Genomic DNA, 56218 nt, shown 5'->3' with positions numbered 1-56218 from the left:
GGAAGTGTTTATTTTAGTTCTTTCATTCCTTTTATTAAATCTTTATATTTGGGGTCGGTTTTTTCAATTTCTTTTTTAGAATAAGATCCGTTTTCTTCATCAATAACTATATAACTTGTATCTTCACCAAACACATAGCTTTTTTCTTTTTCCTTTTTATAACCTATTACATTATCTAAAATAGTAATGCCACTGTGTTTCTCATATAGGTTGTACGAAGTTGGAGGTCGACCAATTACATACTTATTATTAGAAAAGCCCGCTACATCATCTCTACCTAAACCTGTAGCAACACTACTAATAAACAAAATAGTACCAACTGCGATAACAGTTAAAAATATACCCAGAGTAACTACAAGTGTTATAAGAATTGTATTTTTCATATTTATAATCACCTTTATCCTTGTATTTTATCCATTATTTTCATTATAACACATTTATTTCTAATAAAAATATTCCATATTAATCTATATTATGGTAGAATATCCCTTGGAATATTCCTAAATTACTAGTTTATTATTTTATATTTTAAGGAGATTACTTATGAAAAACAAATTATTAAAGATTCCTGTAGCTACTCTTCTTGTTACATCTTTGTTGTTACCTACTACATCGTTTGCTGCAGAAAGTACAGCAAGTGATGATGAGAATATGATCTCTAACCCTTGGGATGAAAGTACACAAACATTCCCTTCTACCGAAGACTCATTGGTAGAAGAAGCTATTATTAAACCTGAGGAAGTTGTATATGACCAGAGTGCTTTAGAGCTTGCCGATGAAATAAAATCAGATAGCGCTGCCGCAGAGCAAGTTGAAGATATTATTGCTGAAGAAGATGTAACATTTCAAGATGAGGTACCTTTAACTATGCCTCCTTCTAATGTAATGGAAGGACAAGAGGTAATGCTTCAATCAACTTCTCTAAAAGCTAAATCTTGGTATCGAGACCAGTTTAAAAAAATGTCATTGTATATGGGAACAGTAAAACTCCCAACATCAGGAAACTTTTTATATCATTCTTTACAAGACAAGCCGTCAGATAGACAATATTCTAATAGTAGTTCATTAGCTAAAGCGTTTTCTTTAACAAAAGTATATACTTCTATTTCAGTTCCAATGGCAGAAGAAATTAAAAAAGCTAATAAAGCTGGAAGAAAAGCAGTAGGGGCATTTAATCTAAGTAGCTCTACAAATATTGCAAATGCCGGTTTAGATTTTTATTTAACATTTGGTAAGTTTTCTTATGATTGGGCTGCTGAAAAGCAAAGTAATGGTAAATGGAAGGTTTATATTGGTATACATGACAAGTACGACTATTTAACTATTAAACCAATTCCGAAGAATTTCCCAGATAACTATATTAGTTTAGTAAATAATCATGCGGCTAACGCTCAAAAAGCAAAAGCGATTGTTCCTTATTACATTGACGTATTTAGAGAACAAACTTTCACTCCATAACTAAATAGATAAAACAAAGAGCATCCTGCAGCCGGGGTGCTTTTTGTTTTGCCCATTTATATGCAGAGTTGGGGGGTACAATGTGTGAAGTTAAATACAAGAATTGTGAATTTAGACCAAATAAACCCGGCTTCTTATAATCCTCGTATAGACTTGAAGCCTGGAGATAAGGAGTATGAGCAATTAAAAAATTCAATTGCTCATTTCGGTTATATTCAACCTATTGTTTGGAATGAACGTACATCAAACATTGTGGGAGGACACCAGAGGTTTAAGATTCTTAAAGATGAAGAAGGTTCAAAGGATTTTGAAGTTGTTGTTGTACAACTGGATGATGAAGAAGAAAAAACATTAAACCTTGCTTTAAATAAAATTAGTGGTGATTGGGATAGCCATAAACTAACGGATTTGCTAAAAGAGTTAGAATTGACCTCTTTAGGCTTAGAGCTAACTGGTTTTGAAGATTCTGATTTAGATATGCTTTTAGAAGAAATGTCTTCAAATACATTAGAGGAGTTGCAAAAAGAAATTAAAGAAGACGAATTTGATTCAGAACAAGCATATGAAGAAATTGAAGAGCCAAAAACAAAAACTGGAAATATATGGCTATTAGGTGAACATCGCTTATTATGTGGAGATTCTACAAACAAAGATGTAATTCAAAAGCTATTTGGCGGTAAGCAAGCAGATATGGTATTTACTGACCCACCTTACAATGTTAACTATAAAGGTAAGACAGATGATGCGTTAACTATAAAAAATGACAATATGAATAACGAAGCGTTTTATCAATTTCTTTGCGATGCATATTCAGTCATGTTGAGTTTCACGAAACAGGGTGGAGCAATTTATGTTTGTCATGCTGATGGAGAAGGCATTAATTTTAGGACGGCTCTTCAGGATAGCGGGTGGCTTCTTAAACAGTGTATTATTTGGGTGAAAAATCACTTTTCGCTCAGTATGCAAGATTATCACTGGCAACATGAACCTATATTATATGGTTGGAAGCCAGGAGCCGCTCATCATTGGGAAGGAGACCGTAAACAAACAACGGTTTGGGAAGTAGATAAGCCGCTAAGAAACGGTGATCATCCTACAATGAAACCAATTGCTATTCCTGCTAAAGGTATTCAAAATTCGATAAAACCTGGCGAATTGGTATTTGACCCATTCGGAGGAAGCGGTTCTACTCTATTAGCAGCAGAACAAACAGGACGTGTTTGTTACACTTCTGAATTAGACCCGAAGTATTGTGATGTTATTGTTAAGAGATATGAAGAATTTACAGGTAAAGAAGCTAAGTTGCTATAAATAAAAAAGAGTAGGTCCGGTGCTGATACACCATACCTACTCTTTTCCCGTAACGGATAACCTCCGCTAAGAGATAGTGGAAAGACGTGGCCACGTTTTATAGGGAACCACTATCTCGTTTACTATCATACATAGTAGCGGGGGTTGTTACAATGCAAAAGTTCAATGATATTGAGTCACTTAGAAAAAAGAGGGAGTCATTAAAGCAAGAATTTGATGATTCATTAAATAAATATCACAAGATTACTCAAGCTGGATTAGCAGAGTGGTTGAAAAACTTTCAAGAAGGAAAAGTGAAACTGGATAAAGTGGACGACCTTGAGAAGTTAATACAGATTGATATTATGCTACAGAATTACAAGCGAGTAGTCGGAGGTGGCGGTGATGTAAATGGCTCGAATTAGAGACCCTAGAAGGGATGAAGCCAAGCAAATATGGCTTGAAAATAAAGATATAAAGCTAAAGGATTTAGCTGAGCAACTGGGTGTAACTGCAAGCACTATACGTAAATGGAAATCTACAGATAAGTGGGAAAATGATGCGTCAATATCTTTGCAAAAGGAAAATAAGCCAGCTAAAAAGAAAAAAGGAGCACCAAAAGGTAACAAAAATGCTCTAAATAACACAGGTGGTCCTCCTAAAAGTAATAACAATGCCACGACACATGGTTTTTTCAAAAAGATATTTCCTAATGATGCTGAAACCTTTGATATCATCGAAGAGATTGAGAAGAAATCACCGCTTGATATCTTGTGGGAACAAATTGTTTTACAATATACAGCTATAGCTCGTGCTCAAAAAATTATGTTTGTACAAGATAAGCATGATTTAACTAAAGTATTAAAGAAAAGCAAAGAGAGCTTTTCTAAAAGCGGTGGAAGCACAGAGGAGGAATATGAAGTACAATTTGCTTGGGATAAGCATGGTAACTTTTTAACGGCTCAATCAAGAGCAATGACTGTGCTTAGCGGATTAATTAAGACTTTTTTGCAAACAAGTGGTAAAGACGATCATAGGCGTTTGCAATTAGAGAAAATGACGCAAAGCCTAGCTATAGAAGAAGAAAAGCTTGCTATTGCTAAGCAGAAGCTCGAACTTGATAAATTACGTATCATTGGTGAAGAGGAAGAATATGAGGATGATGGATTTATCGCTGCATTAGATGGCAGAACAGAAGAGGTGTGGAAAGATGACGATGGTGACGAAGAGGGTTGATAAAAGCTCATTTCAAACTATATTAATGTCCAGGCCTAAAAAGATAAAGCCCGCTCCATTCACATTTAAACCCTTCTCTAATAAACAAATTAAGGTATTAACTTGGTGGCGTAATAAATCTCCTGTAAGACACAAAGAGGGAATTATATGTGATGGTTCCATTCGTGCTGGAAAAACAGTCTCTATGGCTTTGTCCTATGTTATGTGGGCAATGGAAAGCTTTGACGATATGAACTTCGGTATGGCTGGAAAAACAATTGGTTCCTTGCGTCGTAACGTAATTACGCCTTTAAAAAAGATGCTTAAATCAAGAAGATATAAGGTTCGTGATCATCGTTCGGATAATATGCTAGCCGTTACTAAAAATGGTGTTACAAATTATTTTTACATCTTTGGTGGTAAAGATGAAGCATCTCAGGACCTTATTCAAGGTATTACACTAGCGGGAATGTTCTTTGATGAGGTAGCTCTTATGCCAGAAAGCTTTGTAAACCAAGCAACTGGTCGTTGTTCCGTTGATGGTTCAAAATACTGGTTTAACTGCAACCCCGCTGGTCCGTATCACTGGTTTAAGACGAATTGGATTGATAAAAAGAAAGAAAAAAACCTGTTGCATGTTCATTTTACAATGAACGACAATCTATCATTATCCGAATCAATCAAACAACGTTATTACAACATGTATAGTGGGGTATTCTACAAAAGATATATCTTAGGATTATGGGTACTTGCTGAGGGTGTAGTTTACGATATGTTTGATAAAGATAAGCATACAGTTGAACCTTTGAACCGTGCTTATACTAAATACTATGTATCGTGTGACTACGGGACTCAAAACCCTACCACATTTGGTTTATGGGGCTCATATAACGGAATATGGTATAAGGTTAAAGAATATCATTATGATGGTCGGAAAAGCAGCAAGCAAAAGACTGACCAGGAATACTTAGACGATCTAAAAGAATTTATTGGAGAAATCAGAGGTATTAAAGGTATTATCGTAGACCCTTCTGCTGCTTCTTTTATTGCGTTGTTAAAGAAAAATAACATGAAGGTCATAAAAGCTAAAAACGATGTCTTAGACGGCATTAGGAATGTTGCAAATGCACTGGTAAATAATCTAGTTAAATATAATAACACATGCGTTGAAACGTTCAGAGAGTTTGCTTCTTATGTGTGGGATGAGAAAGCAGCCAATCGTGGAGAGGATATAGTAGTAAAGCAAAATGACCATCATTTAGACGGAGATAGATACTTTATAAATACTGTTATATTCAAAAAACGAGCTGGAATTATCAGTACAAATGGTTGGAGTTAGTATGCAAAGAAGTTGGGAAATAATTTATTTTAAAGCTGTGGAAACGTTGATAAATCAATGATGTATGAAAAAGTGCATAAACCATAAAAAAAGAACCTCTACAAACGTTGTTATTGTAAGGTTCTTTTTCTATTTAACTTCCTATAGGAGTGATTATGTTAACTAACTTTGCATAGAGCATACATAAACTATAATGACTTTATAAGGGAAATAGTAATTGCATAATATAGTCATAAAATAGCCCTATAAATACGATACAGCCTAATGTTAAAAAAGCACTCCAAAGGAATATAAAATACTTTTTCTTTACTATGTAGCAATACAGACTTAAAAAGGTAAAGATAATAAGCAAAAAGCCCAAACTAATGATTAGCCATCCGCCTAAACTATGCTGTGACATAAAGAACTGAGCCTTTATTAAAACACTACTAGCTAAGATCATGACTAGAATGAAAGCAAGTACAAAGAAATTAAAAACCTTTAAACGAATATTGTTTGTAGATAGTTTCTTTTGTAACTGCTTATCTGATTTTATTAGATAATCTAAACTAATGTTATATACTTCACTTAATTGAACAAGGTTTATAATATCTGGGACTGACTTATTGTTTTCCCATTTCGAAATAGCTTGTGCAGTTACATGTAGTTTTTCTGCTAATTGTTGTTGAGAGTAATTATATTCTTTTCGAAGTTCTTTTAATTTATCTCCTAGATTCATTTGCCTCTCCTCCTTCATTCCCAATATAGACGAAATTAGGGAGACAATCACGATAATATTGGTTGTTTTTGATAAACTCCTATATAAACCAGTGGTTGAGTTAGATTTTTAGGCTAGTAGGGGTACCTAGAAATGGTTTTATGTAAACTAAAATCGTATTTGATATACAAAAAAATGAATGAAAGTAGGTGATTAAATGATAAATTGGGAAAATGTAAAATGGAATGAAAGCTTAGTCTCAAAGTTACATGGTGACATTTATACTTATCGCGACATCTATAAAGGTAAACATGCAATTCATTTTGAGAGGGCTCAGCAACTTATACAAAAAGGTGAGATTACAGATAGATATGTAAAAAATACAGCAATGAATGTCAAAGTAAGGACACCTTATATTGTGCTGAATATTTCTAAACTGGTAGCGGAAACACCTGCTATGTTGATTTCTCGTAGTATTGGTAAAATAACTTCTTCTCTAGCTAACGATTCTGAACAAAATGAATTAATTAATGATGATACGGACGAACTGATAGAAGGTGCTGAAGAAGGAAAGTCAGCTGAAGTAAACGATGTTCAGAATGAATTAATAAGACAAATTGAAAAGAATAGCAAACTACAATTAGAACACTTTCCGAATATTGTCCAGCATCAGGTTGATGGTGGTTTAGTTGGTGTACCTAGAGCAGATGCAAAAGGGTTAAGGATTGAATTTAAATCAAGGGATGTATATTACCCTCACGAAGATGATTTAGGAGCAGATTTAGTTTATAACCGCACATTTAACGAGAAGGATTATCTCCACGTATATAGAGAGCGAATTCAAGGTGATGACCTTAAAACCTCTAACATGCTATTTGAGTTAGAAGGTGAAAAGTTAACTCCTGTTAGCGATGAGGAAGCTAGAAACATGCTAGGTATAAAAGAGTTAAGCCAAGAATATAAAGGTCGTTCGCGTTTATTTATTCAATACTGGCCTAATGGTAAGACATTTTTAGATCCGCTAGGTGTATCTTGTTTAGATGGACATCTGGCACATCAAGATGAAATTAACTGGAGACTCACCCGTAATGCCTTAGTATTTGAACGCAATTCTACACCTAGACTAGCTATTACATCAGAAATATTTAGTGCTTTAGAAGATGCAGCTGTTGAGCAGTTTGGTGAAGCGGGTAGAGGTTTTATTGACCATGAAATGCTAGAAGTTGTAACGATGGACGAGAACGGTAAATCAATGGAAGTCATTCAAGTTGATGTTAAAAACATTGGCGGTGTTGAATGGGCGAATGAATTAATTAAAGAAATGCTAATTGCTACACGTACGAGTCAAAAAGCTATCGACTTCTATTCAGAAAACAATAATGCTTCTGCTGTAAGTGGTGTGGCTAAGTTTTATGACTTATTCGTGTCAATTGCCAAAGCAGAGCAATTGCAGTCTGAATACGTGTATTTTTTAAAACAACTCTTTGAAAGCTGCTTATGGTTGGCAAATCATAAAGATGCAGCAGTTTTAATAGAGGAACCTGATATAGGGTTGAATAATATGGTACCGGTTAATCAAGAAGAATTAATTGAGAAATACTTACCGGCTTATGAAGCTGGAGCTATGTCACTTGAAACCTTTGTAAGAAAGACTAATCCAAATGCTTCTGAAGAATGGATCCAAAGTGAAATTGAGCGTATTGAAATGGAAAAGCAGACAATTGATAGTGTAAGTATCTTATCTGGTCCACAAACGGCTGGTAATCTTAATGATAATCGTGATTTAGATGGCAATATCATTGAGGAGGAAGAAGGATGATGTCTTTAACAGGCATTGAAGTAGCACTTAATCAAATAGAGCACTATTCGAAAATACAACAGAGCAATAAAAGTAAACTTGAACAAGAAGCGGTTGATAACAGAAAGGCAGCTGTTTTAAGGACATTTCAAGAGGTAATGGGATTAAAAAATTCGAGTGTTAACTCATGAATTATAACCAACTTATTGATTACTTTGCCCAAGTTATACAAGAGATTTTCAATCGTGTTGGTAATGCTAAAGACTTAACAAACGATAAGAATGCCCAGGAGCTTATTAAAGCTATTTTAAGTGCTTTAGATAGTTTAGGTCTAAAAACATCAGAAGTGATGCCTAAAGAGCTAGAAAAAGCATATTTACAAGCGGTAAGCGATTCCACAAAAGATTTAGTTGCTCAAAATGTTAAGGTGGATGCTTTAACTCCCGCTGAAGTAGTTAGAAAAAAGCTTCATGTTGCTGCGTTGAAAATATTAGTGCGTGATACACTTGAAGATTTACGTACAGCTATTAGAACCGCTAGAAATAGTGCAGTAACAACAATTAAAAGAGTATTAAGTAAAACTAAGAAAGAAATCACGAAAGGTTTAATAAAAGGTAATTCGCGTAAATTTGTAAGTAAAAAGGTAGCAAAGGCTTTTCAAGAAGAAGGGTTGGTTTGCTTTGTTACTTCTGATAATAAACGAATTCGATTAGATAAATATGCGAAGATAGTTACAAGTGTAAAGATGCGAGATGCTTCGACACAAGGTGCTGTGAACCGATACAAGGAAAGTGGTGTAGACCTGGTGAGGATTAGCTCACAAAAGCCTACATGCCATGTCTGTAGTCGTTATTCGGGTATGGTCATCTCCTTAACTGGTAAGCATAAAGGCTTTAAATCTATTAATGATGTGGGTGTAAGATTGCCACCATATCATCCTCATTGCCGCTGTACTTGTTCCTCATATGTCATTGAATATAAGACTGATGCAGAGATTAAAGAAGAACAAGAAAAATGGAATTCTTTTAGTCTGTCAGTTGATAACCGCTCCCCAGCTGAAAAAAGGGCATATGATAAAGAGCAAGAGATTCGTAGAAAGGCGCATGAAGAACTTAAACTATATGAGAAGTATTCGGCAGTTTTAGGTGATAGCATGTATAAAACTATTGGTGCCTTTCGTAGAGCTAAGCGGTCAAATGCTAAGTCTTGGCAGGAGATGCAAGTTAAGTATCGACAAATGAATAAAGAGCTAAAAACATTGGAGTAGCGGTCGCTAGTCCTTTTTATTTTGTACAAAAGCTGTCCAATCCGTGTGATGACAAAAAAAGCTTCATGAGTACACGGGTCCTGCACCTTACGCAGTGGGAGGGTTCAAAATGTTTGCAAAGCCATTATTTAAACCAACGTTTCAACCATTATTACGTTTACCTATTCAGTTCTTTTCTGATTCAAGCAGTGATCCTGATGATGGTGACACTGACCCAGATGACGAACCGAGTTTAGCAGAACTGATAAAGAATGACCCAAAGCTAAAGCAACAGTATCAAGAATTACTGAAAACTCAATTAGGTAAGCGTATGAAGAAGTTTGAAGGTGTAGACGTTGAAGAGTATCGCCAGCTCAAGGAAAAGGCTGAAAAAAATAAGAATACAAGTGAAGGTTCTGAAGGAGACAATCAGGATGATTTAAAATCAGAACTGAAAGCTAAAGAGGAAAAACTTCTACGTGCTGAACTTAGAGAGAAGCGTGCTGTAGTAAAAGAGTTTGCTGTAGATCAGGGAGTTAATCCTAAATTATTGACACGTTTAATTGACCTGGATGCTATTGAGTTAGATGAAAATGGCGAAGCGGATAACCTTGATGAGCTATTTGAGGAGCTACAAGAAGAGTTTCCAGAGTATTTCAAGGTTACTGATGAGGAAGAAGAGAAAGAGAGAGCAAATCAACGTAACTATTATTCTCCTGGATCTCACCAAAAGGTTAATAAAAAGCCGAAAGATAAAGATAAGCGAAAAATCGGGTCAAGTGCTTACAGACGTTTAAAAGGGATTAAAGACGAATAAAAGGAGGAAATAAATATGCCTTATTCATTAAAGGATGAACGCACACCGTTTCGTGGTGGTAAAAACATTTTAGCTTCTATCCATATGCAGTACACGGAAGAAGGAGCAACACTAGATGCTTCTAAAATCGGAGCTAAATATTTACCAGTGGGTACACCAATTGCTCGTAATTTAACAACTGGTAAATATGAAGTGTTTTCAACCGCTACGGGTTTTGATGATTTTGCGTTGCTAAACGTTGATGTGGATTGTGATGGGAAGCATGATGTATTTGTTGGTGAAGTGTTAATTCGTGCATCAGTATACGATGGGAAGTTACCTGCTACTGTTACACAAGAGTTTAAAGATTTAACCAAGCCATTAATTCGATACGTGAAAAATATTTAAGGCGCTCATATATAAGAGTGTCTTTTTTAATCTGTTAACTATGAGGAGGAAGAAAAACTATGGCAGGAATTACACATTTAGAAGAATTCTCTGATGAATCACTACAAGGTATTGTTGATGAATCTGTAAAAAATGCAGTTCCAACATTAGCGGATCAGTTTTTACCAACAGTTGAGACATTTGACCGTAAATTCATGTACTACATTGTCAAGAATAGTCCATTCATTGCTGGTTATATTGGTGGAGGTGCAGAACCTCAGATTGTTGATCGTAACGAAATGGCTGACCGTCATGTAGAGCTTACTCAATTTGGTCTTCGTCATGTACTAACGTATGAGGAACTGCAAGCAATTAACCACTCTCGTTTTAAAGAAGAAGCAAAGTCAGCTATTGATAGAACGTTGATTGATACTATTAATCTTGTTGAAGGTACACAACGTCTTATCCAATTAGCTAAATTAGATGCACTAATGAAAGGTCAACACGAAGTAAAGGGTAAAGGAATCCGATTTACTTATGACTTTGGGATTCCAGACGAAAATAAAGTGGCACTAACAACTGGTAATGATTTTGATACAGAGGATTTTGATATCATTGGGTTCTTAATGGACCAAGTCCAAGCATACGAGGATGAAAACGGTCAAACACCTACTATGCTTGTATCAAGAGAGCTTAATGCTAAGATGTTACGCAATTCACAGCTCATTACAGAAGTTGGTCGCCCAGCTGGTTCTACTCGTATTTCTCAAGAAGAGTTAAACACAGTGTTAGATAGTTTTGGTTTACCTGTACCAACAATTATTAAACAACGTCATATTGCATACAAAGATAATTCAACAGGTCAAGCGGTTCAACGTGAATTTATGCCAGTTAATCGCATTGTTATGCTAGGTGAAGGCATTGGTGAATATAAATTGGGCCCAACATTAGAAAATAACTTCCAGCCAGGAATCAAGGTAGAAGCGAAGGACAAAGATGAACCAATTCGTTCTATTATCACAACATATGGTGCTGGGTTCCCAGTTGTAGAAAACCCTTTTTTAATTCGTCATATTGACGCTTATACACCAGTATAACCTTTGGAGGTATTAATACATGGCAAAAGTCAAAGTAGAAATCTTAAGTGCAACAGTTGATGGTAAAAGTAAAGGTGAGGTTATCTCTGTTGAGGAAAAATCCGCTGCATACTTAGAATCAATTGGCTATGTTAAACGTATAGCGGTTAAGAAAACAGAGGGCAAGGCGTAATGCTTTGTCCTTTTCTTATAGGAGGTTAGATTATGCCTAAATATCAAGCGAATGAATATTTAGCACATGAGGGGAAAGTCGTACAGACTGGCGAGCATCTAGATTTAACAGATGAACAGGCAGAACGTTTAGGGAACAAGGTGACTAAAGTCGAAAGTTTCAAACGTAAAAAAGAAGAGAATCTATCATGAACTATGATTTTGAAGCGGTTGATTCATACCTCCAATCCATTGAGTACACCGCTATTTATCAAAGTAAAGAAGAGAATGAACGTCAAAAGCTTGTTTTTACGGCATACGACCGCTTATCTACTTACTTTGATGAAAAATACTTAACACCTAAAATTATAGGTTTACAAACCATCTATATGATGGAGGGTGAAGAAGAAGAATTTGCAAAGTTTAAACGACATGGCGTTAGCTCAATGGGATTGAAGGGTATGTCCTTCTCCTTTGATATTACACAACATGTTTCACCTGATGTATTAGCTATTATTCAAAGAGCAATGTCGACGAAAAAAAGAAGCGGGGCTCGTGTTGGGAGGCTAGGTTGATGCCAAAACCACCCATGAAACAAGATGTCATTGTATTTGAACCAAAGGAGCCTAATAAGTTTGGGCAACCTACAGGTTATGTAGAAACGATGTCAAAAGCTCGTGTCGCCTATACAACTAAAGTGATTGAAGGTACTGACGGAAACCGTTATGAAGCATCTTTACAAGTTGAATTACCACCTACAACTAAAATTGGTTATGGATTCCTTATACAATGGACAGACGATTTTGGTGAAGTAGTTAAGGATCGTGTTGTGTCAATGGAAGAAGCATTGAATTTTGGTGGAGACAAAGTATATTGGAGAACAGTCTACATTGGTAAAGAAAGACGAAATTAATATTCAATGGGGCGATACGCTAAAGGAATTTGAGCAATTCTTTGAAGGTATGGAAGAAAGATTTGAACGTATAGCGATAGAGGAATACAGCAAATTTGGGTTATTAGTAGAGGAAGGTGCAAAAGCGTTAGTTCATCATGATGAGGGCAGCTTAGAAGATTCTATTTCTTTTGATAGAGCAAAGCGGGTAGGTGACCGGATTATTTTAGAAGGTGGCTCAAGTTCTCAATACGCATGGAGGAGACATGAAGAGCCATATCGCAAAGGCTCACATACTAAGTATGACGATGGCTCTGCTTTTCCTCACTATTACGTAAGCGGTCGCGGGCAACGAACGCGAACCAAGCGTAATTGGCGTGGGTTTACTCCTGGTCGTAAGTATATGATTAATGCTATTAATGCTGTAACACCTGATTATAACCTAATGCTTGACCGTATTCTAAAGCGGGTGATGGAAGAGTGATTCAAGAATACCTAATGGATAAAGGAAAAGAAGTAGCTCCTCATCTTACATGGACTGTAGACTTTTATAGTAATCCAATTGATACAGGAACTGTGTTTTATGAAGGTGGCACTCCTGGAAACAAAAATAGCGAGGTGCATATCCGCTATCCTCAATACATGTTCTATATACGAACAAAGAATTGGAGTGAAGCGGAGGTTGTTTCACACCGCTTATATAAAATATTACACCTCTCATCAGTAGATCGTGTGTATGTTCCTGAACTCGATATATCATATCGGGTTTTTCTTATGGAAGCAAATGAACCTATAAGGTTAGGCGTTATTGATGATGTCATGGTGTATTCGTTAAACTTGCAAGTCAATTTAAAGGAGGAATAATCGTGGCGGAAAAAGTTGAAGTACCTTTCGGATTAGCAGATATTACAATTGGTGAGGGGGCTGAAGCCATTACATTTGATGGTGCAGCTAACTTCCAAGCAGACGGTGGAGAAGTAACATTGACACCAATTCTACAAGAAGTTAAAATCGCAGACTTCGGTGAATCAGTATATGACGAAGTTGTAACAGGTTATACAGGTAGAGTTTTGATTGTAGCTGCTGAAGATAAAATTCAAATGATGAAATTAGCCCTCAGTTCCTCAGAAGATATTACAAGTACCACAAATAGTGAGGTAGTTGGGTTAATGGATGCTAAAATCGGTACATCACTACGTAAGAAAGCTAAAAAAGTTAGGATTCATCCTCGTTCATTACCAGCGACTGATAAGTCAAAAGATATTGTTATTTATAAAATGGCTTCTAACGGTGAATTTAACCGTAGCTTTGCAAATGAACAAGGTAATGTTCAAATTGAATTAAATATGTATCCTCGTGATGGCATGGATGCTTCAAAACCAGGAAATTTTTTCTATCGTGGTCCAGTTGATCCTAATTCAGTAGTAACACCTTAATAAAATAAAAGATAGCGGGAGGGCTCTTAGTTGAGTCCTCTTTATTTTTGAGGAGGAAATCTTGATGCCGAAACAAGTGACATTACAAATTGAAAGTATTGAAAATGACGATTTAGTTGTAACAAGTAAAACATTCGTTATAAGAAAAGCAAAATTTGTTCAGTTAACACAATTAATGTCTGTCATTACAGATGTAGTCAAAGAAGTGAAAGGTGATGCTGACTTAAAAGGGTTGTTTAATTCGTTCAGTCGTCCAGTGAATGAATCAGATAAAGCCGCTGTAGAAAAGGCAGAAATGGCTATTCTAGACAAGGCAACCGCTGCTCTTCCTACGTTAGCTGTCAAATTACCGAATCAAGTACTAGAGATACTAAGTACATTAAGCCGTATTGATAAAAAAATCTTAGAAGAGCAAGAACTAGCAGATATTTTTCAGGTCTATAATGCGGTTCTAGAAGAGAACAACGTTGAGGAGATTATCGAAACAGCAAAAAAGTCTTTGGAACTAACAAAAAGCAAGTTCAACTTCAAGGGACTAGTAGAAAGAGTGACTCAAAAACAGTAAATCTACAAACATCTTTCCAAGAAATGATTTGCGCCATTATTTATAAACTGTCTCCTATACTTGGAAGCCGAGCTCAGGTGATGCAAACACCCATTGGAGAAGCTCTTATGCATATGAAGATGCTTAAGCAGTCAGAGGAAGCGGAACAAAAAGAAAAGGAATTTGACCGCTATATTCGTTACTTGTCCATGGTTCACTCTCATCCTATCCAAGGTAATCAAGAAGCACTTAGGATACGTCAGAAGTTTGAAGAATCTATACGGCCAAAAGAAGAAGTGAAAGAGCTTAAACAAGAAGATTTGGCATGGGACTTCGAAAAGGAAGGAGGAGAATAGATGTCTGGTACAGTTCGTGAAATGCGTGCCATTTTTACCGCTACGATGGCTGGGTTGCGTACTGCTGCTCGTGCTGTTCGTAAAGAAGTTGCAGGTATTGCGGATGAAACAGAAAAGACCACTAAGAGATCTAATAAAAGCTTTGAAAAATTAAGCGCTACAATCACTCATGTTGAAAAGCAGATTGAAAAAGCTGGTGATAATAAATCTTTTCATGAATTAAACCGCACACTTAAAGCATCACAAAAAGAGTTTAAAGAGACAGGTTCTATCGGTGAGAAGAGCATAAAAGATGTTGAAAAAGCGATTGGTAAAGCTAAAAAAGAACTAGCATCTATGACCGCTGAAGGAATTGTAGAAATGAATGCATTAGAAGCAGCTATACATGACGTGGAGCGGGAATTAGATTCTTTGAATAATGATGGCTTGTCTACGATAGCTAATGATGCAAAACGTGCTAGTAATGGATTAGATGACGTAAGAAACAGTGCTAATCATTTACGTAATGAAGCAGATGAATTAGATACTAGTTTACAAAATACCAATAATACCTTAATACACATAGAAAGCAGTTCCCGTAACTCAGAGCATGCATTAGATCGTCTTCGTGAAACTGTAATGGATGTAACGACTGTAGGAAGAGCCTTAAAGCTAAGTCTTATTGGTTTGGCTCCTGCAGCGGTTCCGGCTATTGCTAGCGTAACTACTGCAACCATGGGTCTTGTATCTTCATTTGGTGCTGCTAGTGCTGGTGTGGCTGGTTTTGCAACCGTAGCAATTCCATCTTTAATTGGTATCTTTGACGCCCAGGATGCGATTAATAAAGCGCAAGAGAAGTTAGATAATGCTACGACAGAAAAACAGCGTATCGAAGCCATGGAGAAGCTTAAAAGCTTACAAGAAGCTTTAACAGATGAACAAAGGAGAACGTTAGATGCTTTAAATGACTTCACAACATACTTCGAAGGGCTACGAAAACAGTTTGAACGTCCTGTATTTGATATCTTCACAAGCAGTTTAAAAACTCTTCAACGTTTACTTGAGATGTTTACACCTGTTATTGATGCATCTGTTGAATCTGTGGGCAATATCATTGCTAGTTTTGACCAGTCGCTTCAAACCAAAGATGTTGAATCGTTCTTTGGTTTCTTAGCTATGCGAGCGGGACCTGCATTAGAAGCTTGGAGTAAATCATTCGGTTACATATTACGTGGTGTGGGTAATCTAATGGTTGCTTTTAATGATGAAGGTATCAGGATGGAAAAAGGGCTGGTTAATTTAACAAAGCGGTTTTCTGAATGGGCTGATAGCTTAAAAGAAAGCGAGAGTTTCAGGACGTTCCTTGAGTATTCAAATACCAATACGCCAATATTCTTAGAGTTTATGGGCAACTTATGGGATATTCTCAAGAATATCATGATGATACTAGCTCCTTTCGGCCAAGTGATGTTAGTTGCTCTTTCTGGCATTACGGGCTTTATTGCTAAGTTAACAGAAATGACCAAGGGATTTACACAATGGGAAGGTTTTATCCCGCTTGTTTATGGATTAGCTACCGCTTTCGTCACATTAAAAGCGTCCATGATGTTCTCATCTGCAGCTACTTGGATTCTTGGGTTATTAAACCCAATGACACGAGCAATGGTGCTAACCCAATTATGGACAAAAGCACAAACATTACTTAATTTATCATTATTCTCAAACCCAATTGGATTAGTTGTTGCATTGCTTGCTGGATTAACGGTCGGTATTATTGCAGCTTATAAGCATTCTGAAACATTCCGAAATGTAGTAGATCAATCGTGGTCAGCCATTAAAGAAGGTGTAGTAGTAGCAGCCTCTGTAATAGGTGATGTGACTTCAAAAATGTGGGACAAAGCATTAACATCCACGGACAAGATGCGTGAATCCCTTAGCAATAAAATAAGTGAGTGGGGACCAGCTTTAAAAGAGGGGTTTGACTCGGCTGTAGCTACTACTCAAACATTCTTTATAGAAGCGGGTTCATCTGTTGCTCAGTTATTCGGTAATGGTTTTGTCGAACAATTAAAGTTTGCATTTACCAACTTAGGTGGTGCAGCTTCATTAGTGGCTCCAGCTTTAGCGGGAATGGTATTAGCTTTCATGGGTGTAACGGGTCCGATAGGTTTAGTTATTGCTGGAATTGTGAGCTTAATTGGCTTCTTGTATCGCTTATCTCAAACGAATACAAATGTAGCAAATTTCTTTAAACAAACCTGGGAAGGGCTCGGGAATACCTTAAACAGTGTAATATCTGCCCTCCAACCCATCATTCAAGTATTTAAAGCTAGTTTTGCTGAGATGGCTAAAGAACTTGGACCAGAGTTTAAAAAGACAGTAGATGTTATTAAACAAAGCTTCTCAGATCTAAAACCTACCTTTACTGAGGCAGGAAAAGCGTTCGGAGAACTGGCTCCTGTAGTAAATGAAACAGTTACTCAAGTTGGTTCAGCTATGGCAGAATTGGCGCCATTGGTATTTCCCATTATTACAGAGTTTATCTCTTTATGGATGGACGTTCAACAAACAATATGGTCAGCGGTTTTTGATATTGCATCCACTGTATTACCGCTTCTAATTAATGCGTTTTTAGAGGTGTTCCCGCTAATTTTAAAGATTATTTCTACTGTTTTACCTGTAGTTATTACGTTAATAGGTAGCTTGATTCCTATTGTTCTAGAATTAGCTAAAATGGCAATACCTTTAATTCTTCAAGTTGCACAGCTAGTATTTCCTGTTTTGTTGAAAATTGTTCAATCTGTCTTACCAATTATCTTTAGCTTGTTCCAGATGCTTATTCCTATCATTCTACAATTGGTTAATGTATTGCTTCCGTTGATTTTAAAAGTGGCTCAGTTGGTTTTCCCTATGGTTTTAAAAATTGTCCAGTCCATTCTGCCAATCGTAGTTAATCTTCTAAGTTTAGTGGCTGGGATTATTACAAATGTTCTTATTCCGGCTATTGAGTTTATTTTAAAAATCGTGCAGAAGGTATTTCCTGTTTTAATGTCCATTATAAAAGACAACTTAAATATTATCATTGGCGCGATTCGTCTTTTTAGCTCAATTCTTCAAGGAGACTGGAAAGGAGCATGGTCAGCGGTACAGCAAATTCTCCGCTCGGCTTGGTCTATTATTCAATCAATCTTGAAATTAGCCCTAGATTTAGCGGTTTTAGGTATTAAAACAGCTTGGTCTAATGCATTAAAAATCACTTCATCCATTTTTACCGCACTGTGGAACTCAATTAAAACTATATTCGAAAATATTGTTAAATCAGTGTCTAACTATGTACGAAACATCGTTGATAACATCCAAAATGGATGGAATACAGCCAAAAATAAAACAATAGAAATCTTTAATTCTATAAAAACCAAAGTGACAAGTATTTTTAATGAACTGGTTGAAGCTGCCAAAAAATTGCCTGGACGTATTGGTGATGGATTGAAATCAATGGCTAGTAAAGTGGAGGATGGAGTAAAAGCTGTTGGTAATCGAATGGCTACAGGATTAGAAAAAGTGATTAACACTATTACACAAAAGGGTATTAACGCTATCTTAAAGAAAATGGGTGTCGAGAAAAACTTAATTCCTGAACTTAATATCCCTGAGTTTAAACGTGGTGGTGTTCATAAAGGTGGACCATTCATTGCTGGTGATGGTGGTGAAGAGGAACTTATCCGTTTTCCAGATGGAACAATGACGTTAAGCCCCGCTAAAGATACACTCTACTACGGAGAAAAAGGTACAGAAATCTTGAACGGAAAAGAAACCAAAGAAGCATTAAAGAGTATAGTACCTCACTACAAAACCGGGTTGAATCGCTTTTCTAATGGTGCAAAAGCTATTGGTGAGTGGACAAAAGACAAAGCCGTTTCTGCTGGGAAAGCTACTAAAAAAGTTGCTGTAGCAGGAAAAGATAAAGTGGTTGCTGGAGCTCAAAAAGTGGGCGATATAGTGGGTGATGTATGGGAATATGCTTCAAATCCTAAGAAGCTATTAGAGAAAGTATTAAGCTCTCTGGATTTAACACTTCCTAAGATAGATGGCTCACTTGCAGAATTTTTGAATCAAGGTGTAAGTAAAGTCAAAGACGGCGGTGTAGACCTTCTAAAGAGAAAGTTTAAAGAATTAAATCCGTTTGAAGGTGGAAGCAGCACAACAGGACCAGCGGGAAAAGGTGCTGCACGATGGCGGTCTACAATCATTGCAGCTGCTGCTCGTATGAATGAAGCAATTACTGAGTACGATATTCAAGGTGTTATTGCACAAATTCATCGTGAGTCTGGTGGTAATCAAAACATTGTACAATCTCCATTGGTGCGTGATATCAATACACGTAATGGTAACCCTGCACGTGGTCTATTACAGTACATTCCACAAACGTTTAGAGCATATGCGGTAAAAGGACATAACAATATCTATAGCGGTTATGATCAGTTGCTTGCTTTCTTCAATAACACCACTTGGCGCCGGGACAATCCTAGGGGTACAAGAGGCTGGGGCCCAAGGGGCAGACGTAAATACGAAAAAGGCGGTATCATCCAGCATGAACATTTAGCTACAGTCGGTGAAGGTGGCAAAGCGGAAGTTATTATCCCGCTTGAGCAGTTCCGTCAGCGAGCGTTGCAATTGTTCAGGTATGTAGGTGAATACTTCGGTTTTGATATGGATGCACTTATGAACGGTGGACTATCATCTATTGCTCAGGAGTTATCTTCTTTTGCTCAACAGGCATCATCTACAGTGTTGAATACAAAGTCTATTCCTTCTGTCTCTACGAGTGGCTATTTTGATACCACAAGTGTAGTTAAAGCCTATTCAAACAACCAAGGGATTAACGAGACATCTAAGCAATCTAATAAAGAGGACCAACCTATTCTTATAGAGCTTAATATTGATGGTAAATCCTTCGCGAAAGCTACGTATAAAGCACGGAAAGAGTATGACAGTAAGCAAGATAATGTCAAAGACAGATTTAAAAAGGGGTGATAACCTTGGGTATTACATTTAATGGAGAACGTCGAAGTTACTTGAATATTGCACCGGGCTGGAAGCGTCCAGCTTGGGCACCTATTCAACGAGACATCTTAAAAATTCCGAACCGTCCTGGTGGTTATCATCAACGTACCAATGTAGACGTTCGTGAAATATCTATTCCAGTATGGATTAACTCACCGAACTTACAAAAAGTTAAAGAGGATTTAGCTGCTTGGTTGATTACAGATAAAGCAGCAGAGCTAATCTTTGATGATGAGCCGGAACGTGTATATTACGCACTAGTGGACGGCACGTTTGACCCTAATGAAATTGTAACATTTGGACAAGGAGTCATAACGTTTATTTGTCCAGATCCCTATAAATATGCAAAAACAGAAAAGACAGCTACTGCCGTTTTATCAAATGGTACTTCTATAACGACAGTAAGCAATATTGGTACTGTTGAAGCCCAGCCTATTATAGAAATTCAAGTGGATAAAAGTTATACAAATATTGATATTACTAACGGTGAAGAAATCAATCGTATAGGCCGCGTTGTTAATTTAGAAGACTATGCAGTTGAAAAAGAAGAGACTGTGTTAAACGATAAATTAACATCAATAGTTGGGTGGGCCAAGACGGAAGGTCGTGTAGGGATTGATGGGTATGCAACAGGTAACATGAAATCTGATGGATACCGTTTTATAGCTCAAGATTTTGGGGTTACTCAAGACGCATGGCATGGTCCTTTTTACAAAAAATCATTAGGTCAGACATTAACAGATTTTCGGCTAGAAGCTATGGTAGAGATTTTAAATACTGGTGAAGACAAATTCGGAAAGGTAGAAGTCTACTTGTTAGATGAAAACAACCTTTCCGTTTGCATGTTAACGATTAAAGATGTGGACTCCTCTGGAAAACGTAACTACGCTACAGCAAGGACAGGGGGTGGTGACGCAGGTTATAGAGATATCATTAGTACATCGGGGGAAAAGGAATCTACGTACTGGAATTTCTACGGCATGCTCAGAATAGAGCGGGTTGGTACACGTTGGACTGCTTATGTTGCTAAGGTTGATAAAACAACAGGAAAACATACAGCTCGAACATTTAAAGAATTTAATGATGTAGAGCAGCAGTTCATAAGAAAGCCGACTCAAGTAGGAATCTACATTGCCCAGCATGGAACTCGTCCAGTTCCTTCTTTAAGAGCCGATGATATAAGGGTTTATAAGATTAACCCAATTACGACAAATCAAATCCCTTATATTGTAAAACAAGGTGATGTAGTCACCTTTGACCATAAAGCCAAAGATATTTTAGTTAATGGTGAGTCACGTATTGACTTAAAAGCATTTGGTGGTGAATATTTTACTCTTAATCGTGGCGATAACGTTATTGTCACGAGTCCCCCTTTGCCTACAAAGGTAACTTGGAGGGAGAGGTTTAGATGATTCACATTCTTGAAAAGCAGTCAGATGATATTATCGCTACGCTTGATGAGAGTATGAATGCTGGAGATCATAAAAGGAATTTCCAATTAGAAGAAACGTTTGAGTTTTCTTGTTCACTAGATGATCCAAAGTCAGAATTTATTGTGGGTAGAAACAGGGTTGTCATTCCTGATGAAGATGGCAAATTTCGAGAATTTATCATAGATGATGTAGAACGTGACGGTAATGAAATAACCGCTACTTGTACAGCATCTTATTTGGATTTACGTAAGCAAAAGACAATTACACCTGTAGAGCTCACTGGCCAAACTGTCAGAACCGCTGGTAACTTTGTATTAAGTGGAACTGAATGGGAAATGGGCGTAACAGAAAATGAAAGCATTAGAAAAATTGGTTTTGACTATTCTGATCCGTATGAGTCCATAAAGTTTGTAGGAACATATTTTAATCGTGAGTTAGATTTCCGAGTAGAAGTTGATGGTAATCGAATCGTTAAACGTGTTGTAGACATGCTTGTGCGAGTTGGAGAATTCAAAGGAAAAGAAGTTGAGTTCGGAAAAGACTTGCTTAACTTAGTACGTAAAGAGAAAACAGATGAAATTGTCACGGCTCTTTTATGCATAGGGCCCGAAAAAGAAGATGGTTCAAGGCTTAGCGTCGTTATTAAGGACAATAATGCGTTAAGACGCTGGGGACGTAACGGCAAGCATCTGTGGAAGATATATGAGCCTGAAAGCTCAGATGTCGAAATGACAAAGGAACGTTTAACGTCTTTAGGTGAAACTGAACTTGCCAAACGAATTAATAGCTTGGTTGAATATGAAATTTCACAGGCTGATTTAGAAAACGTTCCAGGATATGAACACGAGAAAGTGCGATATGGTGATACGTTACGAATTAAAGATTTACACTATAGTCCTCCTCTATATATAGAAGCGCGTGTAATTAGTGTAGAACGTTCTTTAATTGATAAGTCATCTAAGTTATATACGTTAGGGGATTTTATTGAATATTCTCAGCGGGATGTATTAGCCGAATTTGATGACTTTAAAAAGAATCTAAGGGTTAAGATACTCAGACAACCAACGCCGCCAAAAGGGGCGTTTAATGCGTTGTGGATAGATACATCTAAATCAGTTGAGATTCTGTATACTTGGGACGGCTTTGAGTGGAGAAAGGCTACACCTACAACCGCTGATGAGATTGGCGCTGAAACACCAGAGGGTGCACAAGAAAAAGTAGACAAAATCAAAAACGATATTGTCTATAAAGTAGAAGTCATTTCAAGTAATGGACAAACCTTCAAAAATGGTTTGATTGATACAGAGCTAAATGCCCGTGTCTATAGAGGGAAAGAAAATATAACCGATACATTGCCAGTAGAAGCGTTCATTTGGACGAAAAAAGATAGAGCCGGCAATATTGATTACGTTTGGACAAATGCGCACAAAAATGTAGGTAGTAAAGTGTTAATTAGTACATCCGATGTTTACCAGCGTGCTACTTTCTATTGTGATGTTGATATAGCGGAAGAATAAAAAATAATAAATAGGAAGAGTGGTATTTTATGACAATTGTAGCTACTGGTTCAATGAGTTTAGTAGATTTATCGGATGCAAAACAACTTCAAGCTTTTATAGGTTCATCTCAACAAAGACAAGTAATCTATAATCCTAATGGTGGGGCTTACACACCTAACTATGCCTCAACAAATAATGTTTTAACACCGCAGCTCTTTATTGCCGGTAACAGTACAGACATTGCTTCTCAAGCGAAAAGTATCAAGTGGTTTTATCAAACGAACAGCTCAGGGAATTATACGGAAATTACAGCGAGCGATTCGACGTATGTATTAGGGACAGGATCCGTTAAAACTCTCACCATTAAATCGAATGTTTTAGCTTCAAACCATTCAATGACATACATGGCAGAAATCACTTATACAGATACAGGTACAGGGTTTGACGTTGTGACAAAAGCCGAATACGAAATTATTAAAGTAACAAATGGTTCTAACGGTACGAACGGTACAAATGCGATTATGGCCGTATTAAGCAATGAATCCGCAAACGTCCCGGCTGATGCAAACGGAACGGTTTCAAGTTTTGGTGGTGCCTCAACGACGATTTCTATCTTTAATGGTGCGACAGATGATACCGCTAACTGGACCATTTCACAATCATTATCAGGCATTTCAGGTACGGCGTCAGGAACACCAACAAATCGAACATTTACAACTACCGGCATGAGCGCAGATGTAGGAACGGTGACATTTACTGCTACAAGAAGCGGACATGCAACAATTACAAAGGTTTTCACTGTCAATAAAACGAGAGGCGGAGCGAATGCAACCTCTTATTGGTTGTCTCAGAGTGTTTCAGCTATTCAAATGAACATCTCTAAGGTTTACACACCTTCTACTATTACATTCTCAGCATTCGCTCAAACGGGAGCAGGAACACCTTCTGCTTATGCTGGAAAGTTTGTGATTGCTGAATCAACAGATGGTACAGCGTTTACTGATAAATACACATCAGCTTCAAATGAATCATCTAAAACATACACGCCAACAGCACAAGCTACTTCTGCTATTAAGGCTGTTCGCGTACGTTTATATCAAGCTGGTGTTACGCCATCAGGTACAAACTTTATAGATGAACAGATTATTCCGATTGTTGCAGATGGGCAAACAGGGCAAGCAGGAGCTGATGCTGTTACGGCAGTTGTATGGACACCAGAAGGGAATGTGGTGCGTAACTCTACTGGAACAGTTAAAGCTCATGTTGATGTATACAAAGGAGCAAATCAAGTAACTGGTGCAGCGTTCAAATGGTATTATCAAGATTCTACTGCTACAACATCAAGCGGTGGGGATGCTGATGGTGGTAATGGTTGGCGTTTAATGAAGGATGCTGCAACAGCTAATGGAGTAACAGGCTATACAACAGATACGATTACAATTCCAGCAAGCGCTATTCCAAGTGTGGAATCGTTTAAATGTGTTGTAACGTATGGAAGTGTTAAATACTCAGATGTTTGTACTGTAACGGACGTCAGTGATCCATATGTCGTTACCATTCTAGGAACAAATACATTTAAGAATGGACAAGGAACAGTCACATTAACCGCAAAAGTCTTTCAAGCTGGGGTGGAAATAGATGCTGCAGGAAGCATGTTTACTTATACTTGGTCTTTGTATGATGCGAACAATGTTAGAAACACAACCTGGAACACAAGTGGAAGCAAGACAGGAAAAACAATTACAGTTGCAGCTACAGATATTAATGTGAGAGGCAATGTAGTGTGTGATATAGATAAGGCATAAAAAGAAGGGGGGATATTCCTCCTTCTTTTTGTTTTGAGAAAGGGGAACATCAAATGGCAGTTGCAACAGCTACATTTTCACTTATTGATATGAATGATGCTATTGTTTCGGGGACAGCACCAGCAAATCCTACTGTTGGGACATTATGGCTAGATACAAGTGTAACCCCTAATATGATGAAAAAGTGGGGTGGTTCTTCATGGGTGGATATTGGAGAGCTTGATCCTAACTATTCAGATACGATTGAAAACATAAACAAGAGCATCGATGATATTACGAGCGACAGTGTAATTGATTATACGGAACGAAAGGCTTTAAAAGATGTTATTACCAATATTATCGGATATGTGATTGCAGACACAGCCACAACTTTACCTGCAGTAACAACTCTTGATAGTAGCGGAAAAGGTGAATTTGCTTCTCTCAGAAAGCAGGCTTTGAATGTCGGAATGGTTAGTGTTGACTCGACATATACAAACTTTGCAACGCAATATAATAATTTAAAAACGTATCTTGAATCCCTTACGCCTGTTGATGTTTGGGATGTTTCTATAGCTAATAAAGATAAAGTTATTAATGTGATAAAAGCAACTTTCAGGGATAAGTTTTTACAATATACGAATGCTTTAAATTCTCTAAAAGAAGCCGTTGCAGCCAAACAAAAAGCAAATTCTGACAACGCACAAGATTCAGCAGATACAACATATAATAGTTTTTATGATCCACTTTTTTCAAAGGGTTTTAAGTTCTGGTCAAATTCTTACATTGGACAAACAGTAAGTGCGATTAATCCAAACGCTTCATATGTTGAAGGCCAAGATGGTTCGCATGGCGGTGATACGTTAACGATTACAGGTCAATCATATGTTTTTTCTAAAAATGCAATTCCTGTTGACGTAAACAGAACCTATCAAGTTCGCTTCAGAGTTAAGCAGCTAGTGGATGCAACAGCGGGGGCTATGCAAGTCTATGCTGGGGTAGCGACATTGGATAAAGATTTTAATGCTTTAACAGGTGGGGCTGGAACGCATAGATATTGTGCTGTTGCTGGAGTTGGTATCAAAAGCGCCGATGGTTGGCGGGAATTCAAAGGGACCATTACAGGTGTTGGGGATCTTGCAAACCAATTTAGAGCAGGTACAGTTTACGTTCGTCCTATGTTTATTGTCAACTATTCTGGCGGTAACGGTAAAGCAGCCGTTGAAACGCTTGAATTCTTAGATATTACTGAAGCGAAAAATGCTCAAGATATTATTGACACCAATTCTTCTTCTTGGAGTGATGCAGCACAAACTATTTCACTTTGGAAGTACAACGGGCAGAAATCACTATTTAACGGTGATGTTATCGCAACAGGAACCCTATTTGCAAAATCATTATTCCTTTCTGATTGGACGAACTTAATTGAAAACCCTGATTTTGAAAGTGATACAGTCGGAGCTTTACCTTTTGGTTTTAATACAACTTCAGGTGTGAGGGTTCAAGATATTTCAACTTTTGCAAATGGAAACGGTTCAAGAAAAGCCCTTGAATTCGATGCTTATACAAGCGGTAACAATAGCATTTATGCATCAAATATTATACCTGTTCAAGCAGGAGAAAGTTTTTATTTATCAGCAATGGGGCGTTATCTAAATACAGCCGGAAATGGAACAGGACGAATCGGATTTTTACGTTATGACGCAAAGAAACAACCGTTAAATCTTTGGGACAACCCTGTTACTTGGTCAGGTACAAAAACAATGAATTTTACAACCTTATCAGGTAACTATACGGTTCCAAGCGGTACAGCTTATTTACAGTTTTATGCAACATTTTCAAACAATGGTGAAACGACAAATAAATTTTATCTTGACAACATAGTGATGCGAAGAAGAGCAACGGCTGAATTAATTGTTGATGGCGTTATAGAAGGTCGCCATATTAAAGCTTTATCTGTTGAATTTGATAAATTACAAGGCGGGACAGCTACCCTTGGAGGAGCAAATAACGTTAATGGTCAGCTAATTGTTCTAGATGCAAATGGTGACTTGGCTGTAGGTTTAAACACGTTAGATGATGATGGTGTGACGTATTACTCAGGGTTTCAGAATGTTATTGCTGAGTCGTTATATATATCAAAAAGTATTAAAGCGCCCAACATTGTAGAGACCACTACTGATGTTATTAACCTATACGTAGATCCAATCAACGGAAATGATGATAATCCTGGAACAAGCTGGGCAGCAGGACCGTTGGCTACCATTCAGGAAGCGGTGAACCGTTTACCTAAAGTTCTCTCGCATGATGTACGCATTCAAATGCATTATTCAAATGCAAGTGAAGTATATGAAAACGTATTGGTTCAAGGGTTTACAGGAAGTGGTGCTTTGACCATTGATTTTCAGAATACATCTAACGTTTTATACGGAAGCTTTAAATTCATGTACAGTACAGTAAATACAGTCATTAACTCAGGAAAGTTCATTGCTACAGCTAACCAATCGCCTGTCTATGCTGAAGGTGTGGCGCGTTTAGCTATGAACAATAGCATTGTAGATGCGAAAAGTTTAACTGCTTACGCGGTGTATATTTCGAACTCATTTGCAGACTTACGTGGTTGTCAGTTCTACAATGGGACAAATTCACAAGTAATTGCTGCATATGGCGCGCGTGCAGATGTTATTGATTGTACGGGTTCTGGTGGTACTAATGGTGTCAGAGCTTATCGTTCTTCTATTGTTGCAGGAACAGGTACAGCACCAACAGGAAGTTCAAAAAATGCATTAGGTGATCAAGGTGGTCAGTGTACAGGAACGTGGACATATCCTAACGCTACAGCTCCTTCTACTCCTGCACCAGCAACATATACGACTGTCACTGTCACAGCGAACAGCGGGAATTCTTGGCGCTCTGGCTTTGGTGGACAATGGTATGGAGGAAATGTACGTCAAGCTCTTTGGACAAGTTCTTATGGACGTTATATGGGCTATTGGTTCTTTGGTACACAATTTAATCAATTCAATGGAAAAACCATTACGAAGGTTCGTATTTGGGCGCAACGTTATAACGGTGGTGGTTCCTCCGCGTCAAAGAATGCACGGTTTGTCCTACATGGTTATCAATCTCAACCATCAAGCAGCTCACAACCTACATTCTATGGAGGGCTGTCTACAGGTACAGCCTATACAGCAGGATTCAAGTGGGGGGAAGCAAAATGGATTGACGCAACTGCAGCCTTTAAGAATCATATTAACCAGACTTCTGTTTACGGAATTGGTCTTTGGATGTATTCCGATAGCCCATACATGATTTTTAACAACAACCTAAAAGTAGAAGTCACATATAAAAATTAACTTCAAAGGGGCAATGCAGAAATGGCTATTGAAAAAACGATGTTAAATTACGATGAAAGTTTACAACAAAATATTGCAGGTAACACACACAAAGTTCTCTATTTGAATCCTGAAACCTTAGAAGTTATGTCTATTGATTATGTATCACCACCGTTTGTTCTAGGTGTAGATTCTTTAAAAACTGCAAATATAACAGCTACGGGAATTAATGTCCCTTACATCATTGTAGATAAAGACTATAATAGTGGGATTACTAACGATTTATTAGTAGATTTTCAGCGTGAAATTGCTTATAAAGTGCTAGAAGAAAATTATAAGCAAGCTCAATTGAATTTAATGGCAGAATCCGATGACTATGAAGAATATCTCATGAAAGATACCATGCTCAAAAAGAAATATTTTGCAGTAAAAAAAGAGATTGCACTTTCGATAGCTCCACTATTATTAGACCTTAGTTTAGTTTAAAGTTTGTGAAATCTAAAAAAATCAATTAAAAAGAGGCTTGGATTTATTCTGGCCTTCTTTTTATTTAAGGAGGTTCCTATGAAGTTTTCAGCTGATATCTTTGATTTACGCTTACTCATTAACCCCAGTTTTAGCTTTGCCGGTATTGCTGGTGGATCGATTGGGATAGTATTAAATGCTTTATATGGCAATTCACAAGTTAATATGTACATTGCTTTATTGCTCATTCTTGTTGTTGCATTTGATTGGTTAGGAGCTATTGGTGCAGCACTAAAGGATGGGTCTTATTCCAGTGACTATGGCATTCGAGGGGTAGTTCGCACAACTGTTATTTTAATGTTGCCTTTAGTTGGCCGTTTAATGGATACAATCATAGGTACACCCGTTGTCATTGCTGATGTACCTATTAGCGGTTTTTATTTATTCATTTCTTCCGGCTTAATTTATCACAGTTGGATGAGCATGACGGCAAACTTCGCAAGAGCTGGATATGATAAATGGATACCAGAGTGGATGTTGAAAGCTGTAGCATCTGAAATTAATGCTAAAATAACACGCTCAGAAGGTCGTAAAGAAGCTATATTAGGTAATCAAGTACAAATACCACCAACTGTAGAAATACCTCCTGTAGCGCCTGTAGAAACGCTTAAAAATGATTCTGAAACAAAATAATTCAATTGTAATTGAGGGCCGCTGTGAAATGTGGCTCTTTTTATTTAAAAAGGAGGAAACACGCGATGACTTATAAATTTGAACAGCTCGCTCAATTAGTTGATAAAAGAGGGAAATTACCAAGCAAAGGCTCTTATAGTAAACGAGCAAATGGTGTCAATTCAATTACAACTCGTGTATGGCATCACTCGCTAACAAAATTATCTGCAGGAGGCTCTAATATTGTTTCCTTTGCAAACTTTCACGTTGGAACAAACGGCTGGCCAGAAGTTGCTTATCATTTAATTATTGATCCAAACACAATTATTAATGGTAAGGCAGCTATCTATTATTGTGTAGATATTAGCAAACGTAGTTATCATGTTGGTAACAGCAATACAATCGGTCTTGGAATTTGTGTAATTGGCGACTACCGTACTGATAAATTAAGCAAGGCAACCATTGCATCCATTATTGATTTGCGTAATGCATTAATTAAAGATGGTATCGGTAAATATGATAAGTCTCACAATGAAATGCCAGGTTACAGTTGGAAAGCATGCTGCGTATATGACTATAACAAAGCTTTCAAAGATATCTTAGAAACAATTGCACCTGGAGCCAACCAAAAGCCTTCATTACCACCTGATTTATATACAATTCAAGAAGGAGATACATTTTGGTCAATTGCTGAAAAAGATGGTCCAGCAGGCATTACAGTAAATGATTTGATTGCTGCTAATCCAGATATACACCCAACACAATTAAAGGTAGGTCAAACTATTAAATTAGGAAAAGCTCAACATGCATATACACCAAAGCCAGAAGCGTCTAAAAAGCCACAATCCGCTTATAAATACCCATTACCTTCACAGGTTCTTAAAAAGGGCTCACGAGGCGAATTGGTGCGTCAATTACAAGCTGCATTAGTTGCTGTTCACTTTTACCCAAATAAAAGTGCTAAAAACAATGGTATAGACGGCATCTATGGAAATGATACGGCGGATGCAGTACGACGTTTTCAAAGTGTGTATGTTCCTGGACAAGCAGATGGAATTTATGGTCCAAATACACAAAAGAAACTGCAAGCGGTCTTAAAATCTAAAGGATATTAAAAAGAAAAGCCTACTACTCTATTGAGTGGTGGGCTTTTCTTTTTTACTCTGTAACTAATTTTGTAAATTCAATTCGTTGTTCTCCACCTAAGTCTTCATTTCCATTATAGGCTCCATCAACTAATTTATCTGGTGGATCCATAATTACCTTTATGCTCTTAGGTAGTTCCTCTCCATTCAGAGGTAAAATTTCATAGCCTGTTTCCTTCACTTTACCATGATAAGTTTGTACAACAGCATTCTGAGAAAGCAGACCGCTTTCTGAATGAATTTGCTCACCTGTATCTGTAACTACAGTGAAAGACCCATTGTAATCTACATCATCATCTAATGTATTTTCTACATTCATAGAAAGCATAATTGCTTTGGTTTCTGTTCTACCTTCATATTTTTCTTCCGTTTGAGCTTCAGCGCTTAATTCAACATCGACAAGTGAAGGAATAAAAGAAACCTTAAATCCATTGAAATCAATAGTCGCACTAAGGTCTTCTTCACTGGATAGATCCCCTTCAAATATTCCAAGTAGTTTGATATAGCCAGTATCATTGGTAATATCAAACTCTCCATTATGAATACCAGTTTCATTGTCCTTTGTTTCTTCTTTAGCGGTAGTTTCTGTAGATGGCTCTTGTACCGCCACATCTTTTTCAATTTTTTCAGTTGACTTATCGTTAGCAGCTTCGTTCCCACAGCCAGCTAACAGCCCCATTACTAAAAAACTACTTAATATCTTATTCATGATAGTCCCCCTCATAAATTTTCCTTTAAATCCATTTTTTATTATAAACGCAAAAATTATATGAAAGGAACTTATATGAGCTACTTTATTTTAAGTTTAGTAAACGGTCTATTTATATATCAAAGAAATCATCTGTTCGAAGTGATGGATCCAACTTCTTTAATGCTTTCATGATTTTTTTAATTGTTCCTGTAGCAGGTACATAGCTAGGGTCGTTGCAAACTTTACTAATTGTATTACGGCTCACTTTAGACGCTTCCACTAAATCCTCCTGAGAAAATCCATGTTTATCAATGTATTTCCCTACTTTAGAGCGTTTTTTTCCAATACCCCACATTTAAATCACCTTCCTATTGACTGCTTGATTAGTACTTATAGGATTGCCCTTCTATTACGTCTTTATACGAACCTTTTCCAACTACTTAAAAAACTTTCACATGTGTTTCAGAAATTTTCACAACAAATTGGGAATATTGGACAAACGGAGTCTAATACGCTTTATCATACGATATAAAATTCGCTTTAGGAGAGTTTACAGAGTTCCGTGTTCAGTTCGTTTTATAAAGGCGCAATGGAATACGCTAACCGACTATTAAAACGAACGCAGAAACCTTTTTAAATCAATCTTCTAGCATACTTTTGATAATTCGTTTAAGTAAGGACTATCTACTATGTAGATATCAAAGGAAGGTGGTAGACCTCTATGATTTTAGAAGCATTATCTACATCGTTACTTGGCGGTCTGTATCTAGTAGCTCACACAAAACAAAAAAGCAGCAGAAAGATGGAAGACCATGAAAAAATAATTTCTGTTGCTGATGCTTGTAACTTAAAAGTACATGGTAACTCAATTAGGTTACATCGAAAGACAAGTGAGGAGCGTTTTGTGGAATATGTGTACCAGATACCTCATGGATTATCCTTTAAAAAATTTGAAGATCATATCAATGAATTTGAAGACGGGTTAAACATAAAAAAACGAGATTATGTGTTTACTAAAAAAGGCATTAAAAGACTTTGGAGTTATCTACGTGATAATCACTATAATCGGGTTACTCTTAAAGATGATTTATACAGTATGTTCTTTGAAAAGGTTGAGTCCTCAAAGAATATTAAAATGAGTTTTGACGGCATGCTGCATATCAAAGTGTTTGATAAAGGTCTCCCCTCTCACATTGAATTTAATGACCAGTTCTTATCTAAATGCACTGATTGGCGAATTCCATTAGGTGACAATGGTGAGCGTATGCTGAAGTGGAAAATTGGACGCGAGCATATGGCCATTGCGGGAGGAACAAGACAAGGTAAAACTCAATTCTCAAAGATGTTGATTACAACCTTGATTAAATTGTATCCAGATGAAGTAGCCTTTTCATTCATTGATTTAAAAGGCGGGGTATCAATGAACCGCTTCAAACACCTAAAACAAACTAGTGGTTTTGCTGATGAAATACAAGATGCTGTTACTGTTTTAGATAAAATATACGCTGATATGAAGTCCATGGAAGCTTTATGTAGGGATAAAGGTGTAGAAACAGCAAATGAGTTAGGGTTTACCAAAAAACATTTCATTGTCATAGATGAAGCAGCTGAACTTTCTCCTATCATTAAAAAAAATAAAGCAGACGAACTTAAATTTAGACAACATTGTGAGATGCGTCTTTCTGAAATAGCCCGCTTAGGTGCAGGATTTAACTATATTTTATTGTTTGCTACTCAATATCCTACCGCAGATGTTATGAACAAAGATATCAAGTCAAATATTAACCAAATAGTTTGTTTTAAACTGAGATCTGGAAGGCAGTCTCAAACAGTTCTTGATAAATGGGGAGCAGAAAAATTAGAAAATCCAGGTAGAGCTCTTGTAATAGATGGTGTGACCAACCATAAAGTTCAAGTTCCTTTAATGAGTAACAGCTATATAGACTCTGTTATAAAGCCACATATCATTATTAAGCCTAGAAAGGATGATGAGAATGCAGAAGACAATCAGAAGGGAACAGCGGGTGGAAGATATTCTCTACTCATTGAAGAAACTGAGCTATCTTAGTCGTTCTCAAATTCAAACATTGCATGATCTAGGCGGAGAACGTAATGCTCAAAAATTCTTAAAGTCAATGGATGTATATCTTAACTCGTTTCGTGATGGAGAAACGATTTATCACTTATCTAAAGAGGGTCGTGAGCGGATAGGTGCCAAGCGTGTAACTAAAAAGCTAACTACAGCTCAGCATTACATTATGAGAAATGCCTTATATATCGGCTTTCAAGCTCCTGATGATTGGAAAAATGAAATAAAAATGTCTGTAAAGGACATTGCTACGGTAATTTGTGATGCTACATTTGTTAACGGTGGCCAGCGCTACATTATAGAAGTGGATTACACTCAAAAAATGGTAGCCAATAAATCTAAAATGGACCGTTACCGTAAACTCATTGATGTTGGTGCATTTACAGACACACCACCAGTGTTTATTTGGATGACCACAACAGAGTTTAGGCGAAGACAACTAATTAATCTATGTGAAGGGTTAGAATCCAACATCTTTGTTATCTCAGACTTTTATTAGGAGGAATTTACATGTGGAAAAAAGTGGCGATTCAAGCAGGGTTTATGGCATTAGATTATGGGATTAAAAAACGAAAGCAGAGCAAGAAAAAGAAAAAAACTACAACTGCTTCAAAGAAAAAGACAACTAAGAGGGGGAAATAACATGTTTACATCTAAGAAGGTTCAAACGGTTGGTACAGTTCGTGAGTTTTTAAACCCTTCAATCTCTACACCTTCAAAGAAAGATATTGTTCCGATATTAGCTGCTGGAGCAACATTCCCACTAATTTTAAATACAATGCCTACATTCTCATTTGCTGAATCAGTCACAGCAAGTGCTTCAGTTAAAGCAGATGTAACCCAAAAAGTAATTACAGCCTTTCAACCACTTACTGAATTAGTTCAAGGTTTATCATATCCGATTACATTCTTAGTTTTCAGTGCAGCTGGTATCTATTGGTTAATTGGAAATCGTCCTAAAGCAGTTGAAATGCTTCAAGGTGCTACAATTGGCTACATCCTAGTGCAGTTGTCACCAATGCTCATGCGTTTGCTAGTATCTATAACAGCAGGATTTTAAGGGAGGGATACAGTGTGTGGAGCAAAATACAAACAGTTGGTAGCATTTCAGATTTTATCAGTAGTAGTTCCACTATTAGTACAGCAACTACATCATTTGAAGCATTGGTCGATTGGGCTCTACACCCTGTAGATCAAACTAAAGAAATTGGTATTAATGTTGCCTACGATACAATAGAGCCCTTTCTACAAATATTACAGATTGTATCTTATCCTATTGCTAGCTTGATTATTGGAATTTCAGGGTTATTATATATAATGAATTTCAAGGAACGTAGCATTAGTTGGCTAACTAAGACCTCCATAACTTATATAGTTGTGCAACTTCTCCCTCTTTTAATAAAGACTTTGTTACAAATGCTGGCCACGTAAAAACAGCCTACTCTCTAAGAGTAGGCTGTTTTGCTAATCCGCTTATTGTATGCTCATACATTTCTTTATTTAGCCACCCACCCTCAACCAATCTAATAAATAATGGTTCTAAGTCTACGACATTATTATTCAATGGCGTTACAACCTCTTTTACATTTAATTTCAAAGGTTCTACTTGGTCAATTAAAGCGCTAACTAATTGTGCATTTTCATGTGAATTCATATTCCAAATCCCACCTATTCTATATATATAATCCAATTATAAACCAAAATTAAATAAATGTCATAGTGGAAAAGGAACACATGTTCTTATATAATATTAGTATATAAAGATGATTATTAGCACTTAGGAGGTTGTTACGTATGTTATATCAATTAAAACAGGCTTATAACGATAATAGTAAATTAGAAATTATGTATATTAATCAAAAGGATCAAGTCTCTCAGCGGATCATTCGCGTCTTAGAGTTGCATGAACATACAGTAAAGGCTTATTGTTATAAGAAAAGATCCCTACGATTCTTTAAAATTGAAAATATACTATCAGGACAGCTAACAAACATTTATACCAAGAATCAAGGAGCATAACCGTATGTGTGAAGGAAAAGAGTATAAGCAATGTATTGCAGAACAGACCGTTTTATATGCTATAAAAAAGTTTGTAAGTAAACATGGCTACCCTCCTACATTCAGGGAGCTAACAACAATTTGTGAGTTTCATTCAACTAGTACCACTTCTCGCTATCTAAATATCCTCAAAGCTAAAGGCATTATCGACTACACATCTAAAATTCCAAGAAGTATCCGAATTATTAAAAATAATTAATAACCTAGTAATGTATACTTTTTCCCCAAAAAATAACACGCGTGCACTATACGCGTGTTATTTTTTCTTTATTTGCTTATAAATGATTCTGAACCCTAGCAATGCTAGTCCAAATAATATTCCATATATCATTATTATGTATAAAATACCTAAGAAAGTATCCATAAGTAATCACTCCTCTCTTTAACTATTACGTATGTTTCTATAAAAAGGTTTCTGTTTTTTGGAAAAACAACACTTTTTTACCAATATAACATTTACATATATAGGTTTAATGTCATATAATTGGTTTGTTAAAAAATTACAAAGGGGATACATAATTATGAAAAAAGGGAAATATTTACTGGTTAAACTATTACTTACATCTATGGTCTTTACATTATTTCACGCTTCGTTGTTACAGAGTACAGCCTCAGCGGCAGCTGCAGGTAGTGAAGTTACAATAACAGCAGCACAAGAAACTGATGAAGAAACAAATAATTTCGAAAATTTAAAACCTGATAAAGATGGTCCTTCTAATTTACCTCCAAGACCAGGATCAAAAGACTCCTTTTGGGCATGGGTTGGCGGTATATTTGCTATTTTTGTAAGTGTCCAAACAGCACAAACTCTTACACAAAATGCAATTAATAATGGTATTGATGCTACTTGTAAGAAATTTAAGCATATAAAAGGTGTACCAGCAGCTTGTAAAGTATTTCAAAACTAATTGTAACAGAGCATCCTAAAGTGATGCTCTGTTTTTTAATAATGTAAACAGGATAATTTATAATTAACCGCATTTTATAGGATTACAAGTTAATTATCTACCTAATAACCTTTGTAACCAACTTTTTTTCTCAAGTTGCTTCTCATGTTCCTCAGCAGCTGCTATTAACCTTTTCCCCTCCAGCATTTCTCTCATTGTACTAGTTAAATGCTCGTCTCTTTCTTTCAGAGTATGTTCTATGTAGATGTTTTGCTTTGTTAATTGTTCAGCAATGACTTTTAATACCTCATCTCGTTCACGATCACGCTTTTCTAATTCATCTAAGCGTTCTCTCATCCTTCTCATTTCTTCAGCGAGTATAGAATCAGCACTAGGTTCTGGCATTACTTTGAATGCTTCGCCACCTGTATCCAAATATAGAGCAATCTCTTTTAATGTGTAGTCTTGATCGCGGTTTAAATGTTTAATTAACTTAAACCTTTCTAAACCTTCATTTTTAAATACACGATATCCGTTTTTCTTACGTTCAAACGGGATATATCCTTCTAGCTCTTTTAACCAGTTTCGCACGGTGTGTGGACTCTCATCTATAAGGTCAGCTACATCTTTTATAGTTAATTCGCGTTCATCTGGTTTTTGCTCAACTTGATTATTATCTTCACTCATATCCATAACCTCACTTCCTATATACTTAATTTTATATGTTTATATAACCTTATTATCATCACTTACTACCTTATCACCTATGTTTGAGATGTTATTTTATTAATTACGTTATAAAGAGTTAATTCCCTGCAAAATTGTAATAAAAACACTCATCCGTTGAAGAATACTACTATTTATTTTACGATTCCTGTCTAGATTTAAAAGGTGCAAACTGCCTAGATACATAACTATATACTAAAGATATGGATTTTGGTTCAACTTAAGTTCAACTAGTTTAAGGGTTTTATAGTTTCATAACTAATTATAAACATATAAGTTTAACTTAAGTATTTATAATGTTGATATATAAGGTTTTTTGTCTCCGAATAAGTTAAACTAATATATTGAAAGATAACTGTTTTTAAAGTAAAATTAAAAATAAGTTGAACTTAAGTCCAACTAACAGTTAAGGGGAGTGTCTAGATGATGAAGATAACACGTTTTAATAAGGATTGTGGAAACTCAGTAGATATGAATATTATCGATGGGTATCAATTCGATTTACCAACTAATGTAGTTGAGATCAAGAAAGAAGTGGCAAATTCATTCTTTACGGATTCCATTAGCTCCGCAGAAGATTTTAAAAAGCGTATTTTACTTTCAACAGTTATTCCAGGAGAAGAGAATGAGCGTTATTTCTTAGTAGGGGAAATAGCAGCAACTCAACAATTAGCAAATAATCATATTAATAAGCTACATAATAAAATAACAAGCCATATTCCATACGTTACATTCCTAGCGGCTATTGCTTATTACCATGCTTTAAAAGCAGAGGATGTAGAAGATACTGAGATTGAAATTAACTATTTCTCTACAATGTTACCAATCTGGCTGTTGAAAAAATCAGCTACTTTTGGTGAAGCACAAACAGCAATGGCTGACCGTTTTGCAAAAAAGCATGCATTTAAAATTCACACACCCGGCTTCTCAAATGAGTTAGAGGTAACTGTTAAAGAAAGCATTTGCTTAAAAGAAGGGGAGGTAGCCCGCTTTTCTCTAAAGAAAGATTTGCAGCTTGTTGATAGAAAAGATGTATCTGAGTACGAATACGCTGAAACTGTAATTGTTGATATTGGTGGAGGTTCCACAGATGTTGTAATTTTACCAGAAGGCTTAAAAGCAGCTAACAGTCGTGAATCATTCCAGACAATTGAAGGTATTCCATACTTAGCACATATTGATAAACTACGTAAAGAAAAGTTCCCTGAATTATTTACTGACTTACGTACTTTCGATCAATTTATTGTTGATAACCATGAAAGCCGTAATTTTGTCTTAGAGAACGAGAACACAGGGGATACAACAGATTTGACTCAGCAAATTAATCAATCGTTACAAGAGTACGCAGATATATTGCTGGCTAAGCTAAACGATGTAGCACCACCTCCCGCTAATAAGGTTAGAAAATATGTTTACAGCGGTGGGGTAGCATCTATTCTGGAAGTAGCTATTCTTGAAAGCATGAGTGAAAAAATAGGGGAAGAGCGTACTGCAAAATATCATAAAGTACCAAAAGACAGCCGCTACTTGAATTTATATGGCTTAGAAATTCGTAGCTTAGGATATATTAAGAAGAAAAAAGCCGTAAAAAACTAATGTAGGTGATAACTATGTCTGAACGGCAAAGAGCATTTACAATTAAAACAAATAAACTTAGTCAAACAGTTTATGACAAGCTCGAAGAAAAGGCAAAGGGTAGGCAATTGGGAGATTATATTGAGGCATTGGTATTACGTGACATCTTGGAAAAGCCTGCTTCAGATGTTGTTAAAACACATGAAATGTTACAACGTATTGAAGACAAACTGGAATCACTGCAAGTCTTATCTTTTAAGGAGAAAAATGAGCATACAACAACACACTATGTAGAAGATAAAAGAGATGTAGGAACGTGTGAAAAAGATATTTCAATAAGTCTAGACGATGTTGAAGGTGATCTAGATGATGAAGATTTAGAGGAATACAGTGACTTTTAACATATATAAGTTAAGGTGCTATTAGCAAATAGCACCTTTTTATCGCTGTTCAAGAATAATTTATTTGCTTTTTAAAAATATAGTATTTTAAAACCATACATTACTGGATACCATAATGATATAGGTAATTTTAGTTTTTATTATTTGGTCAGCTTGGTATATAATAGAAAAGTCAAGTGAAGTTGCCACGCTCTCTTTACACTAAAAGAAATGAGCGTGATTTATATTATGACGAGAGAAGAATACAAAGCAAAAAAGAGGCAAAGCCACAAGCCTCAGAGTAATGATTTTTTGAAGTCCGCTTTTAATGGGGCATTTTATCAGTTAGGCAAGTTACTTATGGGATGGGCTTGGGGGCTGATCCTAGGTTTAATTCAGATGGTTCGCGATTTCTTCAGCTAATCCCATAAGTGCAACCACTATTTTTTACATACAGGGAGGCGTAGGACTGCAATCCTAATCTTGAGACCACTTCTCAAGTGCCCGCTTGATTAACTGAGAGCGTGGCTCCCTGTTTTTATGTTAGTAGTATGGTCAAGCTCATCTTCGTCTATACACCTAATGAAACGAAAAAAAGCCTTACAGGGTCACTACGCCTGAAGACTATTTTTTCGCTAAAAGAAATTTAAGCGTTAAATTATGATTTGATTAAAGAAATACAATGCAACCATCTTTTTCGAGGTAAGTGAATAAGTTCGTCTTTGACCAAACTAGTGCTGCAACACTGGTTTGGTTCTTTTTTGAGCTAACTTTACGCCATTGCACTGGCAGGCTCATTTTCTATAGTTTTCACTACCACAGTTTCATTATAAAGTTGCAAAATAAAACTTACAAGTGATTTATGTGCTGTTTTAGAACTTTTAATATTGTAATCATGTTGTATTTGGTCACAGAATAAGTAGAATTATCCAACTCACCATTCAAGGTCAAATGAAAACGTTGCATCTGTTATTGGCTGGTTTACTGGTTCAGCCTCAACCTTTAAATTTTTAATTTTATAGAGTTCACCTGACTTCCACATAACTTTTTTTGTATTAAAAATACATAGATTAGTTCCTTCTTCTAATGCACTTTTGTATTCAAGACCTTCAAGCCCTAAATGTTTAGCTAGTTCTGAAATATATTGATATGGAATGTAATCCAAGTATTTTGCTTGTTCATCAATGGGGTAGGATAATTCATAGTTAATAGTATTAGTGAGAATATACAACTCAGTTTGTTCGTGAAGAGATTTTCCATGATAGTTAGTATTGTTAAAAGAAGTTATCTCAATATCCTCAATTATTTGTACAGTTGCTAAGGATACCTCTGTTCCTTTATAAGGTCTAACTTCAGCTATAGCGGTGTTTATATCGTCAGTAACATATAGATAAGAAACACCCCTAGGATTAATTCGTCCCTCGGAAACTATTTCTTTTGGAGGAGCCATTACTTGATCTTCTTCATAAGGAAATGTTCTAGACCCTTTTGGTTTTCCAAGGCGCGCTCTATAAAATTCTGTACCCTTATTAAGAGTTTTTTTATTATTGGTGAGTATCGTAACTAAGTTAGTTTTTAGTTTTTCATCAATATCAAAACCAAAACGGTTAGTATGTTTAATTTGTTTCTTAAACTCTTCCCATTTCTTCTCAAGAGCAGAAGTTCCTTTAAAATTTGCTACAAATTTTTGATCGGGATTATGCAACAAGTTTATATCAAGGCTATATAGCATCAGATGGAATAAATTATTAATTATCTCAATTCTAGTTTGATGTGAAACAGTTTCACTCAATAAATCAACCTGTCTAGTTAAAAACCTCTCAAGAGTAAACCCTCTATTGTCAGGAGAGGCTCTCAAGAAATCAAATGAAATAATAAGATCAAACCAAAATGCATCTTCTGCGGAGGCTATGTTGACTTCAGTAGATTCGCAGAAGGAGCAACTGCCTATTAAATTTTGCTTTTTTATATATTCAATTACCTTTTCATTTCGAAAACATTGTGTACAGTAGTACTTTGTCATATTTAATTACCTTCTCCTTGGTTCAAATATTTTTTGTATCTATACAATGCATGTCTACTACTTAAACCAAAGTACTCAATAAGCATTTGGTTTCCCCAACCGCTTTTTATTTTTTGCAAGATACAGCTATTTCTAAAATGAGTAGAGCTGATTCCATTTCGTAAACCAGCACGCTTAACCTCTTTTTCAACCATCTGTTTTGCTCCTATTAAACTCATACCTTTAGATCTGTTCATGCTGTAGTCAAACCAATAAGACAGTTTTTTAGTGCGAAACGATATAAAAAAAGGGTCGTCTGTATAATCTTTTGGGCGAAAGAGATCTGGAATGTCCTTTAAGTAATCATACAGTAGCTTTTTATCATCAATCTCAAGTAAAATGGTGCGTTTGTTCTTACTCGTTTCAATCGTTAACGTATTCTGGCCAAAGTTAAAATCTTTAGCCGTTAATTTTACAACTTCTTCAATGGTCAGTCCATAGTTAATCATAAGAGTAACCATACCTAAATTTCGTTTAGAAATATAAGGGTAAATTTGCAATTGAGTGTCTGTTAATCCCTTTTTAGTAGGAATGGAGCTTAATAATAAAGCTGCATCTTCAGAAGAAATAAAATCAAGGTCCGTAAGGGCACGCTGTTTAGAATCTGTCCCTTTTAATGTACCAACTCGATCACTTAAACGATAATAGCGAAGCAGGCCGTTTAAGTGAGACGCTACACGCCTCAGATTGGCGTCAGAGAGGTTTTTCTTTTTTAATGAATCAAAGTACTGATTATAGTCATAACGCGTCAAATCCCCCCAAGTTTCGCCATCAAAACCGGGCTTGTACTCTTCAAGCCAAAGAAAAAACTGTTTTAAGTCGTGCTCATACATTTTTATTGTTGATTCCTTCCGGCCTTTCTCGCGTAAATATAAAGAAAATTGCTGTGCAAAAACAGGCAAACTCATAAAAACACTCCTATAAAGGTAAATTTAATATGCCAAAAGTTCTTTAATAAATTATAACACCCGCTATTAAGGGATTTCTAGTTTCTGTGGCAATTAGAAACTCTCTTATGACATATTAAATTTACCATCTTTTGTGCTTCTAAAAATTAAAAACAGAAGTTTAATTTTCTTTTAAATCGTCGAGTTTTAAGAATCCTTTTTCCAAAGCTAAAGCAATTTCTGAATCTGTAAGCTTTCCGATTCCATCTTTAAGGAATGCAACTTTTTCTTGTAAGATCATATCGTCTGTCAATTGGTATGTGTTCTGTTGATTCTGAGCCGCTGCTTCTTCTTCTTTTCGTTCATCTGCTTCAATTTGTTTGCGAATCTCTTCTGGCACAATTTCTTGACGTTTATTTTTCGTAGATGCAGCAGCAGGACGTTGCTGATTATGCTCAAATTCTATTTGCTTTTTAATATTAGTGTTCATTACATCTATAAAGCCTTTAGAGAACTTGTCCAGTTTGAGTGCAAAATCTAGTGCTGAAATATATTGCCCTTCCGTAACAACTTGTTTATGTAGTTCGTAATTTTTAACAATATCTAAAATTTCAATATTATGATGAATCAATCTATCAATCTTTTTGCTTAAAGAGATTTTCAGAAGAGTAGGTAAGATGCTGCTATTAATTTCATCTTCATAGATAGATAGATTAAGTTTAATTTTAGAGCTTGAGTTGGATTTAAAACCATTAGATTGATTTTTACTTTCATTTTGAAAGTTACCGTAACTTTCATTTTGCGAGTTACCGTGACTTTCATTTTGAAAGTTACCATATTTAGACGAAGGTTTAGCATATTTAACAGCTTTTTCTTTGTTTTTTTCTTTTTTCTCAGCTCGAAGTTGTTTTATTTCATCTATGTATGTCCAACGTTCGCTTAAAGCAGTTGGTTCAAGTACATATAAACGATTAGCACCATTTTTTGTAGGCTCTTCAATTAACAAGCCATATTGAGTTAATGCTTTCTTTGTTCTGATAAGGGTAGATTCTGCGCAATTGAGGATGTATTCCAATTCTGTATTGTCAGCAATACAATAAATATAGCCTTGATCATCACGATAAGACTTTGTTTCTTCTAAACCACTTTCATGAGCTTCTGTTTGCTGCTGAAAGTATGGTAATTTATGTCTAAGGAATACATATAAAAGTTTTGCCTTTTCTGGCATGTCACGATATAGAGGGTCGAATAGAAGAAATTCATTTAATTTGATGTAACGGTCAGCATTTGCTTGCTTTCCAGATATTTTTTTTCCTTGTGGGATGTCGTTCTTTAATTTAGACATAATAAAAAGCCTCCTCTGAATAGGAAGCTGAAAACACATCAAAAATATGCAAAAAAGATTGTCTTTTTGCGTGAAATGGAGTAAAATAGACAATATAATAATTAAATAAGTTATTTGTCTGTAACTACACTTCAAGTGTGTTTCAGGCTTCCTATAACCCTCATTTTCTTGTCAAACCGGCCAAAGTTTAGAAAGAAAATGGGGGTTTTCCCTGTTCTATTGTATTTTTTTGTCAGATAGTTTTCTGAAAGAAATTTTATATCTAGAATTATAACGTTAAAATAACGTTTTTGCAACTTGTTTTTAGCACCGTAACTTACTTATTCCCTCTCTCATCTTCCCAAATCATAACATCTTCCAGTGTAAAAGTACGATCAATCCCTTTTGTAGCAGCTATTAGGTTAAGAGTATGTATAATCTTATTTAAATTCTCAATCTCTACCCGCTTGGTAGCATTATGAGTCATAGCATAGATTGTGTTTGGACGGACATCGCACTTAACAACGAATTCATTAGTTGATTCAAGCTTTAATACATCAAGAATTGATTCTTTTAATACGAATCTTACCCCCATAGTTGAAAAGTCCCCCTGCTAACATGTCATATTTGTATTAATATACCATAAATAATAACTTATCGCTCACAAAACAGAAAAAACATACATAATTTGTTATTTTTAGTTGCTTTTTGTATATGTAGACTATAAAATCAAACATAAGTTGGTTTAACTCCTGTAGTTAAAGAATGGAGGGGTTCTATGATTTCAAAGAAAAAGTTAATGGCCATTATCGATTACGAACTTGAAAAAAAAGGTATAACAAAAGGTGAAGTGGCTAAGCAACTAGGAGTTTCTAATGGTACTATAACAAATCTGTTTAATCTTAAGCATAAGGTTGGATATATAAAATTCATTGAATTAACACGTGTTGCTTTTGGTAAGTATCACCATGAATATATTGAGATGTTTTGTAGAGATTCTCATGAGAAGGTCGAAAGGGAAGCATTAGAGTGGGCGTACTCTAATTCAAACATGAAGGTATTAAAGTTACTAATAGAAAAAGCTTCTTTAAAAGCTCGTGTAGATCCAATTGTAGCAGTTTATGAACTACAAATGAGAAGGATAGAAAAAACGATAAGTGTTCAAGACTTTTTTGATAAAATTGAAGATCTATCATATCAAGACCCAAAGTGCTTAGATCTAGAGACATTTATATTATTGGGTATTTCAACAGTATATCACTACGTAGATGTTGCTGCATATAAAGCTGTTGCTTCAAAGGCCAAGAACCTACTTAAACAAATTCAAAATATCAAAAATCAATATCTAAGAATGGCTTATTCTATTCGCGTTAAACTAGCTTTGATTATATCTAGCATGAGATCAAATGAACTGGTTTTGGCCAAGGAAATTGGTGCCGAATTAACAAATAAAGAAATTTTAGATATGTTTCCCCTGTATTATAACAATGCACTTGTCTGCTTAAGTGAGATTTACGTATTTACAAACAAAGAAAAAAGCTACTCCTACATAGAATGTTCTGTTAATCTCATGAAAGATGGGTACTTTGATGAAAACCCCAAGTGGAAAAAGATTATAAAATCTACACACGATTTCTTACACATATATCACAATGATTATGATAACTTATTTTTAGAAGATAAAGCTGAGCAAGCTCATTTCTTTGCTAAAAAGAACTGTCCGGGTTCAAAAGAGCGCGCTTTAGATATTATCCAGGAGCTAGAGGATCAGAATGGATACCTAACAAACTTCCAAGCGTATTATAAAGCTTTAGCAACAAAAGATATAAGTATGATGTATATTGCTAAAGATAGGTTTTACCAATCAGGTGATTTTTTTTACGTGCAAATGGCACAAAATCTTATCGATAATTTTAAAATCAATGTCTTTAGTCCTTGTTTTAAAGAGTGAAATTCATGTTATTTCAAAAAAATTCAAGAATTATGATGCGTATTGAGGTTTTCTTATTGAAATTTTTTTAGTAATAATATACTATATTAGTTATCAAAGAGAAAACAGGAGCTGATACTATTGAATAAAGCTATTCAAAAAGCTTTAGCTGTTGTTGCATTAGCTACTATGGCCTTAAGCTTTGGTAGTAGTGCTAGTGCTCAAACAGATACGCTTCAAAAAGAAACTCCGAAGATTGTTGCTAAAACAGACACAGTAATTCTTTATGCTAGAGATCCAGGTGGAATTTAAAATAACGAAGACATCATCCTAAGTTCAGGGTGATGTCTTTATTAATGTAACGAGGTTTTTAGAAAACGTTAAAAAAAAACAAAATCTAAAAATACATAGAAAAGGCGGATTAATATGGGGAGAATGGTTAGTGAAGAAGAGGTACATGCAATTTCTACAGTATTACATGGAGCGGGAGCCCTAGCAGCACGAATTCAAGATTATACAATTGGTGAAACTATAGATTTTGGCTCTATGATTACAGATTTACATAATAATGGATATATTTCATCTAAAAATCTAGGTTTAATAGAAGAATTAATAAGAAAAAAAACGAGAACAGCATAAGACTGTTCTCGTTTTTTTAATATTTATCATTAATACTTTTGCTTAACAAAAATATGTAGCATTAATTTTTATTTACTATACAGTGATCCGTTCAAGGTATTATTAATAGCTGTGGCATTTTATATGTAAGTGGTTGATAATATAAAAAATAAATTCGGTTAGATTATTATTCCTATAATTATATCTTGTTTGCAAAAAAATATTATTCAGAAATCTTATCATTATCAACACTTTTATTTGTGCTAGGTTTTACAACAGCATTCAATAATTGTATTAAAGCTTCCCTCACATCATCTGTTATAACTTCACCTTTAAAGTACAATTCTTTAGTTTCTAAGAATTCCCTCACATCATTTTTATAATCTTCTGGGAGGGGATTATCAGATTTTCCAGTTAAATAATCTGTGGAAGTATTTAATATGGTTGCTAGATCTGGCAAAATTTTTGTGTCTGGAATTCTATGCCCAGTAATCCAGTTACTAACCGTAGATTTATTTACACCTAGGCTATCAGCAATATCTATATTGCGTATTCTCAATTTTTGTCTTTGAGATTTAATTCTTTCTCCAATAATATTATGAAATTCTTTATCCTCGTTCATTTCTTATATCACCCTCCTAAGTATTATTATCTATAATATTCCTAGCTTTTACAAGATAAAAAGTTTCCAAAAGTGTACATTTTTGAAATTATATTCAGAAAAAAGTTTCCTAATGCAAACAAAATGACATTTTTTTGTGAGAAATCACTTGAAAAGTTTTCTGGATGTAATATAATGAGTATATAAACAAGGTTTCTTTCCGAATACTAAAAGTGAGGTAAGCTTATGAAGAAAGAAAAAAGGATGAGGCTATATAAAGAGAGAAAGAAAAAACTTCTATCTCAGGAAGAAATAGCACAAGCAATAGGTATTGGGCGAGGTTCATACATTAAAATTGAAAACGGAAAGTCAGATTTACAGCTAGGTTTAGCTAAAAAACTATCCGACTACTTTGAGTTGACAGTGGATGAACTCTTTTTTTAAGGGATTGAGTTTTCTTTACGAAAACATTTTAGAGGAGGTGAGAAAATGAATTCAGAACGATTAATTATTGGGAAAGTTTTAAGTGTAGATAAAATCCAGAATACAGAATATGGACCTAAGTTAATTTGTTACATGAATATTTTAAAAACAAATTTTCTGGATTTTGAATACACATCCACACCAGTTAGAGTAGTAATTTGGAGAGAAAAAAAGATTCAACAATTTAAAAAATCCTTTCTTCATTCTAAGTGTCTAATTATGGTTACATTCGATAAACATCGTGAAGATAAAGACAAATTTCAGAATTTAATTCCAGTTGTACGATCAACAAGTATCAGTAGAATTTCTGATTATGAATTTCAGAATTATTACTGTACAAATGCCCAAGGACAATTTGATCCATACAGTAGGTTAATTTCTTAATTCATTTTATGGGGTGATTATATGGGAGTTTCTTATATATCTTCATGGAAAAAGAAGTTTGAAGATTCAGAAAAGAAAAGGAGAATTAATTTTGGAAAAAAAGTTCAAGAAATGCGTAGAAAAGCGGGATATTCTCGAAATGAATTTTGCAACATCATAAATATCTCATATGATGCGTTGATACGCATCGAATTAGGACAGGTTGACCCTAACACACCACATCTTGAAGAGAAAATAAAAAAGGGACTTACTAAGAGTTATATGGTGATTACAATATGAGCCCTAATACAATTCGTCTTCATCATTTAAATCATAATGGTAGGCCTGTCGGTTATTTTGGATTCTTTAATAATGTAAAGCATTTGAAAGAAATCTTTGAACGACATGGTATTGCTGAACATAATGTTATCCCTCCAGTGTTAATCGATGGAGAACAAATATCATCTGAGCGATTACATAATATGTTTTCTCAATTAGATAAAATCATTTTACCGAAAAGAGAGGCGGTTATTACCATAAAAAATGGAAAAGTACCAACAAAGAAACAAAAAGAATCTATGCGAAAAGCAGGGCTTGATCCAAAGAATTGGCTTGTTACAAAAAATCCCACTGGAGAGCTGCACTTAGTACATCGTGAAACATCTAAAAAGAGAGTTGTTCCAGCATGAACCTTGAAACAGCTGATTTTAATGGTCATTTGGAAGAGTATAAAAAAATATTAAAGTTAAACGAATTTAATATTTATTACTGTATTGATTGTGAGTGTGAATTTGCGGTTTCTCAAAATTTTGAAGACCAGAGTTGCCTCAAATGCCCCTCTTGTTTAGACGACAAGCACCTCATTGATAAAGAACCAGGATCTATGATGAAAAAGGGAGAGTAGACAGCATGAGATGGGAGTCAGCAACATTGCAAGAATTAACACAAATTATACGTAATGAGGATTGTCCTTTGGCGTATAAAGGTCTTGCTGAAATGGAATTGGAACGCAGATTACTAAGGTATGGGTTAATTTACGAATTATGAGCGGTAGATCTTCCAAAGGAGGTATTGAGAAGTAATGACGATTAAGCGTATTAAGAAAAAACAACCAAATGCTAATCGAGGAATGGAGCTAGAGAATTACATCTTACAAGCAAATGCCCGCTATAAGCTAAGGGGCATTGCATCAATTGACAAGATAGCAACACCAGTAAAAGTGATTAAATTAGCTACTACGGGTCTTAAAAAAGGACGTATTATAGATGGCTATTTTGAAGAAAAATCGACTGTGGATTTTATAGGAATAGCAAGGGGGAAAACCATTGCCTTTGATGCAAAAGAAACTGAAAATAAGCATTCTTTCCCTTTGAAAAACCTAAAAGAACATCAATTTGAAGTTCTGAGAGACAAGCATATTCACGCAGGAATTTCCTTTTTGCTTATTCGATTTAAGGCTCATCACGAAATTTACATACTTCTTTTTGAGGACTTAGAGAAGTTTTGGAAAGAAGCAGAAAAAGGTGGGAGTAAAAGTATACCTTATCAGTTTTTTAAAGAAAAATGCATTTCTTGCCAAGCGGGGCGTAACGTCCCAATTGATTATTTAGCAGCATTGGATAAAGCGATGTTAGTGATATGAGATACAGCCAGTGCGGAAGTTGTTTAAAAATGTTTGTAACAACAGAAAAACAGACCATGTATTGCAGCCTGGAATGCGAGCAACAGCATGATCTGTTTCCTAGAAAAAATGATATTAACATTAAGACCATGTTAGCAGGTTATAGGCCTAATGGCAAGTTACTGAATTACTTAAGGTCATTAGAAGATAAACATAAGCAACATATAGAGTTAATTAATAATCTAGGGTTCTTAAATGTTCGATTATATGAGGATGTTGGGGAGGGTGCATATTATGATGCTTTCACACCTCATGGAAGAAAAGTTGAGGTAGCAATTCAAGACCAATCTAACAAAGTATTATGGCGTGAGCTACATCCCAAAAAGGTGGAGTGGTTCGAAATTGACATAGAAACATCAGAGTCAGAAGCGGATGAAGATTTTGTTGCTGCCTCTGAGCAACTAACACTAGCTATTTAAAAGATGGAGGGATAAGTTATGACACCCAAGGCTTTAGGATTTATTCGAAAAATGGACCCGGTAGGACGTATTGTAATTCCTGCAGAGCTTCGTAAGCAATATAACTGGAAACCAGGAACAAGCGTTGAAATGTTATCGACAGCAGAAGGTCTTGTGTTACGGACTTTTAGATCTGAAATTAACAAAGAAAAAGTAGTGATTGACTTTAAGTCCATTATGTCTTCATTGAGTGATTTAGAATCTAAAGAAGTTTTGGATGCTTTAGTAGCACATTTGGATGCTAAGAAGAAGGAGCGGGACCGCTAATTATGGCAACTAAAAAAACTCACCTTAAATGCTTGAGAAGAGCACGGATAAGACGTTTGAATGGTATATCTTCACATCGTATTGAAAAGCAAAATAATTTAGAGCAAGCTTGGAAAAACATTTTTATAAAGGCAGGTATTTTAGAAGCTAAATAATGGAGGTTGGCTTAATGGAATTTACCTTAACTCTAACGGACTTAGGATATTTTGCGTTAAACGTTGCCATCATCACGCTTATTACAGTATCAACTTTAGAAAAATGGTATGAGAAATTAGAAACTAAATGTAATGAACAATAATAAAAAGGCAACAGTATCTTAAGCTGGTATCTGTTGCCTACCTTAATGGAGGATCAAAATGAACTATTATGTCATTGACCTAGATGGTCGAGAGGTTGTAACCGCTAAAAGCCCAAACGATAGATTTTTAGCTATGAAACGAATTGCAACAATGATTAGTCCAAAAGCAGTTGCCAAAAGGGTCAGTTATGAAGCTTTTAAATTAGCGGATAGTAAGCATACAGAAGGAAGTGTACTGTATACACAGAGTGATTACTAATGTTAGAAGCTGGTATGTCGGTAGACGTTGATAGCATCTTTATAAAAGGTAGTGGCGTTATTGTTGATGTAAGTAATGAACCTTTTTACCCAATACAGGTTGAAATGAACACACCTGATAATGATGGACATAAATTCTTTCGGTTTCATTATGGGGAGTTAAAGCAAAGTGATAAGTCTCAAAATATTAAAGAAAAAGTTCATCAAAAGGTTGAAGTGATTGAAGAGGTTTATGGTTTTAAAATAGGGCAACAGTTTACAGCTACGCCAACCAGACTTAATCGCGGAACACATTATTATATCTATGAAGGAGAACGTCCTATGGGATGTTTCTCTATCAAGTATTTTAAAGAAATCAAGGTTTCTAATGAAGTGATTTTAAAAAAAGATATGACTGTAGAGAAAAAACAGCAATTTATACAAAAGGATACAAAGAAATCCAAATTTGAGCAAACATCTATCTTTGATTTCCTATAAGAGCTTCCGTGCTGCTGCTAATTTGACACAAACTGCGACATAGGCATAGAAAAATAAAAAAGAAAGAGCATAATACTCTTTCAAATGTTGGATAAGTATTAATCTAATTATCCAGTCCATTTAGATATATTTCCTTAACAACATTTTTTTTCAATAAACTTAAGGGATTTCAAGAAAATAAAATATGAAGCAAAAAAAGTGTCGAACTTAAAAACTACTTTGGAATGATTTGGTTTTGGACTTTTTTTGTCAGTTTTTCAAAAACTAAATTGTAGGAATGTAGAATTAAATTTTCTAAAAAATCATCGGATAGATTTGAATCAAAATAAATAGAGTTCCAGTGTGTTTTATTCATATAATGCCCAGGAATAATGCCTTGATAGGTTTCTCTTAATTCTTCAGCACGAGTAGGTTCGCATTTTAAAGTGATAATTGGCTTTCTTTGAGAGTCTCCTCCCATCATAGCAAACAACTTCCCGCCAATATGATAACGATCTGCTTGCCAGTCTACTTGGTAATCATGTGTCGTTCCGGGTAGTGTCAGACAAAATGATTGAAGTCTAGCTTTATCCATTTAAAAGTCTCCTTTTTTAAAGTAGTCACTAAATACACACGTTCGATTACATTTATTATAATCAAAAACCTTTGTATTTCAATAATTATTGTAAATGTAACGACTTTACTTTTAATAAAACAAGAAAAGGATCATGCGTAACACGAGAATAAAACGAAATACGATTATGAAGCAGCACCCTCTAAGTGATGAGGGTGCATTATTTGTACTTAAAACTAAGAGTGAAAAAATGAAGAAAGTGGTGCTTAACCGTGCAAAATATACGATGGAATTTATTGGATCAAATTAGTGATATAACGGAACATCATTGTGTAGGTTGTGCGGATAGAAAAAGGATTAAAGAGGTTTGTAACGCAACCTGTCCCTATGGATTGAAGCTGATGAGTATTGGTGAAGAGTTAAAAAGATTAACCACTGTAAAAAGGAGTGAAAAATATATGGCTAGGACCCCAAAAACAAATATTGAAAAAGCTGTTGTAGAAAGAATGTTGTCTGAAGGTAAACCAAAATCAGCAATTGCAAATCACTATGGTGTAGATCCAGCAACAATTCATTATTATATTCGAAAATGGAACGAATCAACAGTTCCAAAAAGGGAGAAGGAAAAACTAAAGGTTAATTCTACCGATGAGTACGCCAATATTATTAGTGAATTGAAAAAGAAAGTTCAAAATTATGAATCTCTAGAAGCAGAATATAAGCTGCAACAAGAATCAAATAGACAACTAACAGAAGAGATTCAACAAAAGCACGAACAATATAGACAGTTAGAAGAGAAGTTTAACAGTTTAACAGTTTTAGAAGAAGAAAGGTCAGTTCAGGAAGAAGGAAGTCTCAAATGTAGGGTTGATTCATTAGAAAAAGCACTAGAGAGGGCATCTGATTCTTTAAATAAAGCTTCTGATACTGAAAGAGTATTGAAAATGAAATTAGAAGATGTAACGAAACAATATCACGATAAGGAAGAGGATTGGAATTCTTTGTCACAAGACTATCTAAAACTTAGTGAAGAAAATCATTTACTTAAAGCAACATTAAAAGTTGTCCTATAGGGAGCGGATGTTATGACTTATATAAAAGTAACAGCTACAGCAACTGCTAGAAGGGTCAGTGTAATGGAGTGCCAACGCTACGATAATCAAGGGAAAGCATTAGATTATAAATTTATTGATATACAAGCATTAAAAGAAGCGGGAGTAATTAAACGAGCCGATAGTTGTAAGAAAGCAGAAATCTTTCTTAATACACCAGAAGGTATGAAGTTCTATCAAGAAGCGCACCACATGAAGATATTTTAAAAGGAGTGTGTGATATGAGTAGTAGCGGTTGTACCTGTTATGCAAAAGGAAAGCGATGTTTATATTGTCGGTATTGTTCACTAAAGAAAATAAAACCTCCTAATAAGGTTATAGCAGCTTGTTGGTCATGCAATAAGGTGGAAGATATTTCAGACTTACCAGCAGATTTAACCAGCAGGCATTGTGAATGTGGAGGGTACATTATTACACCTAGCGGTAAAATACAAGCCATTTGGTTAGGAGAGAGAGCATGAACTTAAAGAAGTTGTTTGATATGCAGCGGGTATTAGATCAGAGGATTTTAGAAAAGCATCCAGAGCTAAAAGGACAAAACAATTTAGACTGGAAAGTGCTTGCTTTACAAGTGGAGTTAGGAGAATGTGCAAATGAGCATAGAGGCTTTAAGAAATGGAGTAATAATCAAGAACCACGTATTAGAGCTTTAAAAGCACCAGCAATGATGGAAGAAGATAAAGAGTACTATAATCCGCTTCTAGAAGAATATGTAGATTGTCTACATTTCATTTTATCAATTGGAATTGAATTAGGAATTACAGATATAGAAATGTGGGGATTACAAGCGCCAGATGCTACAAGATGTTTCTTAAAGTGCTTTGAGAACATCAATTCTCTTTATTTTGTATTTTGCGTAGATGGACAAGTAACTCAAGATTTGTATGAACGATTATTTGGTAACTTTATTATGTTGGGTAAATCAATTGGTTTTACAGAGGAACAAATAGAAAGTGCGTATTTTGAAAAGAATGCAATTAATCACCAAAGACAAGAGCAAGGATACTAATCTTATAGGATGTGGGGATATGGGAAGCTTGCAAGTTATTGAACAAAATAACCAACGTGTACTTACAACTGCTCAATTGGCCGGGGCATATGAAACTAGTGTAGATTACATCAATCGTAACTTTAACAATAATAGAGACCGGTATAAAGAAGGGAAGCACTTTATCTTATTGGAAGGTTTAGCATTGAAGCGGTTCAAAATGACGACCGGTAAAAATGATGGTTCGTTATTAAGGGTAAATAGATTGTACCTTTGGACAGAAAAAGGAGCTCTATTACATGCAAAGTCTTTAAATACAGATAAAGCTTGGGAAGCATATGAAATGTTAGTAGATGACTATTTTACGAAAAGAGAAGCGGTGAAGCTGTTATCAGAAAAAGAGCAGCTTATTGCTTCGATGAAACTAACACTCCAAACCAGTGAAGAAGTAGCGTCAGTCAAACAAGAGTTAAACAGTCTTAAAACTATTGTTAACGATCAATTAACGATTGATTACGGGCAACAGTTAGCTATATGTAATGCGAAGAATAAACGAGTAGAGAAGTTATGGGCTGATGGAACGTACAATATAGATTTTATAGACACGAAGCGGAAATTGCATGCTCGTGCCTGGAGAGAAATCAAAATGGCTTTTGCTGTCCCTTCATATAGGGATATAAAGAAACAAGACTTTAAAGAGGCTATCTCCTTTATAGAGGGATGGAGACCTAGCTTAATATAACAAGGGATGAAGCGGTCCAACTGAATAAAAAGGAATGAGAGCAAGGGCGAATATGTCAGTGCTCTTCTTTTTTGCCTTAAAAGCAAATTTCAAAACAACACAAACCATCTTTTGACATATTAAAAGGGTTTTTAAATAAGAAAGAAAAAATTCAAATCCAGACTTTTTAAAGGAGCGCTCCTATTTAAGAATAAAGAGCGCTCTTATTAATTAAAAGGAGCGCTCCTTTTAGAAGGGGATTCGCAGGAGTGATTAATTATGGGGACGATTAAAGAACAGATGGAGAAATGGCAAGAGAAAAATGGATACAAGCCAACGAAGAAAAAGAAATCAAAAGCTAAAAAGAAAAATAAGAAGCCTATTGCTTCAGAAAGTTTAAGTGAACGTGATTTGCGTGAATTAATGGGAACAAATAGAGCGACCTACGAAAGAAGACGGGGTTCTATTAGACAGAGATAACAAGAGGGAGATGGGTTAATCATGAAAGATTTAATTATGCAATACGAATTTGCAGTAGAAGATTTGAGAGCAAAGGATAAAGAAGCAAAGCTGGAATTAAGTTTTTTAGAGGAAGAAAGAAAGAATTTTATTACTATAGGTGAATACGAAACTAATATTCTCGAAAAAATAGCTTCTATAAAAAATGATCGTAGTCATTATAGCAGCATGATAAGTGATTTAAAGTTTGCTATTGAATGGATGAAAACGGGACGTAAGCCAGGACTAATGAGAGGAGCGGAAAATTTAGCAGCTTATCAAAGGGAGATTAAAATTGACCCAAACCGCTTTTTAAATATGCAAAGCAAAGAGAGAGAAAGTAAAACGGACAAAGAAATAAAAATTTTAGAGGATAAGGTGCTAGACCTGTTATGGTTTATGACGAAAAGAGAAAGAGCAATATATATGTTAGCTAATGGATATGGATTTAGTGTGACAGAAATTTCAAACCTTACTAACATAGCTACAGGTACAGTGTATAGTTTATTGGACAGAGCTCGAAAAAAAATTAGAAAAAATATTAAAGTGGAGGATTTTTTTGAGTGAAATGTTCATGATTTGCAACATTTTGTAACTCGAAAGCCACCTATATATGAAAGCGTAGTTCTTTCGTGTGTTAACTTATCCCCCCCTTTTCTTAGTACTTCGTTTAAATACGAAGTACTTTTTTGTATTAAGGCAGAGATAGAAAGGGGAGCTGTGTATATGAACCATGTAAGTAAGTTGGCGATTCTGAATCACTCTTAAGGATTAAATAAATGATGAGAGTATATCATTCTGAAATTAGCCCATTTATATTTTGCTCATATCAATGCTCAATAATAATATTACTCACACCAATATTATTATCTCTGTCTTAATAGAAAAATTGATGCTTTCAAAAGGTGAAGGTCCAAAAATGTTCTTTGTCATTTGTTTTCATGTAACCTCCATCCCCCTTAAAACTATGTATAGGCGTTTCTTTTTTATCCAAAGGACCTTCATCTTTTCAAATTATCAAAATCAAAAAACAATATAGAATATGTATTCTATATTGTTTTTTGATTAAAACTCCTTCCAAAATCATATAGAATACATTATAATGTAAATGAGGAAAAATCATATAGAATACATTGTTTTGTGTGGGGGAGCTAAGGTGGAAAAATTTATCGTTTATTTAAGGGAAGAAGGAAACAGAGAATCAACCATTGTAACTTACATTGGAATTGTTAATGGGTTTAAGAAATGGTATGAAGAATCTTTTGGCCAAACATTAGATCCGCGAAATGTCTCTGCTTTAGACATACAAGATTACAAGCAATATCTATTACATACCGCTAAAAATAAACAACAAGGACGACTTAGTCCTAAAACAGTTAATAAGAACTTAGAAGGTTTACGTACTTATTTCCGCTTCTTAAAAAATGAAGGAGTGATAGACGTGAGTCCAGTAGAAAAAGTAAAGCCTCAGAAAATACAACAGCGTTCGGATTCTGTTCGTTGGTTAGATAGAAATGAAAAGAATTATGTAGTGCGCGTTATGAACACCGCTAGTGAGTGGAGAAATAAAGAGAATTTAATGATACGCAATCGAGCGATTGTCTATTTAATGTTGCATGGGGGGTTACGTATTGGTGAAGTAGTTAATCTTGAAGTGGACGATTTAGACTTAATAAAGCAAATTATTTATATTCAAGATGGTAAGGGAGGAAAGTTCCGTCGTGTAGAAATGAATAGAGACTTACTGACTGCTTTAAAGCAATGGCTAGATATTAGACCTTCAGATAAAGGGCAGCGGGTCTTTATTTCTCAAAAAGGACCAATCACTGCTCAAGGTATCCAATCCATGTTTAAAGAACTTAAAAAGAAAACAAAGGTTGAAGATTTAACACCACATGCATTAAGACATACTTTTTGCCATGATCTCGCCGCGAAGGGGGTATCGTTATCCCTTATAGCAGATTTAGCAGGGCATACAGACTTAAACACAACTCGCATCTACATTCGTTCCAGCGAAGAGGAACGTAGGGGTGCTGTTAATAAGCTGTCAGCCGAAGAATAAGTTTGTGATAAGAAATTAAAAAGCTTAATTTCTCAACTGCACTCGCAGAGAAATTAAGCCTTTTAGTCATTGTATTTTCCTTGTTTGGTTAATC

72 protein-coding genes are annotated in these 56218 nt (G+C 35.5%); 60 read left to right on the top strand and 12 right to left on the bottom strand.

Features of this window, described 5'->3' with window-relative positions:
- Positions 1–8 precede the first annotated feature (8 nt).
- The gene (locus tag V2145_RS20915) at positions 9–383 is read right to left on the bottom strand and encodes a hypothetical protein (RefSeq protein WP_330988243.1); all 375 of its coding nucleotides are present in this window, start codon (positions 381–383) and stop codon (positions 9–11) included.
- Between the two features lie 160 nt (positions 384–543).
- Between V2145_RS20915 and V2145_RS20910 the strand changes: the two genes are divergently transcribed.
- From V2145_RS20910 to V2145_RS20890, 5 genes are all read left to right on the top strand, one after another.
- Positions 544–1458: a hypothetical protein gene (locus tag V2145_RS20910; RefSeq protein ID WP_330988242.1), complete on the top strand. Its 915-nt coding sequence runs from the start codon at positions 544–546 to the stop codon at positions 1456–1458.
- Positions 1459–1542: 84 nt separating this feature from the next.
- Entirely contained in the window at positions 1543–2769 is a 1227-nt protein-coding gene (locus tag V2145_RS20905; protein WP_330988241.1) for a site-specific DNA-methyltransferase, read from the top strand.
- 152 nt (positions 2770–2921) lie between these two features.
- Positions 2922–3173, top strand: coding sequence for a hypothetical protein (locus tag V2145_RS20900; RefSeq protein WP_330988240.1), 252 nt, complete (start codon positions 2922–2924; stop codon positions 3171–3173).
- Entirely contained in the window at positions 3160–3984 is an 825-nt protein-coding gene (terS, locus tag V2145_RS20895; RefSeq protein WP_330988239.1) for a phage terminase small subunit, read from the top strand. Before V2145_RS20900 ends, terS begins: the two co-directional genes overlap by 14 nt.
- Positions 3965–5302 (top strand): PBSX family phage terminase large subunit, encoded by a 1338-nt coding sequence (locus V2145_RS20890; RefSeq protein ID WP_330988245.1) that lies wholly within the window; start codon positions 3965–3967, stop codon positions 5300–5302. Before terS ends, V2145_RS20890 begins: the two co-directional genes overlap by 20 nt.
- A gap of 199 nt (positions 5303–5501) precedes the next feature.
- Here V2145_RS20890 and V2145_RS20885 read toward each other — a convergent pair whose 3' ends face one another.
- Positions 5502–6020, bottom strand: coding sequence for a helix-turn-helix domain-containing protein (locus V2145_RS20885; RefSeq protein WP_330988238.1), 519 nt, complete (start codon positions 6018–6020; stop codon positions 5502–5504).
- A gap of 196 nt (positions 6021–6216) precedes the next feature.
- On the opposite strand from V2145_RS20885, the gene V2145_RS20880 reads away from it, so the two are divergent.
- The 23 genes from V2145_RS20880 (at position 6217) to V2145_RS20770 (ending at position 30047) form a co-directional block, all read left to right on the top strand.
- Positions 6217–7818 carry a hypothetical protein gene (locus tag V2145_RS20880; RefSeq protein ID WP_273122770.1) on the top strand — a complete coding sequence of 534 codons (1602 nt, stop codon included), beginning with the start codon at positions 6217–6219 and terminating at the stop codon, positions 7816–7818.
- Positions 7815–7988, top strand: coding sequence for a hypothetical protein (locus V2145_RS20875; protein ID WP_330988237.1), 174 nt, complete (start codon positions 7815–7817; stop codon positions 7986–7988). Before V2145_RS20880 ends, V2145_RS20875 begins: the two co-directional genes overlap by 4 nt.
- Positions 7985–9064: a phage minor capsid protein gene (locus tag V2145_RS20870; RefSeq protein ID WP_330988236.1), complete on the top strand. Its 1080-nt coding sequence runs from the start codon at positions 7985–7987 to the stop codon at positions 9062–9064. Before V2145_RS20875 ends, V2145_RS20870 begins: the two co-directional genes overlap by 4 nt.
- A gap of 109 nt (positions 9065–9173) precedes the next feature.
- Positions 9174–9860 carry a phage scaffolding protein gene (locus tag V2145_RS20865; protein ID WP_273122776.1) on the top strand — a complete coding sequence of 229 codons (687 nt, stop codon included), beginning with the start codon at positions 9174–9176 and terminating at the stop codon, positions 9858–9860.
- Positions 9861–9875: 15 nt separating this feature from the next.
- Positions 9876–10247 (top strand): hypothetical protein, encoded by a 372-nt coding sequence (locus V2145_RS20860; protein WP_273122778.1) that lies wholly within the window; start codon positions 9876–9878, stop codon positions 10245–10247.
- Positions 10248–10306: 59 nt separating this feature from the next.
- Entirely contained in the window at positions 10307–11323 is a 1017-nt protein-coding gene (locus V2145_RS20855; protein WP_330988235.1) for a major capsid protein, read from the top strand.
- Positions 11324–11342: 19 nt separating this feature from the next.
- Positions 11343–11495, top strand: coding sequence for a hypothetical protein (locus V2145_RS20850; protein WP_273122782.1), 153 nt, complete (start codon positions 11343–11345; stop codon positions 11493–11495).
- Between the two features lie 32 nt (positions 11496–11527).
- Positions 11528–11686, top strand: coding sequence for a hypothetical protein (locus V2145_RS20845; RefSeq protein ID WP_330988234.1), 159 nt, complete (start codon positions 11528–11530; stop codon positions 11684–11686).
- Entirely contained in the window at positions 11683–12048 is a 366-nt protein-coding gene (locus V2145_RS20840) for a hypothetical protein (protein WP_330988233.1), read from the top strand. Before V2145_RS20845 ends, V2145_RS20840 begins: the two co-directional genes overlap by 4 nt.
- Complete coding sequence (locus tag V2145_RS20835) at positions 12048–12386, top strand: hypothetical protein (RefSeq protein WP_330988232.1); 339 nt, start codon at positions 12048–12050, stop codon at positions 12384–12386. The genes V2145_RS20840 and V2145_RS20835 overlap by 1 nt, the downstream gene beginning before the upstream one ends.
- Positions 12364–12849 (top strand): HK97 gp10 family phage protein, encoded by a 486-nt coding sequence (locus V2145_RS20830; protein ID WP_330988231.1) that lies wholly within the window; start codon positions 12364–12366, stop codon positions 12847–12849. Before V2145_RS20835 ends, V2145_RS20830 begins: the two co-directional genes overlap by 23 nt.
- Positions 12846–13229 (top strand): hypothetical protein, encoded by a 384-nt coding sequence (locus V2145_RS20825; protein ID WP_330988230.1) that lies wholly within the window; start codon positions 12846–12848, stop codon positions 13227–13229. Before V2145_RS20830 ends, V2145_RS20825 begins: the two co-directional genes overlap by 4 nt.
- Before the next feature lie 2 nt (positions 13230–13231).
- Entirely contained in the window at positions 13232–13801 is a 570-nt protein-coding gene (locus V2145_RS20820) for a hypothetical protein (RefSeq protein WP_330988229.1), read from the top strand.
- Between the two features lie 64 nt (positions 13802–13865).
- Positions 13866–14366, top strand: coding sequence for a hypothetical protein (locus V2145_RS20815; RefSeq protein ID WP_330988228.1), 501 nt, complete (start codon positions 13866–13868; stop codon positions 14364–14366).
- Between the two features lie 107 nt (positions 14367–14473).
- The gene (locus tag V2145_RS20810) at positions 14474–14701 is read left to right on the top strand and encodes a hypothetical protein (protein WP_330988227.1); all 228 of its coding nucleotides are present in this window, start codon (positions 14474–14476) and stop codon (positions 14699–14701) included.
- The gene (locus V2145_RS20805; protein ID WP_330988226.1) at positions 14702–19714 is read left to right on the top strand and encodes a hypothetical protein; all 5013 of its coding nucleotides are present in this window, start codon (positions 14702–14704) and stop codon (positions 19712–19714) included.
- Positions 19715–19719: 5 nt separating this feature from the next.
- A complete protein-coding gene (locus tag V2145_RS20800; RefSeq protein ID WP_330988225.1) occupies positions 19720–21156 on the top strand; it encodes a distal tail protein Dit in 1437 nt (478 codons plus the stop codon).
- Positions 21153–22694 carry a phage tail spike protein gene (locus V2145_RS20795; RefSeq protein WP_273122670.1) on the top strand — a complete coding sequence of 514 codons (1542 nt, stop codon included), beginning with the start codon at positions 21153–21155 and terminating at the stop codon, positions 22692–22694. The genes V2145_RS20800 and V2145_RS20795 overlap by 4 nt, the downstream gene beginning before the upstream one ends.
- A gap of 29 nt (positions 22695–22723) precedes the next feature.
- Positions 22724–24481: a hypothetical protein gene (locus V2145_RS20790; protein ID WP_330988224.1), complete on the top strand. Its 1758-nt coding sequence runs from the start codon at positions 22724–22726 to the stop codon at positions 24479–24481.
- A gap of 53 nt (positions 24482–24534) precedes the next feature.
- Positions 24535–27816 carry a hypothetical protein gene (locus V2145_RS20785; protein ID WP_330988223.1) on the top strand — a complete coding sequence of 1094 codons (3282 nt, stop codon included), beginning with the start codon at positions 24535–24537 and terminating at the stop codon, positions 27814–27816.
- A 21-nt stretch (positions 27817–27837) separates the two neighbouring features.
- Positions 27838–28281, top strand: coding sequence for a hypothetical protein (locus tag V2145_RS20780; RefSeq protein WP_330988222.1), 444 nt, complete (start codon positions 27838–27840; stop codon positions 28279–28281).
- A gap of 78 nt (positions 28282–28359) precedes the next feature.
- Positions 28360–28953, top strand: coding sequence for a phage holin family protein (locus V2145_RS20775; RefSeq protein ID WP_273122677.1), 594 nt, complete (start codon positions 28360–28362; stop codon positions 28951–28953).
- 65 nt (positions 28954–29018) lie between these two features.
- Positions 29019–30047 (top strand): peptidoglycan-binding protein, encoded by a 1029-nt coding sequence (locus V2145_RS20770; protein ID WP_273122679.1) that lies wholly within the window; start codon positions 29019–29021, stop codon positions 30045–30047.
- Between the two features lie 43 nt (positions 30048–30090).
- On the opposite strand, the gene V2145_RS20765 is transcribed toward V2145_RS20770, so the two are convergent.
- Positions 30091–30786, bottom strand: a complete 696-nt coding sequence (locus V2145_RS20765; RefSeq protein WP_330988221.1) for a hypothetical protein — start codon at positions 30784–30786, stop codon at positions 30091–30093.
- Positions 30787–30898: 112 nt separating this feature from the next.
- The gene (locus tag V2145_RS20760; protein ID WP_273122682.1) at positions 30899–31123 is read right to left on the bottom strand and encodes a helix-turn-helix transcriptional regulator; all 225 of its coding nucleotides are present in this window, start codon (positions 31121–31123) and stop codon (positions 30899–30901) included.
- A 366-nt stretch (positions 31124–31489) separates the two neighbouring features.
- Here V2145_RS20760 and V2145_RS20755 point away from each other — a divergent pair, with 366 nt between their 5' ends.
- Genes V2145_RS20755 through V2145_RS20735 form a run of 5 tightly spaced genes read left to right on the top strand, consistent with a single transcriptional unit; the run spans position 31490 to position 34288 of the window.
- Positions 31490–32836: an FtsK/SpoIIIE domain-containing protein gene (locus V2145_RS20755; RefSeq protein ID WP_330988220.1), complete on the top strand. Its 1347-nt coding sequence runs from the start codon at positions 31490–31492 to the stop codon at positions 32834–32836.
- Entirely contained in the window at positions 32763–33356 is a 594-nt protein-coding gene (locus tag V2145_RS20750) for a replication-relaxation family protein (protein WP_330988219.1), read from the top strand. The genes V2145_RS20755 and V2145_RS20750 overlap by 74 nt, the downstream gene beginning before the upstream one ends.
- A gap of 11 nt (positions 33357–33367) precedes the next feature.
- Positions 33368–33499 (top strand): hypothetical protein, encoded by a 132-nt coding sequence (locus V2145_RS20745; RefSeq protein ID WP_273122688.1) that lies wholly within the window; start codon positions 33368–33370, stop codon positions 33497–33499.
- 1 nt (position 33500) lies between these two features.
- Positions 33501–33917, top strand: a complete 417-nt coding sequence (locus tag V2145_RS20740; RefSeq protein ID WP_273122690.1) for a hypothetical protein — start codon at positions 33501–33503, stop codon at positions 33915–33917.
- A gap of 14 nt (positions 33918–33931) precedes the next feature.
- The gene (locus tag V2145_RS20735; protein ID WP_273122692.1) at positions 33932–34288 is read left to right on the top strand and encodes a hypothetical protein; all 357 of its coding nucleotides are present in this window, start codon (positions 33932–33934) and stop codon (positions 34286–34288) included.
- Between the two features lie 7 nt (positions 34289–34295).
- On the opposite strand, the gene V2145_RS20730 is transcribed toward V2145_RS20735, so the two are convergent.
- Positions 34296–34511: a hypothetical protein gene (locus V2145_RS20730; protein ID WP_273122693.1), complete on the bottom strand. Its 216-nt coding sequence runs from the start codon at positions 34509–34511 to the stop codon at positions 34296–34298.
- A 140-nt stretch (positions 34512–34651) separates the two neighbouring features.
- Between V2145_RS20730 and V2145_RS20725 the strand changes: the two genes are divergently transcribed.
- From V2145_RS20725 to V2145_RS20715, 3 genes are all read left to right on the top strand, one after another.
- Positions 34652–34876: a hypothetical protein gene (locus V2145_RS20725; RefSeq protein ID WP_330988218.1), complete on the top strand. Its 225-nt coding sequence runs from the start codon at positions 34652–34654 to the stop codon at positions 34874–34876.
- A 4-nt stretch (positions 34877–34880) separates the two neighbouring features.
- Positions 34881–35114, top strand: a complete 234-nt coding sequence (locus V2145_RS20720) for a LexA family protein (RefSeq protein ID WP_330988217.1) — start codon at positions 34881–34883, stop codon at positions 35112–35114.
- 322 nt (positions 35115–35436) lie between these two features.
- Positions 35437–35823, top strand: a complete 387-nt coding sequence (locus V2145_RS20715; protein ID WP_330988216.1) for a hypothetical protein — start codon at positions 35437–35439, stop codon at positions 35821–35823.
- Positions 35824–35916: 93 nt separating this feature from the next.
- Here the strand turns inward: V2145_RS20715 and V2145_RS20710 are convergent, their stop codons facing one another.
- The gene (locus V2145_RS20710) at positions 35917–36495 is read right to left on the bottom strand and encodes a helix-turn-helix domain-containing protein (protein WP_330988215.1); all 579 of its coding nucleotides are present in this window, start codon (positions 36493–36495) and stop codon (positions 35917–35919) included.
- A 459-nt stretch (positions 36496–36954) separates the two neighbouring features.
- Between V2145_RS20710 and V2145_RS20705 the strand changes: the two genes are divergently transcribed.
- Positions 36955–38124: a ParM/StbA family protein gene (locus V2145_RS20705; protein ID WP_330988244.1), complete on the top strand. Its 1170-nt coding sequence runs from the start codon at positions 36955–36957 to the stop codon at positions 38122–38124.
- A 14-nt stretch (positions 38125–38138) separates the two neighbouring features.
- The gene (locus V2145_RS20700; RefSeq protein WP_330988214.1) at positions 38139–38504 is read left to right on the top strand and encodes a hypothetical protein; all 366 of its coding nucleotides are present in this window, start codon (positions 38139–38141) and stop codon (positions 38502–38504) included.
- A gap of 913 nt (positions 38505–39417) precedes the next feature.
- On the opposite strand, the gene V2145_RS20695 is transcribed toward V2145_RS20700, so the two are convergent.
- From V2145_RS20695 to V2145_RS20680, 4 genes are all read right to left on the bottom strand, one after another.
- Complete coding sequence (locus tag V2145_RS20695; protein WP_330988213.1) at positions 39418–40506, bottom strand: RES family NAD+ phosphorylase; 1089 nt, start codon at positions 40504–40506, stop codon at positions 39418–39420.
- A gap of 2 nt (positions 40507–40508) precedes the next feature.
- Entirely contained in the window at positions 40509–41453 is a 945-nt protein-coding gene (locus V2145_RS20690) for a tyrosine-type recombinase/integrase (protein WP_330988212.1), read from the bottom strand.
- A gap of 160 nt (positions 41454–41613) precedes the next feature.
- Positions 41614–42777, bottom strand: a complete 1164-nt coding sequence (locus V2145_RS20685; protein WP_330988211.1) for a hypothetical protein — start codon at positions 42775–42777, stop codon at positions 41614–41616.
- 316 nt (positions 42778–43093) lie between these two features.
- Entirely contained in the window at positions 43094–43351 is a 258-nt protein-coding gene (locus V2145_RS20680) for a hypothetical protein (RefSeq protein ID WP_273122716.1), read from the bottom strand.
- 183 nt (positions 43352–43534) lie between these two features.
- Between V2145_RS20680 and V2145_RS20675 the strand changes: the two genes are divergently transcribed.
- The 3 genes from V2145_RS20675 to V2145_RS20665 all read left to right on the top strand — a co-directional run bounded on the left by V2145_RS20675 (position 43535) and on the right by V2145_RS20665 (position 45325).
- Positions 43535–44707 carry an AimR family lysis-lysogeny pheromone receptor gene (locus tag V2145_RS20675; protein WP_330988210.1) on the top strand — a complete coding sequence of 391 codons (1173 nt, stop codon included), beginning with the start codon at positions 43535–43537 and terminating at the stop codon, positions 44705–44707.
- A gap of 120 nt (positions 44708–44827) precedes the next feature.
- Positions 44828–44998 (top strand): hypothetical protein, encoded by a 171-nt coding sequence (locus tag V2145_RS20670; protein WP_273122720.1) that lies wholly within the window; start codon positions 44828–44830, stop codon positions 44996–44998.
- Positions 44999–45112: 114 nt separating this feature from the next.
- Positions 45113–45325 carry a hypothetical protein gene (locus V2145_RS20665; protein ID WP_330988209.1) on the top strand — a complete coding sequence of 71 codons (213 nt, stop codon included), beginning with the start codon at positions 45113–45115 and terminating at the stop codon, positions 45323–45325.
- Between the two features lie 202 nt (positions 45326–45527).
- Here the strand turns inward: V2145_RS20665 and V2145_RS20660 are convergent, their stop codons facing one another.
- Positions 45528–45926: a helix-turn-helix domain-containing protein gene (locus V2145_RS20660; protein WP_273122723.1), complete on the bottom strand. Its 399-nt coding sequence runs from the start codon at positions 45924–45926 to the stop codon at positions 45528–45530.
- A 225-nt stretch (positions 45927–46151) separates the two neighbouring features.
- Here V2145_RS20660 and V2145_RS20655 point away from each other — a divergent pair, with 225 nt between their 5' ends.
- The 12 genes from V2145_RS20655 to V2145_RS20600 all read left to right on the top strand — a co-directional run bounded on the left by V2145_RS20655 (position 46152) and on the right by V2145_RS20600 (position 50190).
- Positions 46152–46349 carry a helix-turn-helix transcriptional regulator gene (locus V2145_RS20655; RefSeq protein ID WP_273122724.1) on the top strand — a complete coding sequence of 66 codons (198 nt, stop codon included), beginning with the start codon at positions 46152–46154 and terminating at the stop codon, positions 46347–46349.
- 45 nt (positions 46350–46394) lie between these two features.
- Positions 46395–46772, top strand: a complete 378-nt coding sequence (locus V2145_RS20650; RefSeq protein ID WP_330988208.1) for a hypothetical protein — start codon at positions 46395–46397, stop codon at positions 46770–46772.
- Positions 46773–46793: 21 nt separating this feature from the next.
- Complete coding sequence (locus V2145_RS20645) at positions 46794–47051, top strand: helix-turn-helix domain-containing protein (protein ID WP_330988207.1); 258 nt, start codon at positions 46794–46796, stop codon at positions 47049–47051.
- A complete protein-coding gene (locus V2145_RS20640; RefSeq protein ID WP_330988206.1) occupies positions 47048–47440 on the top strand; it encodes a DUF6906 family protein in 393 nt (130 codons plus the stop codon). Before V2145_RS20645 ends, V2145_RS20640 begins: the two co-directional genes overlap by 4 nt.
- A complete protein-coding gene (locus V2145_RS20635) occupies positions 47437–47655 on the top strand; it encodes a hypothetical protein (RefSeq protein WP_273122729.1) in 219 nt (72 codons plus the stop codon). Before V2145_RS20640 ends, V2145_RS20635 begins: the two co-directional genes overlap by 4 nt.
- Positions 47656–47832: 177 nt before the next feature.
- A complete protein-coding gene (locus tag V2145_RS20630; protein WP_330988205.1) occupies positions 47833–48393 on the top strand; it encodes a Holliday junction resolvase RecU in 561 nt (186 codons plus the stop codon).
- Positions 48394–48422: 29 nt separating this feature from the next.
- Positions 48423–48851 carry a hypothetical protein gene (locus V2145_RS20625; RefSeq protein ID WP_330988204.1) on the top strand — a complete coding sequence of 143 codons (429 nt, stop codon included), beginning with the start codon at positions 48423–48425 and terminating at the stop codon, positions 48849–48851.
- Positions 48852–48869: 18 nt separating this feature from the next.
- The gene (locus V2145_RS20620) at positions 48870–49157 is read left to right on the top strand and encodes an AbrB/MazE/SpoVT family DNA-binding domain-containing protein (RefSeq protein ID WP_330988203.1); all 288 of its coding nucleotides are present in this window, start codon (positions 48870–48872) and stop codon (positions 49155–49157) included.
- A gap of 2 nt (positions 49158–49159) precedes the next feature.
- Positions 49160–49312 carry a DUF3983 domain-containing protein gene (locus tag V2145_RS20615; RefSeq protein ID WP_273122738.1) on the top strand — a complete coding sequence of 51 codons (153 nt, stop codon included), beginning with the start codon at positions 49160–49162 and terminating at the stop codon, positions 49310–49312.
- 14 nt (positions 49313–49326) lie between these two features.
- Entirely contained in the window at positions 49327–49455 is a 129-nt protein-coding gene (locus V2145_RS20610; RefSeq protein WP_273122740.1) for a hypothetical protein, read from the top strand.
- A 58-nt stretch (positions 49456–49513) separates the two neighbouring features.
- Positions 49514–49714, top strand: a complete 201-nt coding sequence (locus V2145_RS20605; RefSeq protein ID WP_273122741.1) for a hypothetical protein — start codon at positions 49514–49516, stop codon at positions 49712–49714.
- Positions 49714–50190: a hypothetical protein gene (locus V2145_RS20600; protein ID WP_273122743.1), complete on the top strand. Its 477-nt coding sequence runs from the start codon at positions 49714–49716 to the stop codon at positions 50188–50190. Before V2145_RS20605 ends, V2145_RS20600 begins: the two co-directional genes overlap by 1 nt.
- 214 nt (positions 50191–50404) lie before the next feature.
- On the opposite strand, the gene V2145_RS20595 is transcribed toward V2145_RS20600, so the two are convergent.
- Complete coding sequence (locus V2145_RS20595; protein WP_330988202.1) at positions 50405–50764, bottom strand: MmcQ/YjbR family DNA-binding protein; 360 nt, start codon at positions 50762–50764, stop codon at positions 50405–50407.
- A 275-nt stretch (positions 50765–51039) separates the two neighbouring features.
- On the opposite strand from V2145_RS20595, the gene V2145_RS20590 reads away from it, so the two are divergent.
- The 7 genes from V2145_RS20590 (at position 51040) to V2145_RS20560 (ending at position 56124) form a co-directional block, all read left to right on the top strand.
- Positions 51040–51816, top strand: coding sequence for a hypothetical protein (locus tag V2145_RS20590; protein ID WP_330988201.1), 777 nt, complete (start codon positions 51040–51042; stop codon positions 51814–51816).
- A gap of 12 nt (positions 51817–51828) precedes the next feature.
- Entirely contained in the window at positions 51829–52062 is a 234-nt protein-coding gene (locus tag V2145_RS20585; protein ID WP_273122748.1) for a hypothetical protein, read from the top strand.
- A gap of 250 nt (positions 52063–52312) precedes the next feature.
- Complete coding sequence (locus V2145_RS20580; RefSeq protein ID WP_330988200.1) at positions 52313–52864, top strand: dUTP diphosphatase; 552 nt, start codon at positions 52313–52315, stop codon at positions 52862–52864.
- Positions 52865–52883: 19 nt separating this feature from the next.
- Positions 52884–53585 carry an ORF6N domain-containing protein gene (locus tag V2145_RS20575; protein ID WP_330988199.1) on the top strand — a complete coding sequence of 234 codons (702 nt, stop codon included), beginning with the start codon at positions 52884–52886 and terminating at the stop codon, positions 53583–53585.
- Between the two features lie 258 nt (positions 53586–53843).
- Positions 53844–54044, top strand: coding sequence for a hypothetical protein (locus tag V2145_RS20570; protein WP_273122756.1), 201 nt, complete (start codon positions 53844–53846; stop codon positions 54042–54044).
- Positions 54045–54065: 21 nt separating this feature from the next.
- A complete protein-coding gene (locus V2145_RS20565; RefSeq protein ID WP_330988198.1) occupies positions 54066–54629 on the top strand; it encodes a sigma factor-like helix-turn-helix DNA-binding protein in 564 nt (187 codons plus the stop codon).
- 589 nt (positions 54630–55218) lie between these two features.
- Positions 55219–56124 (top strand): tyrosine-type recombinase/integrase, encoded by a 906-nt coding sequence (locus V2145_RS20560; protein ID WP_330988197.1) that lies wholly within the window; start codon positions 55219–55221, stop codon positions 56122–56124.
- The last annotated feature ends 94 nt before the right edge of the window (positions 56125–56218 follow it).

Source organism: Priestia sp. GS2, from assembly GCF_036409025.1.
Lineage (GTDB): Bacteria > Bacillota > Bacilli > Bacillales > Bacillaceae_H > Priestia > Priestia aryabhattai_A.
This window is presented reverse-complemented; position numbering and strand designations above follow the sequence as displayed.

Excerpts from the sequence above, each read along its gene's own strand:
- V2145_RS20860 (WP_273122778.1), top strand. The coding sequence starts at position 9,876 with ATGCCTTATTCATTAAAGGATGAACGCACACCGTTTCGTGGTGGTAAA.
- V2145_RS20640 (WP_330988206.1), top strand. The coding sequence starts at position 47,048 with ATGAGCCCTAATACAATTCGTCTTCATCATTTAAATCATAATGGTAGG.
- V2145_RS20855 (WP_330988235.1), top strand. The coding sequence starts at position 10,307 with ATGGCAGGAATTACACATTTAGAAGAATTCTCTGATGAATCACTACAA.
- V2145_RS20870 (WP_330988236.1), top strand. The coding sequence starts at position 7,985 with ATGAATTATAACCAACTTATTGATTACTTTGCCCAAGTTATACAAGAG.
- V2145_RS20595 (WP_330988202.1), bottom strand. The coding sequence starts at position 50,764 with ATGGATAAAGCTAGACTTCAATCATTTTGTCTGACACTACCCGGAACG.
- V2145_RS20755 (WP_330988220.1), top strand. The coding sequence starts at position 31,490 with ATGATTTTAGAAGCATTATCTACATCGTTACTTGGCGGTCTGTATCTA.
- V2145_RS20645 (WP_330988207.1), top strand. The coding sequence starts at position 46,794 with ATGGGAGTTTCTTATATATCTTCATGGAAAAAGAAGTTTGAAGATTCA.
- V2145_RS20915 (WP_330988243.1), bottom strand. The coding sequence starts at position 383 with ATGAAAAATACAATTCTTATAACACTTGTAGTTACTCTGGGTATATTT.
- V2145_RS20650 (WP_330988208.1), top strand. The coding sequence starts at position 46,395 with ATGAATTCAGAACGATTAATTATTGGGAAAGTTTTAAGTGTAGATAAA.
- V2145_RS20630 (WP_330988205.1), top strand. The coding sequence starts at position 47,833 with ATGACGATTAAGCGTATTAAGAAAAAACAACCAAATGCTAATCGAGGA.
- V2145_RS20805 (WP_330988226.1), top strand. The coding sequence starts at position 14,702 with ATGTCTGGTACAGTTCGTGAAATGCGTGCCATTTTTACCGCTACGATG.
- V2145_RS20710 (WP_330988215.1), bottom strand. The coding sequence starts at position 36,495 with ATGGATATGAGTGAAGATAATAATCAAGTTGAGCAAAAACCAGATGAA.
- V2145_RS20885 (WP_330988238.1), bottom strand. The coding sequence starts at position 6,020 with ATGAATCTAGGAGATAAATTAAAAGAACTTCGAAAAGAATATAATTAC.
- V2145_RS20850 (WP_273122782.1), top strand. The coding sequence starts at position 11,343 with ATGGCAAAAGTCAAAGTAGAAATCTTAAGTGCAACAGTTGATGGTAAA.
- V2145_RS20815 (WP_330988228.1), top strand. The coding sequence starts at position 13,866 with ATGCCGAAACAAGTGACATTACAAATTGAAAGTATTGAAAATGACGAT.
- V2145_RS20585 (WP_273122748.1), top strand. The coding sequence starts at position 51,829 with ATGACTTATATAAAAGTAACAGCTACAGCAACTGCTAGAAGGGTCAGT.
- V2145_RS20730 (WP_273122693.1), bottom strand. The coding sequence starts at position 34,511 with ATGAATTCACATGAAAATGCACAATTAGTTAGCGCTTTAATTGACCAA.
- V2145_RS20785 (WP_330988223.1), top strand. The coding sequence starts at position 24,535 with ATGGCAGTTGCAACAGCTACATTTTCACTTATTGATATGAATGATGCT.
- V2145_RS20665 (WP_330988209.1), top strand. The coding sequence starts at position 45,113 with ATGGGGAGAATGGTTAGTGAAGAAGAGGTACATGCAATTTCTACAGTA.
- V2145_RS20685 (WP_330988211.1), bottom strand. The coding sequence starts at position 42,777 with ATGTCTAAATTAAAGAACGACATCCCACAAGGAAAAAAAATATCTGGA.
- V2145_RS20635 (WP_273122729.1), top strand. The coding sequence starts at position 47,437 with ATGAACCTTGAAACAGCTGATTTTAATGGTCATTTGGAAGAGTATAAA.
- V2145_RS20865 (WP_273122776.1), top strand. The coding sequence starts at position 9,174 with ATGTTTGCAAAGCCATTATTTAAACCAACGTTTCAACCATTATTACGT.
- V2145_RS20910 (WP_330988242.1), top strand. The coding sequence starts at position 544 with ATGAAAAACAAATTATTAAAGATTCCTGTAGCTACTCTTCTTGTTACA.
- V2145_RS20680 (WP_273122716.1), bottom strand. The coding sequence starts at position 43,351 with ATGGGGGTAAGATTCGTATTAAAAGAATCAATTCTTGATGTATTAAAG.
- V2145_RS20795 (WP_273122670.1), top strand. The coding sequence starts at position 21,153 with ATGATTCACATTCTTGAAAAGCAGTCAGATGATATTATCGCTACGCTT.
- V2145_RS20740 (WP_273122690.1), top strand. The coding sequence starts at position 33,501 with ATGTTTACATCTAAGAAGGTTCAAACGGTTGGTACAGTTCGTGAGTTT.
- V2145_RS20880 (WP_273122770.1), top strand. The coding sequence starts at position 6,217 with ATGATAAATTGGGAAAATGTAAAATGGAATGAAAGCTTAGTCTCAAAG.
- V2145_RS20845 (WP_330988234.1), top strand. The coding sequence starts at position 11,528 with ATGCCTAAATATCAAGCGAATGAATATTTAGCACATGAGGGGAAAGTC.
- V2145_RS20745 (WP_273122688.1), top strand. The coding sequence starts at position 33,368 with ATGTGGAAAAAAGTGGCGATTCAAGCAGGGTTTATGGCATTAGATTAT.
- V2145_RS20600 (WP_273122743.1), top strand. The coding sequence starts at position 49,714 with ATGTTAGAAGCTGGTATGTCGGTAGACGTTGATAGCATCTTTATAAAA.
- V2145_RS20840 (WP_330988233.1), top strand. The coding sequence starts at position 11,683 with ATGAACTATGATTTTGAAGCGGTTGATTCATACCTCCAATCCATTGAG.
- V2145_RS20615 (WP_273122738.1), top strand. The coding sequence starts at position 49,160 with ATGGCAACTAAAAAAACTCACCTTAAATGCTTGAGAAGAGCACGGATA.
- V2145_RS20700 (WP_330988214.1), top strand. The coding sequence starts at position 38,139 with ATGTCTGAACGGCAAAGAGCATTTACAATTAAAACAAATAAACTTAGT.
- V2145_RS20890 (WP_330988245.1), top strand. The coding sequence starts at position 3,965 with ATGGTGACGAAGAGGGTTGATAAAAGCTCATTTCAAACTATATTAATG.
- V2145_RS20660 (WP_273122723.1), bottom strand. The coding sequence starts at position 45,926 with ATGAACGAGGATAAAGAATTTCATAATATTATTGGAGAAAGAATTAAA.
- V2145_RS20575 (WP_330988199.1), top strand. The coding sequence starts at position 52,884 with ATGGGAAGCTTGCAAGTTATTGAACAAAATAACCAACGTGTACTTACA.
- V2145_RS20810 (WP_330988227.1), top strand. The coding sequence starts at position 14,474 with ATGCATATGAAGATGCTTAAGCAGTCAGAGGAAGCGGAACAAAAAGAA.
- V2145_RS20760 (WP_273122682.1), bottom strand. The coding sequence starts at position 31,123 with ATGTGGGGTATTGGAAAAAAACGCTCTAAAGTAGGGAAATACATTGAT.
- terS (WP_330988239.1), top strand. The coding sequence starts at position 3,160 with ATGGCTCGAATTAGAGACCCTAGAAGGGATGAAGCCAAGCAAATATGG.
- V2145_RS20750 (WP_330988219.1), top strand. The coding sequence starts at position 32,763 with ATGCAGAAGACAATCAGAAGGGAACAGCGGGTGGAAGATATTCTCTAC.
- V2145_RS20610 (WP_273122740.1), top strand. The coding sequence starts at position 49,327 with ATGGAATTTACCTTAACTCTAACGGACTTAGGATATTTTGCGTTAAAC.
- V2145_RS20720 (WP_330988217.1), top strand. The coding sequence starts at position 34,881 with ATGTGTGAAGGAAAAGAGTATAAGCAATGTATTGCAGAACAGACCGTT.
- V2145_RS20770 (WP_273122679.1), top strand. The coding sequence starts at position 29,019 with ATGACTTATAAATTTGAACAGCTCGCTCAATTAGTTGATAAAAGAGGG.
- V2145_RS20715 (WP_330988216.1), top strand. The coding sequence starts at position 35,437 with ATGAAAAAAGGGAAATATTTACTGGTTAAACTATTACTTACATCTATG.
- V2145_RS20695 (WP_330988213.1), bottom strand. The coding sequence starts at position 40,506 with ATGACAAAGTACTACTGTACACAATGTTTTCGAAATGAAAAGGTAATT.
- V2145_RS20790 (WP_330988224.1), top strand. The coding sequence starts at position 22,724 with ATGACAATTGTAGCTACTGGTTCAATGAGTTTAGTAGATTTATCGGAT.
- V2145_RS20765 (WP_330988221.1), bottom strand. The coding sequence starts at position 30,786 with ATGAATAAGATATTAAGTAGTTTTTTAGTAATGGGGCTGTTAGCTGGC.
- V2145_RS20725 (WP_330988218.1), top strand. The coding sequence starts at position 34,652 with ATGTTATATCAATTAAAACAGGCTTATAACGATAATAGTAAATTAGAA.
- V2145_RS20780 (WP_330988222.1), top strand. The coding sequence starts at position 27,838 with ATGGCTATTGAAAAAACGATGTTAAATTACGATGAAAGTTTACAACAA.
- V2145_RS20775 (WP_273122677.1), top strand. The coding sequence starts at position 28,360 with ATGAAGTTTTCAGCTGATATCTTTGATTTACGCTTACTCATTAACCCC.
- V2145_RS20835 (WP_330988232.1), top strand. The coding sequence starts at position 12,048 with ATGCCAAAACCACCCATGAAACAAGATGTCATTGTATTTGAACCAAAG.
- V2145_RS20620 (WP_330988203.1), top strand. The coding sequence starts at position 48,870 with ATGACACCCAAGGCTTTAGGATTTATTCGAAAAATGGACCCGGTAGGA.
- V2145_RS20570 (WP_273122756.1), top strand. The coding sequence starts at position 53,844 with ATGGGGACGATTAAAGAACAGATGGAGAAATGGCAAGAGAAAAATGGA.
- V2145_RS20625 (WP_330988204.1), top strand. The coding sequence starts at position 48,423 with ATGTTTGTAACAACAGAAAAACAGACCATGTATTGCAGCCTGGAATGC.
- V2145_RS20875 (WP_330988237.1), top strand. The coding sequence starts at position 7,815 with ATGATGTCTTTAACAGGCATTGAAGTAGCACTTAATCAAATAGAGCAC.
- V2145_RS20655 (WP_273122724.1), top strand. The coding sequence starts at position 46,152 with ATGAAGAAAGAAAAAAGGATGAGGCTATATAAAGAGAGAAAGAAAAAA.
- V2145_RS20605 (WP_273122741.1), top strand. The coding sequence starts at position 49,514 with ATGAACTATTATGTCATTGACCTAGATGGTCGAGAGGTTGTAACCGCT.
- V2145_RS20580 (WP_330988200.1), top strand. The coding sequence starts at position 52,313 with ATGAACTTAAAGAAGTTGTTTGATATGCAGCGGGTATTAGATCAGAGG.
- V2145_RS20705 (WP_330988244.1), top strand. The coding sequence starts at position 36,955 with ATGAAGATAACACGTTTTAATAAGGATTGTGGAAACTCAGTAGATATG.
- V2145_RS20900 (WP_330988240.1), top strand. The coding sequence starts at position 2,922 with ATGCAAAAGTTCAATGATATTGAGTCACTTAGAAAAAAGAGGGAGTCA.
- V2145_RS20565 (WP_330988198.1), top strand. The coding sequence starts at position 54,066 with ATGAAAGATTTAATTATGCAATACGAATTTGCAGTAGAAGATTTGAGA.
- V2145_RS20690 (WP_330988212.1), bottom strand. The coding sequence starts at position 41,453 with ATGAGTTTGCCTGTTTTTGCACAGCAATTTTCTTTATATTTACGCGAG.
- V2145_RS20675 (WP_330988210.1), top strand. The coding sequence starts at position 43,535 with ATGATTTCAAAGAAAAAGTTAATGGCCATTATCGATTACGAACTTGAA.